This is a genomic window from Streptomyces resistomycificus (assembly GCF_001514265.1).
In the GTDB taxonomy this organism is placed as follows: Bacteria; Actinomycetota; Actinomycetes; order Streptomycetales; family Streptomycetaceae; genus Streptomyces; species Streptomyces resistomycificus.
In genome coordinates this window covers 753610-809935 of record NZ_KQ948989.1, presented here as the reverse complement: position 1 = coordinate 809935, position 56326 = coordinate 753610, and the positions used below count along the sequence as shown (strand labels likewise).

Genomic DNA, 56326 nt, shown 5'->3' with positions numbered 1-56326 from the left:
GCGCTTCGCGTCCAGTTCGGCGGCCACGTCGGCACCGCCGATGAGGTGGGCGCTGCTGCCCGCGGCGATCAGCGCCTCGTACAGGTCGCGGCGCGGGTCCTGGCCCGTGCACAGCACGACGGTGTCGACCTCCAGGACGGTGCTGGTGTCGCCGACGGTGACGTGCAGGCCGGCGTCGTCGATCCGGTCGTAGCTCACGCCGGGGACCATGGTGACGCCGCGGTGCTTGAGTTCGGTGCGGTGGATCCAGCCGGTGGTCTTGCCGAGTCCGGCGCCGACCTTGCTCGTCTTGCGCTGGAGCAGGTGGACGGTGCGGGGCGGGGCGGGGCGCTCGGGTGCGGTCAGGCCGCCGGGGGCCGCGTAGTCCATGTCGACGCCCCACTGGCGGAAGTACGTCGCCGGGTCCTCGCTCGCCTTGTCGCCGCCGTCGGTGAGGAACTCCGCGACGTCGAAGCCGATGCCGCCGGCGCCGAGGATGGCGACCCGGTCGCCGACGGGGGCGCCGTCGCGCAGGACGTCGAGGTAGCCGACCACGCTCGGGTGGTCGACGCCGGGGATGTCGGGGGTGCGCGGGGTGACACCGGTGGCGACGACCACCTCGTCGTGGTCGGCCAGGTCCTCGGCGGCCACCCAGGTGTTCAGCCGTACGTCCACGCCGTGCCTGTCGAGCTGGTGGCGGAAGTAGCGGATGGTCTCGTCGAACTCCTGCTTGCCGGGGACCTGGCGGGCGACGTTGAGCTGGCCGCCGATCTCGGCCGCGGCGTCGTACAGCGTGACCTCGTGGCCGCGCTCGGCCGCCGACACCGCGCAGGCGAGTCCGGCCGGTCCGGCGCCGACGACCGCGACGCGCTTGCGCAGCCGGGTCGGGGCCAGGACCAGCTCGGTCTCGTGACAGGCGCGCGGGTTGACCAGGCAGGAGGTGATCTTGCCGCTGAAGGTGTGGTCGAGGCAGGCCTGGTTGCAGCCGATGCAGGTGTTGATGGCCTCCGGGGTGCCGGCCGCCGCCTTGGCCACGAAGTCGGGGTCGGCGAGCATCGGCCGGGCCATCGACACCATGTCCGCGCAGCCCGAGGCGAGCAGCTCCTCGGCGAGCTCGGGGGTGTTGATGCGGTTGGTGGTCACCAGCGGGACGGACACCTCGCCCATGAGGCGCTTGGTCACCCAGGTGTAGGCGCCGCGCGGCACCGAGGTGGCGATGGTGGGGATGCGGGCCTCATGCCAGCCGATACCGGTGTTGATGATGGTCGCCCCGACGGCCTCGACAGCCTTGGCGAGGGTGATCACCTCGTCGAGTGTCGAGCCGCCCGGGACGAGGTCCAGCATGGACAGCCGGTAGACGATGATGAAGTCCTCGCCGACGGCCTCGCGCACCCTCCGGACGATCTCGACGGGCAGGCGCATGCGGTTCTCGTACGAGCCGCCCCAGCGGTCGGCGCGCTGGTTGGTCTGCGCGGCGATGAACTCGTTGATGAGGTAGCCCTCGGAGCCCATGATCTCGACGCCGTCGTAGCCGGCCTGCCGGGCCAGGCGGGCGGCGCGGGCGTAGTCGTCGATGGTCCTCTCGACGTCGGCGTCCGTGAGCTCGCGCGGCACGAAGGGGCTGATCGGGGCCTGGAGGGGGCTCGGGGCGACGAGGTCCCGGTGGTAGGCGTACCGGCCGAAGTGCAGGATCTGCATCGCGATCCGGCCGCCCTCGCGGTGCACGGCCTCGGTGATGAGCGCGTGCTGCTCGGCCTCGGCGTCGGTGGTGAGCTTCGCACCGCCCTCGTAGGGCCGCCCCTCGTCGTTGGGTGCGATGCCGCCGGTGACGATCAGCCCCACTCCCCCGCGCGCCCGGGCGGCGTAGAACTCCGCCATGCGCTCGAAGCCACGCTCGGCCTCCTCCAGGCCGACGTGCATCGAACCCATCAGGACGCGGTTGGGCAGCGTGGTGAATCCCAGGTCCAGGGGGGTCAGCAGGTGCGGGTAACGGCTCATGGCAGGCCTCCGTGCGCGGTGTCGTCCCCTCTGTTCTAGAGGACCGCGCACGGATTATGCAACTAGTTGCACAAGAACCCCTGGTGTGATGTGCCGCAGGTCACCGGCTTTCCAGCAGTACGTGCAGCTCCCGCTCCTGGTCCCCGGAGGCCGAGGAGAGGTCACGCACCGCGAACATCGAGTCCAGCGTGCCGCGCAGCCGCTCGATCGCCCAGTAGCTGCCCTGCGCGTCCGCCTCCACCGAGGACGAGAGCCGGGCCGGGCTCGGGCACTCGTGCGTGTCGGTGACCTCGAACGTGCCGAGCCACACCATCGGGCGGGTCTCGTGGAGCTGCTGCGGCGCCTCGTCGGCACCCCGGTCGGACTCGAAGCACGTGCCCAGCGTGTCGAACACGATCCGGGCATCCTCCTTGCTGCATCCGCTGATCTCGACGGAGACGGACTCCTCGTGCGATCGCTCGCGATCCATCGTGATCGCTCCTCTCGTGGCGGCGGCGCGGCGCCGCGGGCTCCCCGCGAACCGCGCCACATCCCCAGAAAAGCACCACTTCCGGCACCGGGCACCACCGGGAGCCGAACCGGCTCTCAGCCGCGGGTGAACCGGTACGTCCTGCTGTCCGTCAGGACACAGAACCCCGGCGACACGACGATCACGCGCAGGGTCGCGCTGCGGCGGTCGTAGTCGACGCCCTCCACCTCGAAGGTGCCCGGGCAGGAGCTGCGCAGCGGCAGCTGACGGAGCGCGGTGACCTGCCCGGTGACGTCGGAGGTGCCGTCCGGTTCGGCGGAGAGGTCGACCTGGAGCAGCGGCTTGGTCATGCCGAACAGCGTGCCCGCGGGGTCGTCGGAGGAGCACAGCAGCCGGGTCGCGCTCAGGAAGTCGCAGCCCTGTACGTCCCGCACGGCACGGTCGAGGCGGACGGTCGCCGCCTGGGGGAGGTTCGCCGCGGGCGAGGTGCTCGCGTTGACGTCCGGGGTGGGGAAGACCAGCAGCCGGCTCATCGTGCCGTACTCCCCCGCCAGCATCCACTGCCCGCCGGGCGCGACGGCGACCCAGGAGTTGTTCAGCGCCTCCCCCGAGCTCAGCGTGTGGACGTACTCCGACCAGGTCCCGTCCGGCGACTGCACGCGGAACATCTTCGTGGTGCCGGAGTCCCGCTGGTAGGGCTCGATGTAGTGGCCGTCGTACGAGGCGTCGGGGTCACCCACGTGGTTCCAGCCGCGGCTGGTCAGGCCGAGAGGGATGGTGCCGATCCCGGTGTACCGGTTGGCGGCTCCGGCGGGCACCTCGACCGAGGTGAGCCCCTGGCTCTCGGTCAGCGGGTCGGCCCGGTCGAAGCCCACCTCGGTCCAGGTGTCCGCGGCGGAGGCGGGCGGGGCGGTGGCCAGCAGGCTGGCGGCGGTGAGGGCGACGGCGGCGAGGGCCGTGTGACGACGTCGCCGGGCACGCAGGGGCATGGCAGGGCTCCTCCGGGGGTGGGGCGTACTCGGCGCACAGTGTGGCCCGTTCGGTTGGTCATGTACAGACCAAAATCATGACGGGGACGTCTGCCCGGTCACGACCCCGTGTCGCGGCTTCTCCGGATGGCAGCCGCCGCGTCAAGGGATGGTGGAAGATGCGGCGGGAGGCGTCGCGGAGACGGCTGGGCGCGGTAGAACAGGGAAGTCGGCACGGGGGAACGGCGTGCCGCGGGTACGGTCGAAGGCGGTGCGTGACATGAGTGCAGCCGGGAGAGTCCGGTGACCGAAGACGACGAGCGGCGGACATGGCCGAGCGGCCCCGCCGGCGGGCCGGTGCGTGGACCGGTGCAGCCGAGCGGGCTGCTCGACGTGCTCGGCGTGGCCTCGATCGTCCTGGACAACGAGGGCCGGATCGTCTTCTGGAGCCCGCAGGCCGAGGAGCTGTTCGGCTACCCGGCGCAGGAGGCCCTCGGGCGGTACGCGGCCCATCTGATGATCCACGAACAAAATGCCGACCTGGTGGTCAAGCTGTTCGCCGACGTCATGGAGACCGGCGAGGGCTGGGCCGGCGCGTTCCCCGTCCGCCACAAGGACGGCACCACCAAGCTCGTGGAGTTCCGCAACATGCGGCTGCTCGACGCCCGGGGCGACACCTTCGCCCTGGGCCTCGCCGCGGACCAGTCGACGGTGCGCCGGCTGGAGCGGGACGTGGCGTTGGCCACGCGAATGGTCGCACAGTCCCCGATCGGGCTGGCCGTGTTCGACACCGACCTGCGGTACGTCTCCGTCAACCCGGCGCTGGAGCGGCTCAACGGCGTTCCGGCCGAGGAGCACATCGGGCGCAGGATCGTCGAGGTCCTGCCGGACGTCGACGCCGACGCCGTCGAGTCGGCGGCGCGCCGGGTGCTGGAGACCGGGCAGCCGCTCATCGACCAGAAGACCATGGGCCGCACCCCGGCCGATCCGCACCAGGAGCACGCCTGGTCGGTCTCGCTCTACCGGCTGGAGGACGCGCTGGGCAACGTACTGGGCGTGGCCTGCTCGATCGTCGACGTCACCGAGCAGCACCGGGCGGCCGTCGAGGCCGAGGGCGCCCGGCGGCACCTGGCGCTGGTCGCCGACGCCTCCGCCCGGATCGGCACCACCCTGGACCTGGACCGCACCGCCCGGGAGCTGGCCGAGGTCGCCGTGCCCGCCCTCGCCGACATCGCGGCCGTGGATCTGCTGGAGGCGGTGGTGCAGGGCAGGCCCAGCACCCTCGGCCCCGCCGAGGCGGCCGTCATCCGGGCGCTGGCCGTGCAGGCGGACCACGCCCCTGACGCCCTCCGTGCCGCCGACCCGCCCGGCGAGGTGGCCAGTTACGCTCCCGACCGCCTCGTCACCGAGTGCGTGCGCTCCGGCCGGCCGGTCCTGGTGGCGCACGTCGAGGCCGCGGACCTGCCCCGCATCGCCCGCTCCCCCGAGGCGGTGGAGCTGCTCACCCGGGCCGGGGTGCACTCCTATCTGGCGGTCCCTCTGATCGCGCGCGGCGAGGTGCTCGGCGCCCTCGACCTCAAGCGGACCCGCAACCCGCTGCCGTTCACCGAGGACGACCTGCTGCTCGCCCGCGAGCTGGCGTCCCGCGCGGCCGTGCAAATCGACAACGCGCGCTGGTACCAGAACGCCCGTGACACCGCGGTCACCCTCCAGCGCAGCCTGCTGCCGAGCCATCCGCCCGTGACGGGCGGCCTGGAGGTCGCCTCGCGCTACCAGCCCGCGGGCGCCACCGCCGAGGTCGGCGGCGACTGGTTCGACGTGATCCCGCTGGACGGCGGAAAGACCGCGCTCGTGGTGGGCGACGTGATGGGCAGCGGCCTCAACGCGGCGGCCACGATGGGCCGGCTGCGTACCGCGACGAACACCCTGGCCTCCCTCGACCTCGACCCGGCCCGGCTCCTGGAGCACCTCGACCGGATCACCGAGGGCCTCGATCACTCGATCGCGACCTGTGTGTACGTGGTCCACGACCCGGAGACGCGGCAGTGCCGGATCGCCAACGCCGGACACCTCCCGCCCGCCCGGCTGCGTCCCGGCCGTCCGCCGGAGCTGCTCGAACTGCCCACCGGGGCGCCGCTGGGCGTGGGGGGTGTCGCGTTCTCCACCACCACCGTCGATCTGGAGCCCGGCGACCGGCTGGTGCTCTACACCGACGGGCTCGTCGAGACCCGGCAGCACCCGCTGGACGAGCGTCTGGACGCCCTGCTGGCCCTGCTCGACGGTCCCGACCGGCCTCTGGAGGAGGTCTGCGACCTTCTGCTGCGCACCCTGCACCAGCCCGACAACTCCGACGACGTGGCCCTGCTCATCGCCCGCGTGCAGACACCCGACTGACCGTCCGCGCGGTGTCAGGCGCGGGTGGGGTAGGGCTGCGGTCGCGGTCCGTGCCGTGCCTCGCCTGCGGGGAGCGGGAGCGGAACGGCAGCGGGGTCGCCGACAGCAGCACTCCCGGCGACCCCGATCGCGGTACGGTGCCGCCGGGATGGGCCGACGGGCCCCACAGGGCGGTCAGCGCCGCGACGGTGAGTCCGCCGGAGACGGACCACGCGGCCGGGCACGGGCGACGCGGTCCGTCGGGGTGTGGTGGGCCCTGTAGGTGGCGAGTACCGGGTCGAAGACGCCCGCACAGGTGACCAGCCCGAGCGGCGGCGGCGCGGGGCCGGCACCACCGCCGGTCCACGCGACACCGGCCCCGGCTCGCGCGTCACCGGCCCCAATCCGCGCGGCACCGCCGCCGATCAGCGTGTGACGCCGCTACGGCCGGGTTCCGACCACCACGTTGGCGTACAGCTCCTCCGAGACGGCCAGGCGGGGTCGCAGGCCGCAGTTCCGGAAGACCTCGACGGCCGTCGGCGCCTGCCGTTCGCTCGTCTCGACGAGCAGGCAGCCGCCGGGGGCGAGCCATCGGGTCGCCTCGGCCGTGACCCTGCGCAGGACGTCCAGGCCGTCCGCTCCGCCGTCGAGGGCGACCAGCGGCTCGTGCTCTCGGGCCTCGGCGGGCAGGAAGTCGACCTCGCCGGTGGGGACGTACGGCACGTTGGCGGCCAGGATGTCGACACGGCCGCGCAGTTCGCGAGGGAGGGCGTCGAACAGGTCGCCCGCATGGACATGACCGCCGAACTCGGCGACGTTGCCGCGGGCGCAGTGCACAGCGGCCGGTTCGATGTCGGCGGCGTGGAGTTCGACGTGACCCAGCGTGGCGGCGAGGGCGGCGCCGACGGCACCCGAGCCGCAGCACAGGTCCACCACCACCGAGGCGTCGGGCACCTGGGCGAGGGCCTGTTCGACGAGGAACTCGGTACGGCGGCGGGGGACGAAGACGCCGGGTTCCACCGTGATGCGCAGTCCCCGGAACTCGGCCCAGCCCAGGACGAGTTCGAGGGGTCTGCCGCCGACACGGCCGTCGACCATGGCGGCCAGTTCGTCCGGCGTGCGGGCGGCGGCCAGGATCAGCCGGGCCTCGTCCTCGGCGAAGACACAGCCGGCGGCGCGCAGCGCAGCCACGACGGAGTCGGGGGAGGAGGACAACGGAGAGGAGGAAGACGGGAAGGAAGGTGAGGCAGGGGAACGTGGAGGCATGGAAGCCGAGGGCCTTTCGGGAGCCGAAGGGCGCTCTCGCGGCCGCCTACCGGCGGTGGTCCGCACCGGTTCGAGGAGAGAGCACCCGACCTGACACAGCGGTAATGGGTCTCACCTCCTCGGTGGTTCACGACTCGGACAGCCCGGTCACACTACACCGACGATCAGCTGCCGACCGCCCCCGCACCTCAAGTTGTACTATGCAACCAGAACCCGAGGGAGGCCCTGTGAAAGCGACCGAAACGGCCGTGGAGACCATCCAGCGGGAGATGACGGCGTTCGCCCGGCGGGCCCGCGCGTCGGCCGGGCGCCTGCACCCGGAGCTGTCGCTGGTGTCGTACACCCTGCTCGGGCATCTGGAGGAGGTCGACGGCTGCCGCGCCACCGACCTGGCCGCGCACTATGCCCTCGACAAGTCCACGGTCAGCCGCCAGGTGACCGCCCTGGAACGCGCCGGGCTCGTCGTGCGGCGCCAGGACCCGGAGGACCACCGCGTGCACGTCCTGGGCCTCACCGAGGCCGGCCGGAGCATCCTCGCCCAGGTCACCGACCGCCGGCGGGCAGCCGTCCTGGAGCGGCTGGAGGACTGGGCGGCGGAGGACCTGGAGCGGTTCGCCGGGTACCTCGTGCGGTACAACACCCTGCCGTCGTCCGAGCCCGAGGAGTGACCGCGGGCGTCGCACTCTCGGCTAGCGTGTGCGGCCCCGGGGTCGGGCAGGTCTGACATGCGCGTACGGTTGAATGGCTGAGCAACTGTCGTCACTGTCACGCTGGACCCATATGAACGTCACCCGAGGCTTCACCGGGCGCGCCCGTGTCCACAACCCGGGCCTGCCGCCCGGCCAGTACGACGCGGGCGACAACTGGCCCGTCCTGTCCGCGGAGGTCACCCCCGACCTGACGCCCGACGACTGGACGTTCCGCGTCGACGGCCTGGTCGAGGCGCCCCGCACCTGGGACTGGGCACAGGCCCACGCCCTGCCGGAGTCCGCCTACGAGGGCGACATCCACTGTGTGACGAGCTGGTCGAAGTTCGGGGTGCGGTTCCGCGGGGTGTCGCTGGACGCGTTCCTCGACGAGGTGCGGCCACAGGAGTCCGCCACCCATGCCGTCGCCTACTCGCACACCGGCTACACCACGAACCTCCCGCTCGCGGATCTGACCGGCGGACGGGCGTGGATCGCCTGGGAGTACGACGGCGAGCCGCTCCCCTCGGAGCACGGCGGGCCGGCCCGGCTGCTGGTGCCGCACCTGTACTTCTGGAAGAGCGCCAAGTGGATCGCGGGCATCCGGCTCCTCGACCACGACGAACCCGGCTTCTGGGAGCAGAACGGCTATCACGCCCGTGGCAACCCCTGGCAGGAGCAGCGGTACTCCGGTGACTGAGACCTCCCCTCCCCCCGGCTTCACTCCCGAGACGCGGTTCGCCGTGCCCGGGCGGATCGCGGTGAGCGCCCAGGCCGCGGCACTGTGGCAGACCGCCACACTCACCGAGGTCCGCCGCGAGACCCCGCGCGCCGCCACGTACCGGTTCGCGGTGCCGGACTGGGCGGGCCATCTCCCTGGCCAGCATCTGATGCTGCGGCTGACCGCCGAGGACGGTTACTCGACCCAGCGCCACTACTCGATCGCGTCGGCACCCGACGACCCGGGGCACATCGAGCTGACCCTGGACCATGTCGAGGGCGGTGAGGTCTCGGGCTGGTTCCACACCGTGGCGAAGCCCGGCGACGAGGTCGAGGTGCGCGGTCCGCTGAGCGGCTTCTTCGCCTGGCCGGGCGACCGCCCCGCGCTGCTGGTCGGCGCCGGCTCCGGGGTCGTGCCGCTGATGTCGATGGTGCGGCACCACCGCGCGCGGGACCTGTCCGTACCGCTGCGGATGCTGGTGTCCGCGCGCGGCCCGGAGGACCTCATCTACGCGCGGGAACTGGGCGCCGAGACGGCGCCTGTGTTCACCCGGAGCGCGCCGGAGGGTGTGCCGGTGGGACGTATGGCGGCCGCACATGTGGCGCCGCTCCTGGCCGAACAGCCGCCCGGCGGGTGGGAGGCCTATGTGTGCGGCTCGAACGCGTTCGCCGAGCACGCCTCCCGGCTGCTGGTCGAGGCCGGTCAGCCGGTGGACCGCATCCGCATCGAACGCTTCGGCTGACGGGCGGGGCGGGGCGGTTCGCGCAAGCGGCGGCCCTGCCCTCTCCGCGCCCTCGTGGCCGCGCTCTCGTGGCCGGTTCTCCGTGCCCGCGTCTCCCCCGCTCCTCGCCCCGTTTCGGCGGCGACCCGCTGGGCACTCCTGCGGCGGCCCTGTGCGGGGGCCCTTGGTGAACGATGCCGGTGGACGGGTACTAGCTCCGTGTGGGCACTCGCAAGCGTGCGCGGTGCGGAGAGGTCGACATGCGAACCCGGGTGCGCGGCTGGCGCTGGCGGCGCAGTCCCCTGCGGCGCCGGTCGGACGTCGTGGAGGCGTGGACGGTTCTGGCCGTCACGGTGCTGATCTGTGTGGGTGCTCCCCTCGTGGGGGCGTTCGCGGCCTCGTGGGCACACTCCGAGGCCCGTGCGGTGGCGAAGGAGCAACGCGCCGACCGCCATCGCGTCCGCGTCGAGGTCGTCGGCAGAACACCTGACTCGCTGCCCTCGGTGCAGGGCGGCCATGAGCGCGCGTACCGGGCGACGGTGCGCTGGACGGAGCCCGGCACCGGGCAGCGGACGGCGACCGCACGGGTCCCGGCGGGCACGCACCGGGGCGAGAGCGTGGACGTGTGGTTCGACTCCAAGGGCCGCAGCGTGGCCCCGCCCGCCGACGAGACGGCGGTCTGGCAGCACACGCTGACCATGGGCGTGTGCGCGGCGGGCGGTGCGGTCCTCGTGGTGTTCCTCGGCCACGCCGCCGTACGAGGCGCGGCCAACCGCCACCGGATGGCCGAGTGGGAGCGTGACTGGGCCCTCACCGAACCGCAGTGGACCCGCAGGCGGGCCTGACCACCACCGAGCAGCCGACCGTCCCCAGGAGTGTCCGGCGCGCGGGGTGACCCGATCACCTGTGACGATCCCCCGGCCGTCCCGGATCGCCCGCCCCGCGTCCACATGAGGCAACTCGGCGCCACTGACCAGTAGTTCTGTCTGCGGCGGCAGGCGTCACGCTGTCGTCGTGGGCTCGCTCCCGGACAGAAGGCCTGGCGATTCGTCCGACCATCCACGTACGGTGTGATCATCCGCACGCTCTCTCCACGAAGGCGGTCCCAGATGGCCCTGTTCGACCTTCCGCTCGACGAGCTCCGTGAGTACCGCAGCAAGTCGACCGAGCCCGAGGACTTCGACGCGTTCTGGTCCAAGACGCTCGGGGAGGCTCGCGAGCACGACCTGGACGCCCGTTTCGAACTCGTCGACACGGGTCTGTCCACGGTGAAGGTGTACGACGTGACCTTCGCCGGGTTCGGCGGTCACCCGGTGAAGGGCTGGTTCACGATTCCCGCCGAGGTCTCGGCGCCGATCCCGCTGGTGGTGGAGTTCGTCGGGTACGGCGGCGGCCGGGGGCTGCCCCACGAGCACCTGCTGTGGGCGTCCACGGGTCGGGCGCACTTCGTGATGGACACCCGCGGTCAGGGCAGCGCCTGGGGCGGCGGTGGCGGGACCGCGGATCCGGTGGGCGGCGCGCCCGCGTACCCCGGTTTCATGACGCGGGGCATCGACGCCCCCGACAACTACTACTACCGCCGGGTGTTCACGGACGCGGTGCGCGCGGTGGAGGCCGCCCGCTCGCACCCCCTGGCCGATCCCGCGCGCACGGTGGCGCTCGGTGCCAGCCAGGGCGGCGGTATCACGATCGCGGTGGGCGGTCTGGTCCCGGATCTGGCGGCCATCGCCCCGGACGTGCCGTTCCTGTGCGACTTCCCGCGCGCGGCCACGCTCACGGACCGCCACCCGTACCGCGAGATCGGCCTCTACCTCAAGACGCACCGAGGCCGCAGCGAGGACGCCCTGCGCACCCTCTCCTACTTCGACGGCGTCCACTTCGCGGCCCGCGGCCGGGCGCCCGCCCTGTTCTCGGTGGCCCTGGAGGACCAGACCTGCCCGCCGTCCACCGTCTTCGCGGCCTTCAACGAGTGGGCGCACGACGACAAGACGATCGAGGTGTACGACTTCAACGACCACGAGGGCGGCGGCCCCTACCACGAGGCCGCCAAGGTGCGCTGGCTGCGGTCGCTCGGCTGAGGACCCGGTGCAGACGCGTGAGGCCGCCGAGCGGTTCGTGCGGGTGTGGGAGCGCGGCTGGGCCGGACACGACGTGGACGCCCTGCTGGAGCTGTACGCCGAGGACTGCGTCCACCGTTCGATGCCGTTCCGCGAGCCGCACCGCGGGCGGGCCGAACTCGCCGGATATCTGCGCCGGTCGTTCGCCGAGGAGCGGGTGACCGACGTACGGTTCTCGCCGCCGCTGGTCGGCCCGGGCGGGGTCGCGGTGGCCGAGTTCCGGGTCCTGGCGACCGAGTGCGGCGAGCCGTCCACCCTCGCCGGCTGCGTCTTCGTGCGGTTCGACGCCGCCGGCGCGGCCGTGGAGACCCGCGACTACTGGCACACGGTCGCGGGCGGGCGGGAACCGACGGGGTCGCTGTTCTTCCTGTGACCGCGGAACAGCGACCGGCCGGGCACTCCTCCCGGCCGGTCGGAGCGGACACCCTTCCGTCCAGTCCGACCAGTCGGTATGTTCTTCGGGCCCGGCCGCGGTGTGGCGGCCGGGTTTCCGGCGGACGACGGAGGATTCATGTCCCAGACCGAGTCAGCGGTGCACGGTCACTGCGACGAGCGATTCGCCCCCGTGCGGGCGGCGTTCGAGGAGAACTTCCGCGACCGTGGGGAGCTGGGGGCCGCGGTCACCGTCGTGGCCGACGGCGAGACCGTGGTGGACCTGTGGGGCGGCCACGCCGACGCGGCGGGCACCCGGCTCTGGGAGCGGGACACCCTGGTCAACGTGTGGTCGACCACCAAGGGCCCGGTCGCCCTGTGCGCACACATCCTCGCCGACCGGGGGCTGCTCGACCTCGACGCACCGGTGGCCGCGTACTGGCCGGAGTTCGCCGCGGCCGGCAAGGAGAAGGTCCTCGTGCGGCATCTGCTGTCGCACCGGGCCGGCCTGTCGGGCCTGCGGGAACCGCACAGCCTCGCCCAGCTCTGCGACTGGCGGCTGACCGTGGAGCGGCTCGCCGCCACGGAACCCTGGTGGGAACCGGGCACCCGGTCCGGCTATCACGCGCTGACGTACGGCTTCCTGGTCGGGGAGGTCGTGCGGCGCGTCTCGGGGCTGCTGCCCGGAGCGTTCCTGGAGCGGGAGGTGACCCGTCCGCTCGGCATCGACTTCACCGTCGGGCTGCCGGAGACGGAGGCCGGGCGGGCCGCCGAGCTGGTCCATCCACCCGCCGCGTCGCGCAGTGAACAGGCGGCGGTCTTCAGCCAGTTGTCGCCCGCCGCGCTCGCCTCCCTGACCAATCCCCTGGTGGGTGCGGCCGAGGCCAACACGCCCCGGTGGCGGGCCGCCGAGATCCCCGCGGCCAACGGTCACGGCACCGCGCGGGCCATCGCCGCGCTCTACGGCATCTTCGCCGGCCGGGGGTCGTACGACGGCCACCGGATCCTCTCCCCGGAGGCCGCCGAGCGGGCCCGCGAGGGGCAGGGCAGCTGCCGCGACCTGGTGCTGGGCGCCGGCTTCGAGAGCGAGACGGAGACCGGGCTCGGGCTGTGGCTCAGCGGGCCGAACGGGTCGTACGGGCCCAACCCGCGGGCGTTCGGACACGACGGGTTCGGCGGCTCCTGCGGCCTCGCCGATCCGGAGGCCGGGGTGTCGCTGGGGTACGTGATGAACCGGATGGGGCCGCACATCGCGGACGACCCACGGAAGATGGCACTGGTCGACGCCCTGTACCGGGTGGTGTGAGACCGCGGGTCCGGCTACGACAGCCGGCGGGCCACCACCATCCGGACCCGCGGGCTGCCGTCCCGCCGCCGCCCGAACTCGGGCAGGGTGTGCAGGTCCACCTCGAATCCGGTGCGTTCGAGGTCCCCGCGTACGTCCGAGAGCCGGAAGGCCCGGTAGTACATGACGAACGGCGGACGCCACACCGCGTTGCGCACGCGCATCACCGCGTCGAAGCCCAGCAGCATCCAGTAGGCGCGCGAGGTGGGGCGCGGCGGGGCGAGCACGGGGAAGGCGAAGCTCCCGCCGGGGCGCAGTACGGAGTGGACCTGGGCGAACAGGCCCGGCAGCTCGCGTGGCAGGAAGTGACCGAACGCCCCGAAGCTCACGACGAGGTCGAACGCGGGGCCGAACGGCAGGGCGCGGGCGTCCGCACGCACCCAGGAGACCTGCCGGCCGGCGGGGCGGGTCCGCTCGCGTGCGACCTCGAGCATGCCCGCGCTGAAGTCGACCCCGGTGACACTGCGCCGGCACACCTGTGCCAGCACGTCGAGACCGGCGCCGGTACCGCAGCACAGGTCGAGTCCGGCCTCGAAGGGGCCGATGCGCCGGAGCGCCGAGGCCACCGCTTCCAGCACAGCGTCGGGCGTGCGGAACGGGGTGTGGTCGAACTTGGGGGCGAGCAGGTCGTAGCCGTGCTCGACCGACGACAGCGCCTGGACGGCGAGTTCGCGGAGACTGGGGCCTTCAGGGCTGAACATCCGGGTCAGCTTAGGCGAGCGCGCTGTCCGAGGAGGACGAGAACGCGCTCGCACCAGCGCACGTTCTCCGTCTCGAAGCCGATGCCTCCCATGAGCGTCAGATAGGGGCCGAGTCGGTCTGCCTCCCGCAGGTACTCCTCCTCGGTCCGACCGGCGAGGAGCCGGTCGCGCAGGCGCTCGTAGCGGGCCAGCTTGGCGCGCGCCCAAGACAGGCGCTCCTCCACCAGGGCGCGGGCGGCCTCCGGGTCGGTGCCGTCCATGGCCTGGATCTTGATCAGGAGTTCGTCGCGAAGCGCGGCGGGACGCCGGACCGGTTGGGCGGCGAAGCCGCCGAGCTCCTGCCGGCCGGTCTCGGTGAGCGTGAACAGCCGCTTGTTGGGCCGCCGTTCCTGCTGCACCACCCGGGCCTCGACCAGCCCGTCCTGCGCCAGGCGCTCGAGCTCCCGGTAGAGCTGCTGCGGCGTGGCCGGCCAGAAGTTGGCGAGCGACGCGTCGAAGAGCTTGGACAGCTCGTAGCCCGAGGCCTCGCCCTCCAACAGGGCGGCCAGCACGGCGTACTTCAGTGACATGTGGACACGCTAGCAGCCGTTGACTAGTCTACTCCGCACCTATTCAAATAATTGCGTAGCAAGCTGACTGGGGAGGATCCGATGCGCGCGTTCCGCGAGGCGATCGAGGCACACGATCTCGACGCCGCCGAGGCGTTGCTGGCCGAGAACGTGGTGTTCACGAGCCCGGTGGTGTTCAAGCCGTACGCCGGCAAAGCCATGACGGCGGCGATCCTGCGCGGGGTGTCCCGGGTCTTCGAGGACTTCCGCTACGTCCGCGAGCTGAGCGGCGCGGACGGCCGCGACCATGCGCTGGTCTTCACCGCCCGGGTGGGCGAGCGTGAGATCAGCGGCTGCGACTTCATCCACCTCGACGAGGACGGCCTGATCGACGACTTCATGGTCATGGTGCGGCCGCTGTCGGGGGCGCAGGCGCTGGCGGAGGCGATGGGCGCGCGGTTCGAGGAGATCGCCAAGGAGGCCGAGGCGCGGCTCGGCTGAGCCGGACGCCTCAGGAAGCGCGGGGCAGCGGCTGCTCAGTCCAGATGATCTTCGCGTTCGGGGTGTATCGGGTCCCCCAGCGGTGACGCGGCGCGGATGCCGGAGACGGCCGCCGGGTCGCCGGGTCGCAGGGCAGATCCCACTGGGCGACCCGCCCGGGCAGGACGTCCCGCAGCTGTTCGAGGCCGGAGTCGATGTCCCGGTGCCGGTCCTCGATCAGACCGTCGGTGTACAGCACGAGTGGGCTGCCCTCGGCCAGTTCGAGCTCGATGGCCTCGAAGGGCATCCCGCCGAGCCCTAGCGGCGCCCCCGAGGGCAGATCGACGAACTCCACCGTTCCGTCGGGTGCCCAGCGCGGGTGAGGGGGCGCCCGGCGCGGGTGAGGGTGCGGCGCCGGGACACCGGGTCGTAGACGGCGCAGGGTGATTGGATGGCGCCATGACCACCGACGAGCACGCGCGGCTGATGCGGGTCAACCAGGCGAACTGGGACGCTCGCACTCCCGTCCACCTCGCCAGCCGGTTCTACGGGCTCGACCAGGACCTCGACCCGGAGCGCTGGTTCGCCCCCTTCGAGTGGGACGACCTCGGCGAGCTCGGCGGCCGCGACGTGCTCCATCTGCAGTGCCACCTCGGCACCGAGACGCTCGCCTTCGCCCGGCGCGGCGCCAGGGCCGTCGGCCTCGACTTCTCCGAGGCGTCCGTGGCGGCGGCGACCGGCATCGCGGCGCGGGCGGAACTCGACGTCGCATTCGTGCGGGCGAACGTGTACGACGCGGTCGAGGCCCTGAACGGGCGGCGGTTCGACGTCGTCTACACCGGCAAGGGCGCCCTGTGCTACCTGCCCGACCTGGAGCGCTGGGCGGGCGTCGTGGCGCAACTCCTGCGGCCGGGCGGCCGGTTGTACATCGTCGAGTTCCATCCGCTCCTCAACTCGCTGGGCCCCAAGCCCGCCCCGGGCGAGGGACCCGAACTGCTGCTGCGCCACGACTACCTGGGCGGCGACGGCCCCGTGCACCGGGACGCGACCCACACCTACACCGACGGCCCGCCCGTCGAGGGGGCCACCGACAGCTACGAGTGGATGCATGGAATAGGAGAGGTGATCGGCGCGTTGACGAGCGCGGGACTGACCGTCCAGCGCCTGACGGAGAGCGACGAGCTGCCCTGGCAGCGCTGGCCGCAGATGGTCCGTACATCGTCCGGCTGGTGGCGGCTGACCGAGCCGCGCATCCCCCTTCTGTACGGCCTGCTCGCCGGCCGTTGAGTCCGGTCCCACAGACCCGACCGCGCCCCGCGTGGTAAAGTACCGCTAGCACTTGTGTACGCCCCGCTGTGGGCGCCGGTGCAGTTCCTCCTCAGTCAGTCGAACCGCCGCCGCTCTTCCGGTCGGCAGGCCGGCTTCCCAGCACCACTCGTCGAAGGCTTTCGTCGCCGTACCCGAGGTGCTGTTTCCCGTCGCCGAGGCCTGTGCCTGGCACCGCCTCCCCTCGCGACTTCACTCCCTTCCTTCCTTCGCATGCCTCATGCCCTCCGTCCGTGAAAGGACCGGCCATCATGACCACCACACTCGAACACCCTCCCGTCCAGGAGCAGCTCCCCGCCCGGGTCGCCACCGGCGTCCTCGACATCGACGCGAACGGGAAGGGCCACCTGCGCTCCCTGGACCTGCTGCCCTCACCCTCCGACCTCCAGGTCCCTCCCCAGCTGATCCGCCGGTACGGTCTGCGCAAGGGCGACCTGGTCGACGGAGTACGCGGCACCCAGCGCGCCCTCACGGAGGTGGCCCGGATCAACGGGCACACCCCCGAAGAGCAGCGGCGCCGCCGCCACTTCCGCGACCTGACACCGCTGCACCCCCGGGAGCGGCTGCGCCTCGAACACCCGGCTGCCGGCCTCACCGGCCGTGTCACCGACCTGCTCGCCCCCGTCGGCAAGGGCCAGCGCGGACTCGTCGTCGCCCCGCCGAAGACCGGCAAGACCGTCCTGCTCCAGCAGATCGCCGCCGCCGTCTCCGGCAACCACCCCGAGGCACGGCTGATGGTGGTGCTCCTCGACGAACGCCCCGAGGAGGTCACCGACATGCGGCGCTCGGTGCGCGGCGAGGTGTACGCCTCGACCTTCGACAAGACCCCCCGGCAGCACATCGCGCTCGCCGAGCTCGTCATCGAGCGGGCCAAGCGGCTCGTCGAAGCGGGCGAGGACGTCGTCATCCTGCTGGACTCCCTGACCCGGCTGTGCCGCGCCCACAACAACGCGGCCGCTGCGGGGGGCCGCACCCTCAGCGGCGGTGTCGACGCGACCGCCCTGATCGGGCCCAAGCGGTTCTTCGGTGCCGCCCGTCTGGCCGAGGAGGGCGGCTCGCTCACCATCCTCGCGACCGCGCTGGTGGAGACCGGCTCCCGCGCCGACGACTTCTACTTCGAGGAGCTCAAGAGCACCGGGAACATGGAGTTGCGCCTGAGCAGCGACCTTGCCACCCGCCGTGTCTTCCCGGCCGTCGACATCAACCCCTCCGGCACCCGCCGCGAGGAACTGCTCGTGCCCCGGGCCGAGTTGACCGCCGTCCACGGCCTGCGCCGGGCTCTCCAGGCCCGGGACGGCCGGCCCAGCCTGGAGACCCTGCTGGAGCGTCTGCGTGAGACCCCGGACAACGCGACGTTCCTGCGCCGCATCCAGCCGACCCTGCCCGCTGACTGACGGCTGACGGCTGACCGCTCACGGTTGACGGCTCGTCACGTCGCCCATGTGCGGCATCCGGGTGCTCGCACGCCCCCGCCCGGCCCGGCCAGCGCCGCTGGGAGCCGTCCCGTTCCTACGTTGACAGTATGACAATCGGATTGACTTCCCGGGCTGTCGTGTCCACCTGCGCGATGTGTGCGGCGGGCCTGCTCGCCCTCGCACCGGCCGCCGTGGCCGGCGGCGGCGGAGCGGACCCTGGTACGCACGGTGGGCCGAGGGCGGCGGCACCCCAGCCCTCCCTCCTGTATCGCTCGGGCACCCAGGTACGGCCGCGTGCCGGCGCTCCCGAGGTGCCGGAGGTCTCGGCGCTGTCGTGGCTGGTGGCCGACGCCGACAGCGGGGAGGTGCTCGCCGCGCACAACGCGCACCGCGAACTGCCGCCCGCCAGCACCCTCAAGACCCTGTTCGCCCTGACGGTCCTGCCGGTCCTGCCGGGCGGCATCCGCCACACCGTCCGGGAGGAGGAGCTCGCCGGCATCGGTGCCGGCAGCAGCCTGGTCGGGGTCGCCGAAGGGCGTACGTACCGCGTCTCCGACCTGTGGCGCGGGGTGTTCCTCAACTCCGGCAACGACGCCGTGCACGTGCTGGCCGAGCTGAGCGGCGGCTGGCGCTCGACCGCCGCGCGCATGCAGGCCAAGGCCCGCTCCCTGGGGGCCCGCGACACCCGCGTGCTGTCACCGGACGGCTACGACACACCGGGCCAGGTGTCGTCGGCCTACGACCTTGCCGTGTTCGGCCGGGCGGGGCTGCGCAGTGCGGACTTCGCGCGGTACTGCGGCACGGTCCAGGCGGACTTCCCGGGCCGCGACGGTGGGTCGTACGAGATCCGCAACACCAACCGGCTGCTTTCGGGTGACGACGGCGTGGAGCCCTACCCGGGGCTGGTCGGCATCAAGAACGGATACACCAGCAAGGCCGGCCACACCCTCGTGACCGCCGCCCGGCGGGACGGCCGCACCCTCGTCGTGACGGTGATGAACCCTCAGGCGGGCGGTGGCTTCGCCGTGTACGAGGAGGCGCGCGAACTGCTCGACTGGGGGTTCGACGCGGACGGGCGGGTCGAACCGGTGGGCTCGCTGGAGGCGCCGCGGGTCAGGCCGGCCGCGCGGCCCGCCGCCGGACCCGCGGCCCAACCGGCCGCTGTGCCCGCTGCCGTCGCGCCGAAGCCGCCCGAGGGCGGTGCCGCGTGGCCGGCGACGGGGGTGATCGCGGGAGCCGCTGGGCTGGGCGCCGGTGCCCTCGCCGTGGCGGTGCGGCGCAAGCGCGCACGCTCGGCCGGGAGTTGACCGGCCGGCAGCCACAGCAGCAGGCCGAGTGTGATCCAGGTGTAGGTGTTGCCGCCGAGGAATCCGTCGACGCCTGACGCGTCGTCGAACCACAGCCACACCACGCTGGTGCACAGCACCGCGTACAGGGCGCCCGCGATGCGCGGGTGCCCTGTACGCACCAGCACGGCGAAGGACGGCAGCAGCCACACCAGGTGGTGCACCCAGGTGATCGGGCTGACGAGACAGGCGGTCAGAGCGGTGAGTGCGAAGGCGGTCGTCCACTCCCCCGCCACGACCGCCCTGCGGGTACGGAACGCCCACACGCACAGGGTCAGCAGGACCGCCACGGCCCACACCGGCCGGTCCGCCACGCCCAGCCGGGCCAGGATCCCCTGCAGCGACTGGTTGGAGACATAGTCCAGTCGCCCCACGCGGTTCGTGTCCCACAGTGCCTCGGTCCAGTAGAAGCGCGAGGCATCGGGAGCCGCCCGGGCCGCGAGCGCGGTGGCCGCGGCGGTGACCGCGCTCGCCACGGCGGCGGCCCGCCACCGCCGGGCGAGGAGCAGCAGACCGATGAAGAGCGCCGGCGTGAGTTTCACCGCGGCCGCGATCCCGATCCCGACGCCCGCCCACCGCGCCCGGCCGTTGGCCAGCAGCCACGCGTCCGCGAGCACCAGGGCCAGCAGCAGGATGTTGACCTGGCCGAAACTGAAGGTGTCCCGCAGCGGTTCGAACAGCGCGAGCGCACAGGCGCCCAGGACGCAGCCGTACCAGCCGTGGCCCCGCCAGCCGGGCCCCACGAGGATGCGCAGCACCGCGGCCAGGGCCACCAGGTCGAGCAGCAGGGCGACCACTATCGTGGCGCGCAGGCCGAGCAGGGACATCGGCAGCATGGCGAGCGCGGCGAAGGGCGGATAGGTGAAGCCGTACGTCGTCCCGGGCACCCGGTAGTCGTAGAGCCGTCCGCCGTGGTGGACCCAACTGTCCACCGCTCCGTGGTAGACGCGCAGGTCGAACCAGTCACGCAGCAGAGGCACGGTCGCCGTGAACGCGGTGACGGCGGCGACGAGGGCGAGGGCGAGCAGCAGCCGCCCTCACTCGGAGCGCGGCGGCCTCATGCCGTACGCCCCGACATCGTGGCGAGCCGCGCCTGGTGGGCCTGCCACAGGAAGACCAGGGCCAGCACACCGCCGGAGACGGCCGTCACGAGTTGTCCGGCATCCGCGGGGCCGCCGCTCGGCAGGGCGAGGAGCGCGAGCACGCCGGTCACGGCCGCCACCCGGTGCCGAACCGATGTGCTGGGCGCGGCGGCGGCGACGAGGAACAGCCCCCACAGGGCGTACCAGGGGCGGATCGCCGGGCCGAGGGCTGCCACCGCCAGCAGGCTCAGGCCGAGCGCGTACACGGGCCGAAGGCGCAGCCGCAGCCATATCGCGAGGACCACGCCTGCGGCGGCCACGATGCCCAGGGCGTGCCAGGCGGGTACGGCCAACGGTGCCAGATCGCTGCCGAGCCGCACCAGCACGGCGCGGGTGGCCCGGCCCAGGAGGCTGGTGAGGGCCCAGTTCTGCGGGGAGACGGGAGTGTCGAGGGCGCCTGTCCAGCCGTACCCCGTGCCGGCGGCCGTCGTCGCGGCGACGGTGGTGACCGCGGTCGCGACAGCGGTGGTCGCCACCGCCCGCGCCGGATGACGGCCCGCACGCACCTGGAGGGCGACGACCGTGACGAGCCCGAGCACGGCAGGGGCCTTGACCAGGGCTGCGAGCGTGACCAGCACGGCGCCGAGGACCGGCCACCGGCCGAGTGCCGCGACCAGGCCGAGGCCGAGCAGGCCGAGCATGACGGCGTCGTTGTGGGCGCCCGCCACCAGGTGGAGCAGGACGAGCGGGTTGAGCGCGCCGAGCCACAGCGCGGCCGACGGGTCGGCGCCGCTGTGGCGGGCCAGCCGGGGCAGCGCGGCCGCCATCAGGCCGACGCCGAGCACGGCGACGAGCCGCATGCCGAAGACGCCGGCGGGGAGTTCGCCCCGGGTCAGTGCGGACAGCGCGGAGGCGACGCCGAGGAAGACCGGGCCGTACGGCGCTGCGGTGTGCCGCCACAGCGGGGAGACCTCGTCGGCGAGCGGGCCGCCGAGCTGGGCGGGCCCGTGTGCGTAGACGTCGATGTGCGCGTCCACCATGGCGCCCTGGGCGAGGTAGCTGTACACGTCCCGGCTGAAGAGCGGCGGTGCGATCAGCAGCGGTGCGGCCCAGACCGCGAGGACCACCAGCAGCTCGCGCGGGGTGGGCGGCTCGGGGCCACGCACCAGGCGGCCCAGCAGGGCCCAGGCCGCGATCAGCAGCACGAGTCCGAAGTACACGCCGACCAGACCGAGGGCGGCGTGGGCGGACGAAGGGGCGAGGAGCTCCCGGACGGGCAGGGCTCCGGCGGTCTCACCTCCCGCCGCTAGGGAGGCGGTTCCGGCCAGACCGAGCACCTGGCAGCGGCGGAGAGCGACGGGGAAAGCCATGGCCAACACTCGGGAAGCGTGGCAAGGACGGATGGCCGGAAGGCGACCTGACGCCCTCCGAACGGCGGCCGGCGTGTGACCGACGCGTGGTCGTCCGGCGGCTCGGGACCCCGCGACCGGTCAGGTCGCTGTGGAGCGCCCGCGAAGCCGATTCGCTGGCGTCGGGTCGGGATGGCCGACCTTGCGTGCGCCGTTCGAGTAGCTCAGGCGCCCGGCCGAGCCGTCATGGTGGGTGCGGGCTGCGCGGAGGCGGCGCAAAAGGAAAGGGCAAGGACGTCACGCTCTCCTTGCCACTCTCAACTTATAGCGCACCGGGGGACTTGCGGCAAGGCCCCGGTAGTGCCGCAGAATCACCGGCCTAAGCCAGTCAGCTGCGGAAATGGGTGTGGTGATGATCGACGTGATCGTGGTCGGCGGTGGACCGACCGGCTTGATGCTCGCGTGCGAGTTGCGGCTGCACGGTGTGCACGTGGTCGTGCTGGAGAAGTTGACCGAGCCGACCGCACAGTCCCGCGGACAGGGCCTGCACGCGCGCAGCGTCGAGCTGATGGACCAGCGTGGCCTGTTGGACCGGTTCTTCGCGGTCAGTGAGAAGTTCCAGGTCGGCGGCCTCTTCGGCGGCATCGCCAAGCCGTGGCCGGACCGGCTGGACACGGCTCACCCCTACGGCCTCGCCACTCCGCAGCCGGTCACCGAGCGGCTGCTCAACGAGCGTGCCCTCGAACTGGGTACCGAGATCCGGCGCGGCTGCGAAGTGGTCGGGCTGAGCCAGGCCGAGGACGGGGTGACCGTCGAGCTGGCGGACGGCACACGGCTGCGCTCGCGCTACCTCGTGGGGTGTGACGGTGGCCGCAGCGCGGTGCGCAAGCTCCTCGGTGTCGGTTTCCCCGGCGAGCCCGCCAAGGTCGAGACGATGCTGGGCGACATGGAGGTGACCGAGGATCCGGCGACGATCGCCGCCGTCGTGGAGGAAGTCCGCAAGACCCAGCTGCGGTTCGGCGTCGTCCCCGGCAAGGACGGGGTGTGCCGCGTCATCGTTCCCGCCGACGGGGTGGCCGAGGACCGTGCGGCCGAGCCGACCCTCGACGAGTTCAGGCAGCAGCTGCGGGCCGTCGCGGGCACCGACTTCGGCGTGCACTCGCCGCGCTGGCTGTCCCGGTTCGGCGACGCCACCCGGCAGGCCGAGCGCTACCGGGTCGGCCGGGTGCTGCTGGCCGGTGACGCGGCGCACATCCACCCGCCGACCGGCGGGCAGGGGCTCAACCTCGGGGTGCAGGACGCGTTCAACCTCGGCTGGAAGCTGGCCGCCGCGGTCGACGGCTGGGCACCGGAGGGGCTGCTGGACAGCTACCACGCCGAACGGCATCCGGTGGGCGCCGCCGTGCTGGCCAACACCCGTGCGCAGATCACGCTGATGGGGACCGATCCGGGGGCGACCGCGCTGCGGGAGCTGTTCGCGAAGCTGATGGACTTCGAGGAGGTGAACCGGTACGTGACGGAGATGATCACCGCGGTCGGGGTCCGCTACGACTTCGGCGAGGGCCACGAACTGCTCGGCCGGCGCATGCGGGACGTGGAGCTGAAGCAGGGCCGCCTCTACGAGCACATGCACGGCGGCCGCGGGCTGCTCCTCGACCGGACCGGCCGGCTCTCGGTCACCGGGTGGGCGGATCGTGTCGACCTCGTCGCCGACGAGAGCGAGGACCCGGACGTTCCCGCGGTGCTGCTGCGGCCGGACGGTCACGTCGCGTGGGTGGGCGAGGACCAGCAGGACCTGGTCGACGCGCTGCCGACATGGTTCGGCCCGGCCGCCGGCTGAGGTCGGTCGCCCACACCGCGGGCGGCGCCCTCAGAACACCGACAGGCCCGTCAGGGTCGTGAACCTGTCCAGCGCCGCCACGCCCGCCACGGAGTTGCCCCGCTCGTCCAGGCCCGGGCTCCACACACACAGCGTGCACCGCCCGGGCACCACCGCGATGATGCCACCGCCCACACCGCTCTTGCCCGGCAGTCCCACCCGGTAGGCGAAGTCGCCCGCCGCGTCGTAGGTCCCGCATGTCAGCAGCACCGCGTTGACCTGTTTGGCCTGGCTTCGGCTGAGCAGCCGGGTGCCGTCGGCGCGGATGCCGTGGCGGGCCAGGAAGGTGGTGGCCAGGGCGAGGTCGGCGCAGGAGGCCGTGAGGGAGCACTGGCGGAAGTACTGGTCGAGCAGGACCGGAACGGGGTTGTCGATGTTGCCGTAGGACGCCATGAAGTGGGCCAGGGCGGCGTTGCGGTCGCCGTGCGCGGCCTCGGAGGCGGCGACCTCCTGGTCGAAGTCCAGAGCGTGGTTGCCGCTCTCCGAGCGCAGGAAGGTCAGCAGCGAGTCGGCCGCGTCCCCGGTACGGGTGTGGAGGCGGTCGGTGACGACGAGCGCGCCCGCGTTGATGAACGGGTTGCGCGGGATGCCGTTCTCGTACTCCAGCTGGACCAGGGAGTTGAAGGGGTTGCCGGAGGGTTCGCGGCCCACGTGCTCCCAGAGTTCGTCGCCCTCGCGGGCCAGGTCGAGAGCGAGGGTGAAGACCTTGGTGATGGACTGCGTGGAGAACGGCTCGCGCCAGTCCCCCACGCCGTACACCGTGCCGTCCAGTTCGGCGACGGCCATGCCGAAGCTGCGCGGGTCGCGGACCGCGAGCGCCGGGATGTAGTCGGCGGGCCGGCCGCGGCCGGGGGTGCGGCCGATCTCGTCGGCGATGCGGTCGAGGACGGGCTGGAACTGCGCGGACATGGCTCATCATCATGCCGCACGAGTGCGCCCGGGCCGCGCCGGGGCCGACGGCGCCCATCTCTGCCGTGCCGTCCAATCAGGCGTGTCTTGGGCCGCACTCCGCGTGCTGGGCCGCCGATCGCGGGCCCGCACGTCAGGGTGAGGATCCGCGGTCTCCGTGATGCGGGGCCCGTTCGACCATCGAGCAGACGGGAGCGACGTTGCGCCAGCGGAACGAAGGCACCACAGCCGCCGACTTGATGCTGCGGGGCAACAGGAGCAGGGGCGCGGCTGGCCTGTGCGCCGCGGCGGTGCTGCTGGCGGGTTGCAGCATGCCCACCCCCTACGTCCCCCCGCGGGAGAACCCTCAGGGCGGACGGACGTTCTATCTGAGTCCGGGGGGTGACGACAGCGACGACGGGCGGACCCCGCAGACCGCCTGGCGCACGCTCCGGCGTGCCGACACCGTGCGGTTCGAGCCGGGCGACCGGCTGCGGCTGAAGGGCGGCGCCAGGTTCCCGGGCACCCTGAGCATCGGTCAGGGGGACGCCGGGAGCGCCCGCAAGCCCGTCGTCGTCGAGTCGTACGGCACGGGGCGCGGGGTGATCACGGCCCGCGGGACACGGGGCATCGAGGTGCACAACACCAGCGGCGTCGTCATCCGCGACCTGGTGGTCGCCGGTGACCCCGCGGCCTACCGGTCGCACGAGGGCATCGCGTTCACCAGCGATCTGCCGGGCAGCCGGAAACTGCCGTACGTCCGGGTCTCGGGTGTCGAGGTGCGCGGTTTCCGCAACGGCATCCGGCTGCACGGCGGCGCCGACGCGTCCGGTTTCCGGGACGTGGTGATCCGCGACTGCGCGCTGCACGGCAACCAGGACGCGGGGCTGGTGGCGGACGGCCCCGCCTTCGACTCGGCGGCACCCGCCTGGGCACACGAGCGGGTGACCGTGTCGAGGGTGACGGCGTACAAGAACGTCGGCGACCCCCGGGCGTCCCGCCGCAACACCGGCAGCGGCATCGTCCTGGGCAGCGTCCGGCAAGGCCTGGTGGAGCAGTCGGTAGCCCACGACAACGGGCGCTTGTCCTCGCCCGACGCCGCGGAGGGCCCCGAGGGCATCTGGACGTACGACTCGACGCGGATGACGTTCCAGCGGAACGTCGCCTACGCCAACCACACGGGTTCCGAAGTGGACGGCGGCGGGTTCGGCCTGGACAACAACGTGTCCCACTCGGTGATGCAGTACAACCTGTCCTACGGCAACGACGGCGCGGGCTACCTGATCTACTCGGCCGTCCCGAACAGGGCGCACACGGACAACACGGTCCGGTACAACATCAGCCACGACGACAGCCGCAAGCTCCAGGACTACGGCGGCATCGTCGCGTTCGGATCGCGGGTCACCGACCTCGACATCTACCAGAACACGGTGCTGACCAGGGCGAACGGCCCCGTCCGCCCACCTGCCCTGCGGCTCCTGTCCAGCCTTGGCGCCGTCACCGTCCGCAACAACGTGTTCGTCACGGACGGTCCGCCCCTGGTGGTGTCCCAAAACGCGTTCGCATCATCGGACGTGCTGCTGCAGGGCAACGACTACCACAGTCCGCGGGGCTGGAACCTGCAGTGGGGGGAGCTCTCGTACACCGGTCTGGACGCCTGGCGTCAGGCGACCGGGCAGGAGACGCTGGGGCCGCGGCCCCTCGGTACCGACCGCGACCCGTGTCTCGCCCCGGTCCCGCTGTCCACGGCCGGCCCGAACCTGAACGGCACCGGTCCCACGCGCGGCGCACTGGCTGCCCAGTGCACCCCCGTGCTGACCGGTGCCGCGGTGGATCTGCGCGTTCTGGGCGTCGACCCGGGGCCGGTGGACTACTTCGGGACGCCGCTGAGCGGGTCCCCCGGCGTGGGGGCGGTGCAGTTCGGTCCGACGGCCTGAGGAATCGTCACCCGCAACGCCTCGCCGGTGCCGGGCGGCGGCACCGGCGCGGGGCGTCCCAGGGCGCGGACCTGCCAGCCGGCCGCCCGCCAGGCCGCCGGGTCCAGGGCGTTGCGGGCGTCGAGCAGGCGCGGCGCCCGGACGACCTCCGACAGGTGCGCCGGGTCGAGTGCGCGGTACTGGCGCCACTCGGTCAGGTGCAGCACCAGGTCCGCGTCCCGGCACGCCTCCACGACGTCGGGGCAGTACGCCGGCCCGGGCAGCGCGGCCCGCGCGTTGTCGAGGCCTTCCGGGTCGTGCACGCGGACGTCGGCGTCCGCCGCGACGATCTGCGCGGCGACGGCCAGGGCCGGTGAGTCGCGCACGTCGTCGCTGTCGGGTTTGAAGGTGGCGCCCAGCACGGCGACCCGCCGGCCCGCGAACGTGCCGCCCAGGAGGTGACGTGCGAGGTCGACCGTGCGCCGGCGCTGCCGCTCGTTGATCCGGTCGATCTGGCGCAGGAAGGACACCGCCTCGCCCACCTCCAGTTCCTCGGCCCGGGCGAGGAAGGCGCGGATGTCCTTGGGCAGGCAGCCGCCGCCGAACCCGAGACCGGCGGAGAGGAACCGGCGCCCGATGCGCACGTCGTGGCCGAGGGCGTCGGCGAGGGTCACCACGTCGGCTCCGGAGGCGTCGCAGACCTCCGCCATGGCGTTGATGAACGAGATCTTCGTCGCCAGGAAGGAGTTGGCGGCCACCTTCACCAGTTCGGCGGTGGCCGGGTCGGTGCCGACGTAGGCCACGCCGGATCGCAGCATCGGCTCGTAGACGGTCCGCAGCAGCCCGTCGGCGTGGGCCGAGGTGGCGCCCACGACGAGCCGGTCGGGCCGCAGGGTGTCCTGGACGGCGTATCCCTCGCGCAGGAACTCCGGGTTCCAGGCGATCTCGGCGGTGACGCCGGGGCGCAGCCGTGCGGCCAGTCTGCGGCTGAGCGAGCGGGTGGTGCCCACCGGCACGGTCGACTTGCCGACGACGAGGCTGTCGCGGGTCAGGAGCGGTGCCAGACCGTCGACGACCGCCTCGACATGGCTCAGGTCGGCGGCGAGGGAGTCGGGGCGCTGCGGTGTGCCGACACATACGAAGTGCAGGTCGGCGAAGTCGGCCGCCTCCTGGAGTGAGGTGGTGAAACGCAGTCGCCCGGACCGGGTGTTCCTGGTGAGGAGTTCCGCCAGGCCGGGTTCGTAGAAGGGTGCCCGGCCTGCGGCGAGTGCCTCGATCTTCCGGGTGTCGGTGTCGACGCCGAGGACGTCGTGTCCGAGGTCCGCCATGCACGCGGCGTGCACGGCTCCGAGGTATCCCGTACCGATGACGGTCAACCGCATGGAGGTTCTCCTGTCGTGGGGCCGCCGGCGTCGACGGGTTCAGCGGGCGTAGCCGTGCGGGTTGCGTTCCTGGAACCGCCAGGCGTCACGGCACATGGCGTCGAGGTCACGCGTGGTGGTCCAGTCCCAGGCCGCGGCCACCGCGCTCGGGTCGGCGACGAGCTCGGCGACGTCGCCGGGTCTGCGGTCGACGATCCGGTAGGGAACGGGGCGGCCGCTCGCCTCGCCGAAGGCCGCGACCAGTTGGAGCACGGAGGTGCCGGTGCCGGTGCCGAGGTTGAACACCCTCATGCCCGTCCGGTCGTCCAGGTGCTCGACGGCGACCCGGTGTCCCTCGGCGACGTCCATGACGTGGATGTAGTCCCGCACCCCGGTGCCGTCGGGTGTGGGGTAGTCGTCCCCGAAGACGCTCAGCACCTCGCGGCGGCCCACGGCGACTTGGGCGACGTACGGCATGACGTTGTCGGGGACGCCCCGCGGGTCCTCGCCGAGCAAACCGCCGGGATGGGCTCCGACCGGGTTGAAGTAGCGCAGGGCGAGCACCTTCATCTCCACCAGGTGGTCGCAGACGTCCTCCAGGATCCGCTCGCACATCAGCTTGGTGTGGGCGTAGGGGTTCGTGGGGGCGACCGGGCTCAGCTCGGTCAGCGGCATGGTCTGCGCGTCGCCGTAGACGGAGCAGGACGAGGAGAAGACCAGTCGGTGGACGCCGTGTTCACGCATGACGGACAGCAGGGCGCAGGTGCCGCCGACGTTCGTGTCGTAGTACTCGACCGGCAGCGCCACCGACTCGCCGACCGCCTTGTGGGCCGCGAAGTGGATGACGGCGTCCACCTGGTGGGAGGCGAACACCTGGGCGAGGGCCGCTCGGTCGCGCACGTCGACGCGGTAGGCGGCGGTGAGCGGCCGTCCCGCCGTCTTGGCGATGCGTTCCAGGGCGTGCGGGGAGCTGTTGACGTGGTTGTCGACCACGATGACTTCGTAGCCGTGGGCGAGCAGTTCGACGCAGGTGTGGCTGCCGATGAAGCCTGCGCCGCCTGTCACCAGGACCGTTTCGGGCATCGGGGACCTCGTTTTCGTCGGGGAGGGTGGGACGTTGGCGGCGGGACGGGCCGCTCGGGCGCGCCGGGCGGGCACGTGGCGTCAGCCGGTTCAGCCGGTGAGGAAGCCGCGGGCGTAGGCGGGGAACAGCATCAGCGCCCAGGCCAGCGGCGCCAGGGCGACCAGGCCCGCGAACAGCGGCAGGGCGGCGCTGCGCAGTGCGCGGTGCGCGCCGACGCCCGCCGACCTCGCGCTCTCCCGCACGTGCAGGACGCTGACGGAGAGGGTCACCAGCGCGTAGGAGAGGGCACCGAGCAGGCACAGGAACACGTAGCCGATCGCGGGTCCTGTCAGCTCCCCGACCACGGCCGCGCCGGACAGGACGACGGTGATCAGGAGGTAGGGAAGCATCAGGCGCAGCGGCAACGGCTCGATGCCGCTGCGGCGCTTGGGCGTCACCTTGAAGACGACCTTCTTCGGCCGCAGACGCTGCGTCACGGCGGCCGCGGCTCCCCAGGCCACGTACGGCCAGCGGGTCAGCCCGAACAGCCACCCCTCCCAGCTCAGCAGCGGCGCGTCCACGGGGCGCAGCAGGCCGCGCCGGCGCAGCAGCGCGGTCAGCACCACCAGGAAGAACGACATGGCCCAGAAGTGCAGCAGGAAGGCGCCGTAGTTGACGTTGATCCAGGGTTGGCCGGTGACCGCGGCGATCGGTGGCAGCAGCAGGCCCGCGGTGGTGGTCAGGGCGAGCAGCGGGTAGTACGAGAGGGCGAACGCGAACCGGACCCGCAGCCGGCCCGGCATGCGCCGCAGGTGCCGGGGAAGCATGCCCAGCAGCATGAAGACCAGGCTGCGTGACCACTGGAACTCCTGCGTCACCATGGCGGCGAAGGTGATGGGGCCGTCCCCGTGCGCCTCCGCGTCGATGGCGAACGCCCCGTGCCAGCCCGCGGAGTTCAGCAGGAACGTGGTCGAGAAGTCCTCGGCCAGCTCGGGCCCGAGCCCGCCGATGTCCTGCAGGGCGCGGGTGCGTACGGCGTAGTGGGATCCGATGCACAGGGGTGCCAGGCCGTCGGAGTGCCCCAGCTGCATCGGGCCGTGGAAGGTGGCCTCGCGGTGCAGCCGGCCGCGAGCCGACCACGACGTGGTGGCGTTGGCGTCGCACACGCTGGGGGCGGAGACGTAGCCGACGGCCGGATCGGCGAACGGCCGGACCACCTCCTGCAGGTAGCGGGGGTGGGGCACGTGGTCGACGTCGAGCTGGGCGACCACGTCGTACTCGGCGTAGCCCCAGTTGTCGTAGAAGTGCGCGAGGTTGCCCTCCTTGCACCGGGTGCGGCGGGGCCAGGCGTCCCGGTGGTACGACGCGACACCGCGTCGGCAGGACACGCTCACGGCGTTGCTCCGGCACCACTCCAGGGTCTCCTGGCTGGGATCCTCGTCGCACAGCCAGACGTCGTAGGGCTGCGGGAAATCCTGCCGCAGCATGGCGCTCAGGGTGGTGCGGGCGACGCTCCAGGGCTCGGACGGCGCCCGGGTGACGACGAACGCGGTGCGCAGCCGGGGCACCTCGACGCTCGGGTCGAACGTGCGCAGCCGCACCATGACGACCACGAAGTACAGCGGCAGCACGGACAGGTACAGCAGGAGCGCGCTGTTCACCGCGAAGCCCGCCAGACCGGCCCGGTGCTCCGGGCGCAGCCACCACTCCCAGAAGCAGACCAGGGCGGTCCACCAGCACACCGCGAGCAGGGACACCTTGATCCGGTCGAGACGTCCCAGCCGGGGGATCCAGGACGCGGCCCCGGGGGTGAGCGCTCGGCGCGGTTTGCCGAAGACCGGTCCGTCCGGGGGCGCGTCGACGACGTTGCCCGCGGAGAGGGTCCACAGGTGGGTTCTCAGCATCGCCTCGTCGGGGTCCGCGCGCAGCGGCCCGCCGCTTCGGGCGGGGCCGCGCGGGCGGCCGTGGTCCGTCTGGGTCACGACGCGGCGGTGGTCGCGCCGGCCGGGCAGGACCCGGCGGTGACGACGCCGTCCTGCTGCCCGCCCCGGATCGCGGAGAGTGCGGCGGCGACGTCGTCCGGGCGGGAGGCGAACCACCGCACGGTGCGGCGCAGCCCTTCCTCGATGCCGACCTCGGGGCTCCACCCCAGGCGTTCCGCCGCGCGGGCGATGACCGGGCGCCGCCGGGTGGGGTCGTCGACGGGCAGCGGGTGGAACTGGACCTCGGCCTGGGATCCCGTCAGGTTCAGGACGAGTTCGGCCAGTTGCAGAACCGTCAGTTCGACGGGGTTGCCGAGGTTCACCGGCCCGGGTTCGTCGTGGTCGAGCATGGCCACGATGCCGCGCACCAGATCGTCGACGTAGCAGAAACTGCGGGTCTGCTTTCCGTCGCCGTAGACGGTCAAAGGCTCTCCGGCGAGCGCCTGGACGACGAAACTGGAGACGACCCGACCGTCGTGCGGTCGCATGCGCGGACCATAGGTGTTGAAAATCCGCAGAATTCCCGTGTTGGTGCCACGGTTCGTCCGGTAGGCCTCGGTCAGGGCCTCGGAGAACCTTTTCGCCTCGTCGTAGACGCTGCGCGGCCCGATGGGATTCACGTGGCCCCAGTACGACTCGTCCTGGGGGTGGACCTCGGGGTCTCCGTACACCTCACTCGTGGAGGCGAGGACGAAGCGGGCGTCGTGGCGCGCCGCGAGTCGCAGCGCGTTCTCCGTGCCACGGCTGCCCACGGCGAGCGTCTCCAGCGGACGTGCGAGGTAGTCGGGAGGCGAGGCGGGGCTGGCCAGGTGGGCCACCGCGTCGACGGTGCCGGGCACCTCGACCGACCGGCTGACGTCACCGCGGACGAGTTCGAAAGCCGGATCTCCCAGAAAGGGCGCGATGTTCGCGGGATCACCGGTCGAGAAGTCGTCGAGACACACGACCTGGTCGCCGCGCCTCAGAAGTGCTTCGCACAGATGCGAGCCGAGAAAACCGCCGCCACCTGTCACGGCCACACGCATGAATTCTCCTGGATTCGCCGAAGGATTCCATCACTCCGCCCGGCGCGGGGTGCATAGGAGAACGTTCACCAGGGCAGGAGACGGCCCTTACGAGAAGCCGCGAATGCAGCATAGGAGCATTAGTAGCATTTTCTGGAGAATGGCGGGGCGGGCTGCGCCGATCAGCGGTACCACCCCGCCGGTGCCAAGCCGCCGAATTCCCCGGCCACTCGGCGGTGACGCCCGCAGAACGCCTGCGACGCTTCATCCGTGGGTGTGACGGCACCCCGCGTGTCAGCCCGGCGCCCGCACCGGGGCGCCGAGCCGCTCGCGGGGTGCCGCACCTCAGATCCCCCGGGTCGAGCCGCTGCCGGCGAGCACCTCCGGGCGCAGCAGGTCGGCCAGCCGCTCGGCCGGCAGCAGGCCCTTCTCCAGGACGAGTTCGGCCACGCCCCGGCCACTGACGAGGGCCTCCTTGGCGATGTCGGTGGCCGCCGTGTACCCGATGTGCGGGTTGAGAGCGGTGACCAGGCCGATGGAGTTCTCCACACTGGCACGCAGGGCCTCGGTGTTGGCGGTGATGCCGTCGACGCAGCGCTCGGCCAGGGTGAGGCAGGCGGCCCGCAGGTGGGTGACGGACTCCGACAGGGAGTGCAGGATGATCGGCTCGAAGGCGTTGAGCTGGAGCTGTCCGGCTTCCGCGGCCATGGTGATGGTGACGTCGTTGCCGATCACCTCGAAGGCGACCTGGTTGACGACCTCGGGGATCACCGGGTTCACCTTGCCGGGCATGATGGACGAACCGGCCTGCACCGGCGGCAGGTTGATCTCGCCGAGGCCCGCGCGCGGCCCGGAGGACAGCAGGCGCAGGTCGTTGCAGCTCTTCGAGAGCTTGACGGCGATCCGCTTCAGCACGCCCGACATCTGGACGAACGCGCCGCAGTCCTGGGTGGCCTCGACCAGGTTGGCGGCGGTGACGAGCTGGAGTCCGGTGATCTCGGAGAGGTGCCGGCGGGCGGACTCGGCGTATCCGGCCGGGGCGTTGAGGCCGGTGCCGATCGCCGTGGCGCCCAGGTTGATCTCGTGGATCAACTCGACGGCCTCGGCGAGACGGCTGCGGTCCTCGTCGATCATGACCGCGTAGGCGGAGAACTCCTGCCCCAGGGTCATCGGGACCGCGTCCTGCAACTGGGTGCGGCCCATCTTGAGGACCTCGCGGAACTCGACCGCCTTGCGGGCGAAGGAGTCCTGCAGGACGGACATCGCCCGGAGCAGTCCACGTACCGCGAACACCGTCGCGATCTTGACGGCGGTCGGGTAGACGTCGTTGGTGGACTGGCCGAGGTTGACGTCCTCGTTGGGGTGCAGGTGCTCGTACTCCCCCTTGGCGTGTCCGAGCAGTTCCAGCGCCCGGTTCGCGATCACCTCGTTGGCGTTCATGTTGGTCGAGGTGCCGGCGCCGCCCTGGATCACGTCGACGACGAACTGGTCGTGCAGCTTGCCCTCGCGGATCTCCCGGCACGCCTCGACGATCGCGGCGGCCTTGCGCGGCTCCAGCAGACCGAGCTCCTCGTTGGCGAGGGCGGCGGCCTCCTTGACGGCTGCCAGCGCGTCGATCAGATGGGGGTATGCGGAGATCGGAGTGCCCGTGATGGGGAAGTTCTCCGTGGCGCGCAGGGTGTGGACGCCCCAGTACGCCTCGGCGGGAACGTCGCGGTCGCCGAGCAGGTCGTGCTCACTGCGGAGGGATGCGGTCATGAGGGTGCGGCCTCTTTCTGACGGGCGGGGGTGAGGGAGCAGGTGGACAGGGAGAGGCCGGGCGACACGCCTCCGGGGGCGTATCGCCCCGGACGGGCGGGGCTGTGACCTGCTGCGGCCGGGCCGCGTGGGTGCGACCCGTCACGGGGCAGCCGCAACCGGTCGGACACAGCGCCCGCGTCGCTCGGCCGGCCTGCCGCCCGGGTGTGGGAGCGGACCGTCAGGCACAGGCCGACAAGGTCACCGGGGCGAGCGCCCGGACCGGGCGTACGCACCCGACCGGTGTGCCGCCCCCGAGCAGTGACTCCCCCGCGAACTCGGTCAGCAGGTCCGGGTCGACGCCGGCCCGGGCGAGGGCGGCCGCGGCCACCGGGATCCGGGCCCGGTTCGCCCCGTCGGCGATCTTCACGGCCACGGCGCGGCCATCCGGCAGCGCGGCGACCTGGACGCCCTCGAACCCGTCCTTGGCCAGCAGCCCCGGCACGGCCCGCATCAGCGCGGCGACGTCCCGGCCGGAACCGGAGGCCATCTCCGCGTGCTCGCGCATCGCGTCGGCGACGCGCGCCTCGGGGGTGAGTGGTGCGGCCTCGGTGATGCGGGCGGTGGCCCGCGCCAGACCGTGCAGGGAGACGGAGAACAGGGGCGCGCCGCAGCCGTCGACGGTCACCTGGGCGATGCGCTGCCCGGTGAGGTCTTCGACGATCTCCGCGATCGCCTGCTGCAGCGGGTGCGCGGGATCGAGGTAGTCGTCCAGGGACCAGTTGTTGAGCATGCAGACGTACAGCATGGCCGCGTGCTTGCCGGAGCAGTTCTGGGCGAGCCTGGAGGGCAGCCGGCCCGCCCGGACCCAGTCGTCCCGGACGACCGGGTCGAAGGGCAGGTCGGCGACGTTGAGCAGGTGGTCCTCGGTGAGTCCGGCGAGCTCCAGGATGCGCCGGGTGCCGGCGAGGTGGCGTTCCTCTCCGGAGTGGCTGGCCGCGGCGAGCGAGAGCAGCTCGCCGTCGAGTGGGAGGCCCGCCCTGACCATGGCCACGGCCTGTACGGGCTTGAGGGCCGAGCGTGGGTAGAACGCGGCCTCGATGTCGCCGAGTTGGAACCGGACTCCGCCGTCGTCGTCGAGGACGACGACGGAGCCGTAGTGGATGCCCTCGACGACCCCGCCGCGTATGAGGTGGGCGACGGGAGCGTGGAGGGGCTCACGGATCAGGGGTGCGTCCGCGACGGAACTGCTGTTCATCACTGCCTGGTGTGGGTCGGCCGGCGCGTGGCTCACGCGTCGGCTCCGGTGGTGGACTTGCGCGCCGTACGGCCGCGGACGGCGAACCATCCGGCGACCAGCGCCCCGACGATCAGCGGCAGGCACAGCACGGTGGTGCGTCCGGCGCCGCCGTCGGCGTACATGAGGACCAGGACGGAGGCGAGGAAGGCCAGCGTCACGAGTTCGGTCCAGGGGGAGCCCGGCAACCGGTAGCCGGGGCGGTCGAGTTCGCCCCTCTGGGTCTTCTGCCAGAACATCAGGTGGCAGATCATGATCATGCCCCAGGTGGCGAGGATGCCGATCGCGGCGAAGTTGAGCACGATCTCGAAGGCGTCGGCGGGCACGACGAAGTTGAGGCCGACGCCGAGCACGCAGATACCGCTGGTGAGCAGGATGCCGCCGTAGGGGACCTGGCTGCGGCTCATCACTCCGGTGAACTTCGGGGCGGAGCCGGACATCGCCATGGAGCGCAGGATGCGGCCGGTGGAGTACAGGCCGGAGTTGAGCGAGGACATGGCGGCGGTCAGCACGACCAGGTTCATCACGCCGCCGGCCGCGGGGATGCCGATGTTGGACAGCACCGTCACGAAGGGGCTCTCGCCGGCCGTGTACCTGTTCCAGGGCAGCAGCATCGACAGCAGGACCACCGAGCCGACGTAGAACAGGCCGACCCGCCACATGATCGAGTTGATCGCCTTCGGCATGATCTTCTCGGGGTTCTCGGTCTCACCGGCGGCGACACCGACCAGCTCGACGGAGGCGTAGGCGAAGACGACGCCCTGGATGATCAGCAGCATGGGCAGCAGGCCGCTGGGGAAGACGCCGCCATTGTCGGTGATCAGGGAAGGGCCGGGAGTGGCGCCGTCCACCGGGTGCTGGGTGACCAGCAGGAAGATGCCGATACACATGAAGATCACGAGCGCGCTGACCTTGACGATGGCGAACCAGAACTCCAGTTCGCCGAAGATCTTCACCGAGATCAGGTTCACGGTGAGGACCACGGCCAGGGCTATCAGCGCGATCACCCACTGCGGGATGTCGGAGAACATGCCCCAGTAGTGGGTGTACGTGGCCACCGCGGTGATGTCGGCGATGCCGGTGGTGGCCCAGTTGAGGAAGTACATCCAGCCCGCGGTGTACGCGCCCTTCTCGCCCAGGAACTCGCGGGCGTACGACACGAAGGCGCCGGACGAGGGCCGGTACAGGACGAGTTCGCCGAGGGCGCGCACGACGAGGAAGGCGAAGATGCCGCAGACCGCGTAGGCGATGAACAGGGACGGGCCGGCCTCGGCGAGGCGGCCGCCGGCGCCGAGGAAGAGCCCGGTGCCGATCGCGCCGCCGATGGCGATCATGTTGACGTGCCGGGACTTCAGGGACTTGCTGTAGCCCTCGTCTCCGGCGTCGACGTGCACGGTCCGTTTGGGGGTCGCCTCTTGGAGGTGCTGCTCGCTCACGCCTCGGGTCCGCCTTCCAGGGGGGTGTCCGCGCGCTGGGGGCGCACGATGTCGGTGAGGGTGGTCTCGACGCGGTCGAGGTGGTGGGCCATGGCCTCCACCGCGTCGGATTCGGAACCGTCGATCAGCGCCTCGACGATCGCCCGGTGCTCGCGGTTGGACTGCTCGCGCCGGCCGCCGAGCTCGTTGAGGAACGCGGACTGGCGGGCCAGCGCGTCACGGATCTCCTCGATGACCCGGCGGAACACCGGGTTCTGGGCGGCCTCGGCCACACCGAGGTGGAACAGCGTGTCCATCGCGACCCAGGCCGTGGTGTCGGTCTCCCGTTCCATCCGGTCCAGGAGGTGGGCCAGGTGGTCCAGGTTCTCGTGGCTGCGGCGGCGGGCCGCGTACCCGGCGACCGGGATCTCGACATGGCGGCGCACCTCCAGCAGGTCGCTGGCCGCGTAGTCGCCGAAGGTGGGGTCCTCGACGGCGTTGGCGAGGACGAAGGTGCCCTTGCCGGTCTTGGACACGGTCAGTCCCATGGTCTGCAGGGCCCTGAGGGCCTCGCGCAGCACGGGCCGGGAGACCTCGAGCAAGCGGCACAGCTCCGCCTCGGAGGGGAGCTTGTCGCCGATCGCGTAGTCGCCGCGCTCGATGGCGCCGCGCAGATGCCCGAGCACCGCCTCCATGGCACTGACGCGCCGCGGGCCCTGACTGGCTGTCTGGCTGTCTGACAGGTTCACGGGAGTGATACTCCGGGGGGCACGCGGCCCGTGTCAAGGTCGCTGAAACAGAAAATTCACGGGGCGTGAACTCTGAAACAGATTTCACACCCCGTGTGCGCGGCGTCGGGACAGCGCTGCTGTCAGCCGCTCAGTCCGCCCGTGGCCAGCAGCCCGAACAGCAGCACGCCCACGAAGATCCGGTACACCACGAAGGCGTTGAAGGAGTGCTTGGCGACGAACTTCAGCAGCCAGGCGATGGACGCGTAGGCCACGCCGAAGGAGACGACGGTCCCGACGGCGAGCGGGGCCGCGCCCACCCCGGCACCGAGGGCGTCCTTGAGTTCGTACAGGCCGGCGCCGGTCAGGGCCGGAATGCCGAGGAAGAAGGAGAGCCGGGTGGCGGCGACGCGGTCCAGGTCCAGGATCAGCGCCGTGGACATGGTGGCGCCGGAGCGCGAGAAGCCCGGGAAGAGCAGCGCGAGGATCTGCGAACCGCCCACCAGCATGGCGTCCTTGAACGAGGTGTCGTCCTCGCCCCGCTTGTGCCGCCCCATCTGGTCCGCCGCCCACATCACGCCGCTGCCGACGATCAACGAGCCCGCCACCACCCACAGCGAGGCGAGCGGCCCCTCGATGAGCGGCTTGGCGGCCAGCCCCACCACGACGATCGGGATCGTCGCGCAGATCACCCACCAGGCGAACCTGTAGTCGTGGTGGTAGCGCTCCTCCCGGTTGACGAGCCCGCGGCCCCAGGCGGAGACGATCCGCACGATGTCCTTGAAGAAGTACACGAGCACGGCGGCGATCGCCCCGACCTGGATCACGGCCGAGAACCCGACGACGGAGTCGTCGTCGACCGGGATCCCCATCAGCCCTTCGACGATCTTCAGATGCCCCGTGGAGGAGACGGGAAGGAACTCGGTCACACCCTCGACCACTCCGAGGACGACGGCCTGACCGACGCTGATGACGCTCATGGGATCCAGTTCTGCTCAGGGGGCGGGTGCGGCGGGCTCTGTCTTACTACACGCGGACGAGAGCCGGCCCACACGCGATCACGCGCAGCCGCCTAGCCCCACACCGCCTGCGCCACCGCCACGCCCGCGAAGGCGGCCCCCAGACCCGCGGCCACGCTGCCGATCACGTTCACCGCGGCATGGAACCCCGCGCCCGTCTCGGTCAGCCGGAGCGTCTCGTACGAGAAGGTCGAGTACGTGGTCAGCGCCCCGCACAGGCCGGTGCCCAGGAGCAGTTGGAGGTGGGAACCGGCGGCTTGGGAGGCTGCCGCGCCCGTCAGCAGGCCGAGGACGAGACAGCCCACGACGTTCACCGCGAAGGTGCCCCAGGGGAAGACCGAGTCGTGCCGGGACTGCACGGCCCGGTCGGTGAGATAGCGGAGCGGCGCACCGACGGCCGCCCCCGCGACGACCAGCAGCCAGTTCACAACCACTTCTTACCCTTCGTGTCCGGATTGCCCTTTTCGCTCTCCCGGCCGGCGTACCTGATGACCTCGCAGTCGTCGAGGATCACCAGTCCCTCGGTGACGAGTTCGTCGAGCTGCGGCAGGAAGGCCCGGACCCGCTCCTCGTCGTCCACGATCACGATCGCCACCGGCAGGTCCTCGCTCAGCGACAGCAGCCGGGAGGTGTGGATCAGGGAGGAGGCGCCGAAGCCCTCGATGCCGCGGAAGACGCTGGCTCCGGCGAGGCCGGTAGCGTGGGCGCGGTGCACGATCTCGGTGTAGAGGGGCCTGCGGTGCCAGGTGTCGTGCTCGCCGACGAGGACGGTGACGCGCAGGGCACGGCCGGTGAGCCGGGTCATCGCTGCCTCCACTTCAGTACGCGGCGGGTGGCCGAGGCCGCGAGCCACACCGCCGTCAGCGCCGCGAGGAGGGTCGCTGCGAGGTAGGCCAGGCCGGTGCGCGGGTGGCCGGCGTCGAGCAGTTTCTGGACGTCCACGGCGTACGTCGAGAAGGTGGTGAAGCCGCCGAGCACTCCGGTGCCGAAGAACGGGCGGACGAGCCGGTGGGCGGCCCACACCTCCGTGATGACCACCATGAACACGCCGATCACGGCGCAGCCGACGACGTTGGTCCAGAACGTGGACCAGGGGAAGCGACCTGGTGGGGTGGGCCATCCGAGCGAGAGCCCGTACCGGGCGCAGGCGCCGATGACGCCGCCGAGCGCGACCACCGCGACGACAGGGGCCTGGCCGCGCAGGTCGGACTTGCGCCGCGGTGCCGCGGGAGCGCCGAGGCTGTCGGTGTGCTGCGCTGTCATCGTCGTACGTCTCCTACTCGCCGGGGCCCTGGTGTGCGGGCGCGCTCCATCGCAAGTAGGGACCGTTGGCGGCGACCGAGCCGCGGTTCGGGTACGGCGGGCCCCACCGCCGCGCCGCGAGGTGATCGCGGCTGCTCCACAGGGTATCCCGGGGCTGTGCCCGGGTCACTTCGTGCTCGGCGCCTCGCAGACGGCGACGCCCCGCTCCCACAGGCTTCCCAGGATCAGCCCGCCCGCGGCCTCGCAGACGCTGGTGACCATGCGGAAGCCGGAGTGGCGGCGGGTGAGGTGGTGGACGATCTCGCCGTGGTCGTCGACCGCGAGGACCCCGACGGCCCCCGAGGGGCGGAACGGTGCGCGCACGGCGACGCGGGCGGCGGCACGGCGGACGTCGGGGGTGGCTCGGTGCAACAGGTCGAGGGGCGGGACACGGGGGCCTGCCAGCGAGACCCAGACGGGACCGTCGGGGGCGCCGCGCCAGAGGTTGTCGGGCATGCCCGGGAGACGGTCGACGAAGGGTTCGCGGTGGCCCGCCTTCGGTCCGGTGAGCCAGAAACGGGTCAGCCGGCAGGCGCCGGTCTCGGCGACGATCAGGAACCTCTCGTCGGCGCTCGGCGCGAGACCGTTGGCGAACTGCAGTCCCTCCAGCAGGACTTCGGGTGTGTCGCTGCCCGGCGCCAGGCGCAGCAGGCGGCCGGTGCCGGTGTGTTCGACGATGTCGCCGATCCACTCCTCCAACGGGTAGCGGCGGCTGGAGACGGTGAAGTACACGGTCCCGTCGGACAGGGCGACCACGTTGCTGCAGAACCGCAGCCGCTCCCCCGCCACCGTGTCGGCGAGGACGCGTACCGTGCCGTCGGCCACATCCACGCCGAGCAGCCCCCGCTCCGCGTCACAGACCAACAGGCCGTCGTCCGGCAGGAGTTGCAGTCCGAGCGGTCGGCCACCGGTCCTGGTGATCACTTCGACACGGGGCGCGAAGGGCTCGGCCAGGCCGTCCAGCCGCAGGATACGGCCGTCCTCCAGCCCGGTCAGCACCCGTCCGCGGGCGTCGGCGACGACGTCCTCGGGTCCACGGCCGCCGATCGCGACGTAGTGGCGGGGGATCAGAGCCGCGGGACGGTGCATGCGTGCCTGCCCTTCGCTGTGCTGTCACAGTCGGGTCCTCCTGGCGGGCGGGTACCGCGTGGGCCTGCCGCCTACCAGCCTTTCTCGAACATGCGGGCCACCTCGGCGATCCGTATGTCGTCGCGCCGGTAGTGGGTGCGGCGCCGGATCCGGGTGGTGCGGAGCAGGCCGAGGTCCGCGAGCAGGTCGAGGTGGGTCTCGGCGACGGCGCGGCGCACCCCGAGCTTGCGGGCGACGGCCTCGGCGGTCACGCCGTCCGTGACGAGATCGGCGTGCCGCTGCGGCGGGAAGTGCGCAGCGGGGTCCGTCAGCCATTCCAGGATGTCCAGGCGCCTGTGGCCGGTGGGAGTCCTCAGCATGCCGTTCCCCTCCGTCCGGGGCTCCTCTTACCGCGTCTTCCCACTGTGGCGCAGTCGACGCCGCCCCGCACCGGAGTCCTCGACGTTGTCCGGTATCGAACTCCCTTGCGACACAAGGGGGTTCGGTACACGCGCCTTCCGGGTGGGGGTCCTGGAGGAGTGACGTGCCCCCTCCGCCCGCGGCTCGCGCGCTCGCACGGGCGGAGGGGAGCCTGGTCAGCCGTCGAGTCGCACGACCCGGACGGCGCCCGCCGGGACCGGCAGACGGCCCGCGGCGCGCTCACCGGTCAGCAGCTCGGTGCCGTCCGCGCCGAGGGGCACCTTGACGTCCGAGGCCGTGTGGTTCACGGCGAACAGGTAGGTGCCGGACTCGCCGGTGCGCCGCACCACCTCGACGTCGCGGGGCAGGTCGGCGCGCGTGCTGACGTCCGCGTCCTCCACGGCCCAGCCCAGCAGGACGTCCAGGCCCTGGACGGGCAGGCGGGTGGAGACGTACCAGGCGGTGCCCGCGCCGAGGCGGTGCCGGGTGACGGCCGGGTGTCCCGCGGCCGGACCGTCGGCGTACGTCCACACGGTCTCGGCGCCGCGCGGCACCACGAACTCGGTCCACACGTCCGCGGTGAGCTCCGAGCCGTCGGGCCCGGTGATGCGCACCGACTGGTCCCGGAGGAGGGGCGAGAACTCCTCGACGGTCAGGCCGAGCACGTCCCTGAGCGGCCCCGGGTAGGCACCCTCGTGGACGGCGTCGTGCTCGTCGACGATGCCCGAGAAGTACGACACGACGAGGGTGCCGCCGTTCTCGACGTACTCCGCGATGTTGCGGCCGGCCGCCTCCGTCATCAGGTACAGCGCCGGCACGACGACAAGGGGATACCTCGACAAGTCGGCTTCCGGGTGGGCGAAGTCGACGGTGAGGTGACGGTCGTACAGCGCCTCGTAGAAGGCGTCGGCGCGTTCGCGCGGGTCGTGGTCCTCGCTGGGGCGCCACTGGAGGTTCTGTGCCCACCAGGACTGCCAGTCCCACAGGACGGCCACGTCGGCGACGGTGCGGGTGTCACGGACGGTGCTCAACGAGTCGAGCCAGGCGCCCAGTCGGACCACTTCGCGCCACACCCTGGTGTCCGTGCCGCCGTGCGGGACCATCGACGAGTGGAACTTCTCGGCGCCTCGCCGCGACTGGCGCCACTGGAAGAACATGGCGCCCTCGGAGCCGCGGGCCACGTGGGCGAGGGAGTTGCGGGCCATCTGGCCGGGCGCCTTCGCGGGGTTGCGGGGCTGCCAGTTGACCCCCGAGGTGGAGTGTTCGAGCAGCAGCCAGGGGGCACCGCCCGCGACCGAGCGGGTGAGGTCTGCGGCCATCGCGAGGTTCACGTGGGTGCGGCGGCCGTCGGTGATCAGGTAGTGGTCGTTGGTGACCAGGTCGACCTCGCGGCCCCAGGCCCAGTAGTCCACCGAGTCGCACTGGCTGAGCGCGGTCATGAAGTTGGTGGTGACCGGGACGCCGGGCGAGAGGCGGTGCAGGATGTCCCGCTCCATCACGAAGTTCTCGCGCATGGTGGCGTCGGCGAACCGCTTGTAGTCCAGCGCCTGGCCGGGGTTGCCGACGGTGGGTGCCGTGCGCGGCGGGTTGATCTGGCCGAGGTCGGCGTAGCGCTGGCCCCAGAAGGCGGTGCCCCAGGCCGCGTTGACCCCCTCGACCGTGCCGTACGTCGAGGCCAGCCAGCGGCGGAAGTGGGCGGCGCAGGAGTCGCAGTAGCAGGCGGAGACGGGGACGCCGTACTCGTTGTGCACGTGCCACATGGCCAGGGCCGGGTGGCCGGCGTAGCGCTCGGCGAGCCTGGTGGTGATGTTCGCGGCGGCCGCCCGGTAGTCGGCGTTGCTGTGGCAGATCGCGCCGCGCGAGCCGAACGCGAGGCGGACGCCGTCGGCCGTCACGGGCAGTGCGTCGGGGTGGTCACGGTAGAACCAGGCCGGGGGCACCACGGTGGGCGTGCCGAGGTCCACACGGACGCCGTTGGTGTGCAGCAGGTCCAGGACCCGGTCGAGCCAGCCGAAGTCGTACACGCCCGGTTCGGGCTCCAGCAGGGCCCAGGAGAAGATCCCGACGCTCACCATGGTGACGCCGGCCTCCCGCATCAGCCGTACGTCCTCCTCCCAGACGCTCTCCGGCCACTGCTCCGGGTTGTAGTCCCCGCCGAAGGCGAGCCTGGTGAGGCCCCTGGGGGTGGTCTCCGGCATGGGTCTCTCCCGTTTCTGGTGGTTGGGAAGCATATTGGGAACGTGCACACACCGCTTGGGCGGCGCCCAGCCCAAGATAACCGTACCGAGGTGACGCTTGCCAAGTATTCCTTCTCGGTCATTGCTGTGCACGATCACAGGCGATCAGAGGCTCCGGGGGACGTCTCACGGCTATGGCAGCGGCCATCCGCCCTCGGGGGCCTTAGAGTCGTGACCATGAACAATGCGGGGGGCCGGCGCAGGCCGCCGACGATCCACGACGTGGCGCGGGAGGCAGGGGTCTCGCGCGGCACCGTCTCACGCGTGCTCAACGGCGGGCACTACGTCAGCCCCGCCGCGCAGGAGGCGGTCAACGCCGCCATCCGCAAGACGGGTTACGTCGTCAACCGGCACGCCCGTTCGCTGATCACCGGGCGTTCCGACTCCGTCGGCTTCCTGCTGACCGAACCACAGGAGCGGTTCTTCGAGGATCCCAACTTCAACGTCCTGTTGCGCGGCTGCACGCAGGCGCTGGCCGCGCACGACGTCCCGCTGCTGCTGATGCTCGCCGGGACCGAGGACGAACGGCGGCGCATCACGCGGTACATCACCGCCGGGCACGTCGACGGTGTGCTGCTCGTCTCCAGCCGCTCCGGGGACCCGATCGCCGAGGAGCTGCGCGAGGCGGGCGTGCCGCTGGTCGCCTGCGGCAAGCCCATAGGACTCGGCTCCCGGGTGAGCTACGTGGCGGCCGACGACCGGGACGGCGCCCGGGACATGGTGCGCCACCTGCTGTCCCTGGGCCGCCGCCGCATCGGCGTGGTCACCGGCCCGCTGGACACCCCGGGCGGTGTGGAGCGCCTCGCGGGCTACAAGGAGGTGCTCACCGACGCGGGTGTCGGGATCGACGAGCGGCTCGTCGTCCCGGGCGACTACAGCCGCCTCAGCGGCGAGACGGGCGCCGAGCGACTGCTCGCACAGGCTCCGGACATCGACGCCGTCTTCGTCGCGTCCGACCTGATGGCCCAGGGCGTCCTGACGGCCCTCGAACGGGCCGGACGCCGAGTCCCCCAGGACGTGGCGGTGGGCGGCTTCGACGACTCACCCGCCGCCCTGGCCACCCGCCCCGAACTGACGACGATCCGGCAGCCCTGGGACCGCATCAGCGCCGAGATGGTCCGCGTGCTGCTGGCCCAGATCGGGGGCGAGGATCCGGCGGCGGTCATCCTGCCCACGGAACTGGTGAAGCGACAGTCGACGTGAGGCGGCGCCCGGGGGCCTGACCCCCGGGTTCGGCGCGAGGCTCGACCGGAACGATCCCCCTGACCCCGTCCCACCTGGCGGGGGTGGGCTCACGCCTTGCCCCACCTATCGAATTTCGATAGATTTCCATCGTTGTTCGATGGAGGGAGAGGCGATGGGAAAGCTGACCGTACTCGCGCTGCGCGGAGTGCTCGGGGCGTTGCTGGCCGGCACCGTGTTCGTGCAGGCGGTGATGGTGCCGCTGCTGGCCGCGGATCTCGACGATCTGGACGCGGACGCCGCACACGTGCGCACACCGACGCTGGTGATCGTCGTCCTGGGGGTGGTGGCGGTCCAGGTCGTGCTGGTCTGCGTGTGGCGGCTGGTCACGATGGTGCGGCGCGGAACGGTGTTCTCCCACGGCGCCTTCCGGTACGTCGACGTCGTGATCGGCGCCTTCCTGGCGGCCGCGGCGCTGGTGTTCGCACTCGGAGTGGTCCTGGCGCCGGGCGAGGCCGTGGCCCCGGGCGTCGTGCTCCTGCTGGGCGGGGTCGGCCTGGCCGTCCTGGGCGTGGCGCTCATCGTGCTCGTGCTGCGCATGCTGCTCGCCCAGGCCGTCGCGCGGGACATCCAGGCGACGCGGATGCAGGCCGAGCTGGCCGAGGTGATCTGATGCCGATCGTCGTCGACATCGACATGATGCTGGCCAGGCGGAAGATGCCGGTGGGCGAGCTCGCGGAACGCGTCGGGATCACACCCGCCAACCTGGCGGTGCTCAAGAACGGCAGGGCCAAGGCGGTGCGCTTCACGACGCTCGCCGCGCTCTGCGAGGCACTCGACTGCCAGCCGGGCGACCTGCTGCGCTATGAGGCCGAGGAGAACGCCAAGGTGACCGCGGACGCCTGATACCCGCCGGCGATGCCGCCGCCTGTCGGCGCTGGACCGAGTCCGCGCCGCGGAACCGGTCAGGATCGAAGAAGCGGCACCGCGCTCCCCCGCCCTAGCGTGGAACCACCGACGAAATCCGTCGACGACACCCCGCCGAGGAGAACGCCATGACCGCCGGACTCAGGACGATCATCTACCCCGTCAAGGACCTCGCCCCGGCGAAGTCGCTGTTCAGCGCCCTGCTGGGGGTGGAGCCGTACACCGACGAACCGTATTACGTCGGATTCCGGGCGGCCGGGCAGGAGGTCGGCCTCGACCCCAACGGACACGCGAAGGGCATGACCGGGCCCGTGCCCTACTGGCAGGTGACCGACATCAGGACGACGCTGTCGGCGCTGCTGGCCGCCGGGGCTCAGACGGTCCAGGACGTCCAGGACGTCGGCGGCGGCAGGCTGATCGCCTTCGTGAAGGACCCGGACGGCAACCTCGTCGGCCTCCTCCAGGACGCCTGAGACGCTTCGCCCGTCCGCATGTCGATGCACACGCATTAACATCAGGTGTATGGCAGTGAACGCGGCCGACACCCGGCTCGAAGAACAGTGGCGGGACATCCTGTCCGTGCACGCGCGCACGATGTGCGAGATCGACCGCGCGCTGCATCCGCACGGGCTGGGCGCCAGCGACTTCGAGGTGCTCGACGTCCTCGCCTCGGAGGCTCCCCGGGAAGGCGACCAGTGCCGGGTGCAGAACCTCGCCGGGCGGGTCCACCTCAGCCAGAGCGCGTTGTCGCGCCTCATCGGACGTCTGGAGAAGGACGGTCTGGTGGAGCGCTCGGTCTGCGTGGAGGACCGGCGTGGTGTGTGGGTCGCCCTGACCCGCAAGGGACGCGACCTGCACAGCGAGGTGCTGCCACTGCAGCGCGAGGTGCTGACGCGCACACTGGGCCGGGCGTCCGGCGCCTGAGCGCGCCTCGCACCGTGCCATAGGAGGCCGCCGAGGGACGGTCGGCGCCACTCGGGCCCCGGCGCGCGAGAACCCGGGTGCGGGCGCGGGATACCGCCCACACCCGACCGGGTCCGGGCGCTCATCGGGCCGCTCGGCGGCGGCCGGTTCCGTCCCGTTCGGTCTGAGGCCGAACGCCTAAGGCCTGGCCAAGAGCGTGCGCACACCCTCCGAGGTGAGCGTCAGCGGGTGCGCCGAGCTCGCGTCGATGGTGAGCGACAGGTCGTCGGCGGGCCACTGGGCGGCGAGAGCGCCCAGCGGGACGAGACGGTAGCGGGAGACGTACGGCAGGAGCTCGGCCATCTCCGGCTCGGAGGTGAACACGGGCACCACCGGAGCGCCGTCCGTCTGTTCGAGAACCGGCAGCGCCACGATGCTCGCGTCACCGGCCTCCTCCTGACCGGCGTCGTCGGGTACCGGCACCAGCACCTCGCTGCTCGCGAGCGTGGCCAGCGCCGTGGTGTCCTCGGTGTTCTCGGCCAGCGCGTCCAGCGCCCGCCGGGCAGGTGTGACGGTGTTGTCGTACGCGGGTGTGTCCATGATTGATGTTTCCCCTGGTAGCGGCGGTAGTGCGGCACGCCCGGGACAAGATCGCCCCGGGAGCGGTCCTGCTCGCGTACCCGACCGGGGCCGGAGCAATCCTGTGGGACCGCGGTGGATGTGAGGGTCTCGAGGGAGCGGCGAGGACGAGCGCACGCCGGAGCTGACGTGCTTGCGCACATCCCGCGTGACCGAGTCCGTGCGCGGGCCCGCGCACGGATCCGCGGGGGTGACCGTGCCGGGACCGACCGTGATTCAGCCGCGGGTCAGTTCCTCGACGGTGACCACCCGGATGAGCGGACGGTAGAGGTCCATCAACGAGAGGGCCTGGGCGTGCGAGGTGTCGTCGGCGCCCGCGCACGCGTCGGCCGCCACGAGGACCTCCACTCCGGCGTCGGCCGCGGCCAGCGCGGTGGACAGGACGCAGCAGTCGGTGCTGACCCCGGCCAGGACCAGGCGCCCTTCGGGGAGGGTGCGGGCGGCGAGCTCGGGGGTCCACTTGCCGAAGGTGGGGGCGTCCAGCACCTGCTCGGCCCGGGCGGCGAACTCGTCGGCCAGCCGCCACAGCGGGGCGTCGGGCGGTCGCAGCGCGAAGGGCCACCGTTCGTAGTAGGCCCGCCACGCGCCGGTGGGCTCGTCGGGGGCCAGGAAGCGGGTGAAGGTGACGCGGTCCCCGAACGCCGGCAGCAGCCGTCGTACGCCCTGCGCCGCCTGCTCGAAGCGGGGGGCCGCCCACGGACTGCCGGGGTCGGCGAAGACCTGCTGCATGTCGATGACGGCGAGCAGGCCCGCGGTCACGCGATCGTCCCCGCGTCCGCGCCGGGACTCGGCGGCGCTCCCTCCTGCGCACGGACGCGGCCGCGTCCCAACGCCAGGGTGCCGAGGAAACCGGTCGCGAGGGCGATGAGGACACCGAGGTTGGCGTACGCCCAGGAACCGGACCTGCCGCCCAGGCCCAGGGGGCCGAGCAGGTAGCCCTGCCACTCCAGCCAGTTCGCGGCCGAGTTGGTGACCAGGCCCCAGCCCGCGGCGGTGGCGGCGAGGGTGAGCAGCAGCGGGGTGGCCGGGAGATCGCCGTAGCGGCCCCCGGGCCGGTAGAGGTCCCCCTCGTCGTAGTCGCGGCGGCGCAGCAGCAGGTCGGCGAGCATGACCCCGCACCATGCGGCGATGGGCACGCCGAGCGTGGTCAGGAAGCCCATGAACTGGCCGAGGAAGTCGTCCGCGACGAAGACGATGTAGACCGAGCCCGCGATCATCAGGACGCCGTCCACGAGGGCGGCCAGGTAGCGGGGCACCCGAAGGCCCGCGGAGAGCAGGGCGAGGCCGGAGGAGTAGATGTCGAGGACCGCGCCGCCGACCAGGCCGAGCACCGCGACCACGGCGAAGGGGACCAGGAACCAGGTGGGCAGGATCGTCGTCAGCGCGCCGATCGGGTCGGCGGCGACGGCCGTCTCGAGGCCGGCCGAGGAGCCGGCCAGCAGCAGGCCGAAGACCAGCAGGAGCAGCGGCGCCACGGACGCGCCGAAGGTGGTCCAGCCGACCACGCCCCGGCTCGACGAACTGCGGGGCAGATAGCGGGAGTAGTCGGCGGCGGCGTTGACCCAGCCGAGCCCGAAGCCGGTCATCATGAACACCAGCGCGCCGATGAACTCCTGTGCGGAGCCCGCCGGTACGGCGCTGACGGTGCTCCAGTGGACGTGGTCGGCGACGAGCACGACGTAGACGAGCGTGAGCACACCGGTGACCACGGTGATGACGGTCTGCAGGCGCATGATCACGTCGAAGCCCATCACGCCGCCTACGACGGTCAGCGCGCCGACCAGGACCAGGGCGACGACCTTGGTCCCGGTGCCGCCACCCCAGCCGAGCCGGTCGAAGACGGTCGCGGTGGCCAAGGTGGCGAGGGAGCACAGGACCGTCTCCCAGCCGACGGTGAGCATCCAGGAGACCACCGACGGCAGCCGGTTGCCGCGCACGCCGTACGCGGCGCGGCTGAGGACCATGGTCGGCGCGGAGCCGCGCTTGCCGGCGACGCCGACGAAGCCGCACAGCAGGAACGAGAAGACGATGCCGATGACTCCGGCGACCAGTGCCTGCCAGAAGGAGATGCCGAAGCCCAGCACGAAGGCGCCGTAACTCAGCCCGAGGACGGAGACGTTGGCGCCGAACCAGGGCCAGAACAGCGTGCGTGGTGTGCCCTTGCGGTCGGCGTCGCCGATCACGTCGAGACCGTGCGTCTCCACCTGGAGCTGCCGGCCTGCGGGGCTGCCGCCGGTTGTACCGGTGCGGTCCGTCGTGTCTGCGGAGTCTGCCATCGCCGCCTGCCTGTCCGTATGCGTCCGGCGGACAGTAAGTCGGGCGGAGTAGGGCGTCAAGAGCGCCGCGGCCGCCCGCCCGGAGGACGGTCGACGCGCCCGGAACGGCAGGGGCGGGCGGCAGTTGGCACGTGCCGGGCGTCAGCAGGCCGGCGTCGTCCTCGGTGTCGTCGCGGCGCTCCGGCCCCGCGGCCTGTCCTGCGCGGCATCCTCGGTCAGCACGGTCGCCAGCTGTTCGGCGTGCGGATGCGGGTTGGTGCGGGGACGGACGTAGGAGAGGACCGCGGGTGGGGCACCGGCCACCGGGAGGTAGCGGACGTCGGGGTCGGGGTGTCCGGCCGCGACCGAGGCGGGCAGCGCGCCGACGCCGCGGCGGGCGGCGACGGCGTGCAGGTACTCGTCGAGGTTGGCGGCCTCCGCGCCGATCTCCGGCCGGGCCCCGGTCGGCCAGTCGTCCGGCGTGAGGGTGCCGCTCACCGTGTTCAGTACGAGGCAGCGGCGGCCCAGATCGCCCCAGGTCACCGAGTCCCGTACGGCGAGCGTGGAGCGGTGCGAGATCGCCGCCACCCGCTCCTCCCGCAGCACCTCCACCGCGGTGTACCGCGGGTCGTCGACGCGGCCCCACAGCAGGGCGGCGTCCACCGAGCCGTCGGCGAGTCCCGCGGTCGGGTCGTCGCGGCGGACCAGCTCCACCAGCACCTGGTGCTCCTGCTCCATCAGCTCGACGGCCCGGCGGCCGCGCCGCATCGGGAACCCCCAGCTGTAGCCGAGCCGCAGCGGCCGGTCGGTGGCCGGCGGCCGGAGTGCCGCCTCCAGCCGGGGCAGCAGCACCTTGAGCTCGGCCTGGAGGCGCAGTCCCTCCGCGGTGAGCTGCGGGTGGCGGGTGCTGCGGTCCAGCAGCGACCGGCCCAGCGCCTCCTCCAGGCGCCGGATCTGGCGGCTGAGGGTGGGCTGGGAGACACCGAGCCGGTCGGCGGCCCAAGTGAAGTGCTGTTCCTCGGCGAGCGTGAGAAAGCACCGCAGGTGGTGTATGCCGATGTCCATATTGGTCAGGTTAGTTCACCTCCGGGCCGCACTCGCACGGGGTGCGGCAGCGGGCGTGGTGACACCGGTCTCGTCTCCGTCGTCGACGGTGCGGCGGCTGAAGCGCCGTACGACCGTCAGATGCAGCACCAGCCCCAGGGCCGCCAGGGCCGCCGTGCAGTACGGCAGGGACGCGGGCCGCAGTCCTGCGGCCAGCACCATGCCGCCGAGGGCGGAGCCGATGGCACTGCCGAGGTAGACGGCGGAGCTGTTCAACGACACAGCCACAGCGGAGTGGCGGGGCTGAGCGGCGATCAACTGGTGCTGCTGCGGCACCTGCAGGGCCCAGCCTGCGGCACCCCAGACGACCAGCGGCACGACGAGCGCCCAGGCGGCGGGTGCGGCGGTCGGCAGTGCCAGGTGCGCCAGGACGACCAGCAGCAGTACCGCCCCGACGACGGTGAACGGCCGCTTCGTACGGTCCACCAGCGGGCCGACGAGGAGGCTGCCCAGGACGCCGCCCGCGCCCCACGCCCACAGCGCCCAGACGTTCTGGTCCAGGTGCGCGGCGTCTTCCAGGACCGGCGCGAGGTACGTGTACAGGCCGAGGCTGGCCACTCCCCCGAGCAGGGACACGAAGGCGATGCCGGCGACGCGGCCGTCGGTGAGGATGCGGGCGCGTTCGCGCAGCGGCGGCGGAGGGGCGGCCTCGGTGCGCGGCAGGAGGGCGGCGATGCCGGCGAGGGCGAGCGCTCCGAGGCCGGTGATCAGCCACAGGGTGCCGCGCCAGCCGACCTGTTCGGCGAGCAGCACGCCGATGGGCACGCCGACGACGGTACCGATGCTCATGCCGCCCATGACCAGGGCCAGACTGCGCCCGCGGCGCTCCGGCCCGGCGAGGCCGGCCGCGGTGGCGGCGGCCATCGGCGAGTAGACACCGGCGCCGATGCCCGCCAGCGCGCGGGCGAGCAGCAGGACGGGCAGCGCGGGGGCGAGGGCGGTGAGCGCGTTGCCGAGGGTGAACACGGCCAGCGCGACGGCGAGTACGACCTTGGCCGGGCGGCCGGCCAGGGCGGTCGCGAAGAAGGGCGCCGCCAGGGCGTAGCAGAGGGTGAAGACGGTGACCATCTGCCCGGCGGACGACTCGGTGACGTTCAGGTCGCCCGCGACGTCCGGCAGCAGTCCGGCCATGACGTAGGCGTCGAGGCCGAGGGCGAAGGCGCCCAGGGCGAGGAGGAGGACGAAGCGTCCGCTGTGCGGGCGGGGGGCCGGGGTTCCGGTCCCCGGGGTGGCGCTGTTCGGTGTTCCGGTGGTGGGTGAGGTGGTCATCCCAGTCGCTCCCAGTCTGCTTCGGCGATCACCGCGCGTCCGTCCGGGAAGTAGCGGGCGGGGCCGGTGACGTGGGCCGTCGCTTCGATCTTGTTGAGCAGCCGCTGCAGTTCCAGCGACTCGTCGAGCCCGGCGAACGGCACGAAGGGTTCCTGCCGCCGGTGCACGTACCGCAGGACGTCCGCGGTCAGGCGGCGGAGTTTGACGACGCCGCGCAGGTCGGCCGGTGCCTCCCGGCCACGGGTGTCGACCTCACACAGGGTGACCTCGGTGCCGTTCTCCCGCTTCCAGACACGCAGGTGGTCGGCGTCCCACACGGGGGTGTCGTACTCCGTGCTCGCGTAGACGAGTCCGCCGTCGGGGGCGCGGAAGGCGCAGTCGATCGTGCGTTGCCGGACGATGTTGGTGAAGCTGCTGTAGGCGCTGACCACCGCGTCGCCGAGGCGGGCGGTGAGGGCGACACTGTCCAGGACGTCGGGCCCCGAGATCGAGAAGTCCGAGCAGACGCCGACCGCGTCCTGGACACGCAGCTGGGCGCCCACCGGGCCGAGTTGACGCAGCAGGTCCAGGGAGTGGATGACCTCGCTGGTCACGCCGACCGTGGGCCGGTGGTCGTTGATTCGGTCCTTGCCCCAGGTGGCGTGGGCGCGCACCAGCGTCAGACCGTGGTGGCGTACGTACTGCTGGAGGGCGGTCGTGGCGTCCGAGTAGCGCTCGACGAGGTCCAGCGCGAACCCGGACGCCCCGCGCAGCGCGCCCGCGACCGCGTCGAGGTCGTCGCGGGCGGAGGTGAGGGGTTTCTCGGCGATGACGAAGCCCTGGTAGCCGTCGAGGCCGGTGAGGATCTCGGCGTGGGCCGAGTCGGTGACGGCGACGACGACCAGGTCCGGGGCGAACTCGTCCAGGGCCGTGCGCAGGGACGCGAAGTACGGGATGTCCTGCCGGCCCTGGTGGCGTGCGTGGTAGGCGACCTCCAGGCGGGCGCCGATCTCCAGGTCGCCGGAGAGGCTGCGCAGGGCGGTCAGGAAGCGGGACCCGGCGTATCCCATGCCCGCGACGAGGACGCGCAGCGTGCCGGGTTCGGTGGGGGGTGGCTGGTTCATACGGGGCTTTCCTCCCGGGCGTGGCGTGCGGGCCGCGCGTCGAGCGGGGCGGGGGCGGGTGCACCGGCGGGGCGCGCGGCGTCGGGTGCGGGCAGCGGCTTGAACAGCAGGTCCTCGCCGGTGGGCCGGAATCCGCGGTGGCGGTAGAACTCGGTGGCGGTGGGCGTGGTCTGCAGGACGATTTCGTCCGCGCCCTGCCCCTGCAGCCATCGGGCCAGGTCGTCGAGGACGGCGGCGCCCAGTCCCCGGCCGCGGTCGCGGGGGTCGGTCACCACTGACTGGAGCCATCCGGCACGGCCGCTCGGACAGGCGGGCGAGGGTGCCCGCTGGTCGACGACGGCGGTGGCGCAGGCCCGCAGCCGGCCGGGCCCGGGCACGACGGCGACCCGCACGTCCGCCGCCGTGCCGAGCCGGTCGGCCAGCCACGCGCGGTAGCGGCCCCGCCAGGCGGCGCTCTGCTCCGGGGTGCCGGCGGCGTACGGCGCGGCGGACGCCGGGTCCTCCAGCAGCAGCGCGCGCAGCCGGATCAGTTCGTCGACGTCCTCCGGTACGGCGGCCCGGACCACCGGGGTGGAGGTCTCGGCGGCGCTCACGCGGCCCGCCCCACGGACGCCGCCTCGGAGGCCAGGGGCTGCGGGACCTCGTGGAAGTCGGCGAAGACCGCGGTGAGGGAGCGGACGAGGTGGGTGATGTCCTCGTCGGTGTGGTTCGGGGTGACGTTGATGCGGAAGCGCTCGGTTCCCACCGGGACGGTCGGGGAGTTGATGGGCTGGAGGTAGACGCCGTACTCCTCCAGGAGCCGTGCGGCCGACCGCTTGCACAGGTCGGCGTCGCCGACCAGCACCGGCAGGACGTGCGTGTCGCTGCACGGCATGACCTCGATGCCGGCGGACCGCAGCGCGGTGCGCAGCTGGGCTGTCTTGCGGTGCAGGGCCTCGCGCTCGGCCTCGGAGGACTTCAGGTGCTGCACGCTGGTGTGGCAGGCGGCGACCACGGCGGGCGGCAGCGAGGTGGTGAAGATGAAGCCGGAGGCGAAGCTGCGGACCGCGTCGACCAGCGTGGCCGAGCCGGTGATGTAACCGCCGATCACGCCGATGGCCTTCGCCATGGTGCCCTGGATGATGTCGACCTGGCCGGCGACGCCCAGACCGGCGGCGATGCCGGCGCCGCGCGGGCCGTACATGCCGATGGCGTGCACCTCGTCGAGGTAGGTCAACGCGTTGTGCCTGCGGGCGACTTCGACGATCTCCCGGATCGGGGCGATGTCGCCGTCCATGGAGTACACGGACTCGAAGGCGACGATCTTCGGCCGGTCCGCGGGCTGTTCGGCGAGGATCCTCTCCAGGTGCTCGACGTCGTTGTGACGGAAGATCGCCCGGTCCGCGCGGGTGCTGCGGATGCCGTTGATGATCGAGGCGTGGTTCAGTTCGTCGGAGACGATGACGGGGTCCGGCAGGACGCGCAGCAGGCACTGCAGGGTGGCGTCGTTCGAGCCGTATCCGGTGGGGAAGACCAGCGCGGCCTCCTTGCCGTGCCAGTCGGCCAGCGAGGCCTCCAGCGCGGCGTAATGGGCGTGCGTGCCGCCGATGTTGCGGGATCCGCCGGAGCCGGCGCCGTACTCGTCGACCGCGCGGTGCATCGCGGTGAGGACGTCCGGGTGCTGCGACATACCGAGGTAGTCGTTGCTGCACCAGACGGTCACGGGCTTCGGGCGGCCGTCGACGCCGCGGTGCACGGCTTCCGGGTAGGCTCCCGCCCGCCGGTTGATGTCGACGAACTCCCGGTACTGACCGCGCTCGCGGAGGTCTTCCAGCTTGCCGGTCAGGTATTCCTCGTACATGGAGTACATACGGTGGTGTACTGCTCTCTGTCCTCGTCCGCCCCCGAGGGCGACGACAGGCTCTCTGTCCCGAGCAGTACAACAATGTGGGTGTCATCTACACCAATGTCGGCGGCGCATGTGAGATGCAGCGGCTGCATGAGTGCTGCTCGCGTGCGTGGCGTGCGCCCGGAGTGCGAGGACCGGGCGGGCGTCTTGCTCCGGGAACAGAGACTCCGCCTCGTCGTCGAGTCCCGGCGCGTCGAGGGCGGCCGGCGGCCGACTCGGCGTGATCGTCGGGTAGTTGGGTGGTTGGAGTCGCATTCCAGCCCGGTCCGGCAACTCCTGTCCGATCCACATGGCGGCGGTCCGGGCCGCCGTCATGCGGGCGGGTGGGCGGCCCGCGGCCACGACCGTGCCCGTTCGACCGGGGCGGTCACCCCGGTCGAACGGGCACGGTCGTCCTGGTCGGCGGGCACGGTCGTCCTGGTCGGCGGGCACGGTCTTCCTGGTCAAGTGGTGGTGCAGGCCGATCCGTTGAGCGTGAACGCCGTCGGAGCGGTGTTCTTGGACCCCTTGGCGGCGATGAAGCCGAGGGTGACCGAGCCGGCGGCGGGGATGGTGGAGGTGTAGGAGGCGGGGGTGACGCTCACCTTGCCGCCGGTCTGGGTGGGCGTTCCGCCCCACATGTTGGACACGGTCTGGCCGTCGGCGAAGGTGAACGCCAGGGTCCAGCCGCTGATGGCGGTGGTGCCGGTGTTGCGGATGACGATCTCGCCCTGGAAACCGCCGGGCCACTCCCCGGACGCGCGGTAGCCGACGGAGCACTTGCCGGCCGGGGCACTGCCGGTGGTGACGCTCACGGTGGCCGAGCGGGCGGAGCGGTTGCCGGCCGCGTCCCGGGCGTAGACGGCGAAGGTGTACGCGGTGTCGGCGGTGAGGCCGGTGACGGTGACGGAGTTGGTGGTGGAGGCGGCGGCCTTGGTCTCGGAGCCGCCGTCGACGCGGACCACGTCGTAGCCGGTGACGCCGACGTTGTCGGTGGCCGCGGTCCAGGTGAGGGCCGCGGAGGTGGCCGTCACGGAGGAGGCGGTCGGGGTGCCGGGGGCGCTCGGGGCCTGGGTGTCGCCAGGGTTCGTGCCGCCGAAGACGGTGGCTTCCTTCGACGTCTGGGCGATGCCGTTGGCGCCGTGGAAGATGCGCTCACCCCAGGAGCTGAGCCGGTCCGGGTCGAAGCCGATCGCCAGGTCGAGGATCGGGTCGGTGTTGCCGCTCCAGGACCAGGCCAGATAGCCGAGGTCGAGCCGCTGGGCGGTGGCCATCATGGTGTCCTCGTCCGGGTCGCCCCACTGGTCGGCGGGTCCTCCGAACTCGCCGATGAGGAGGGGCAGTCCGGCGTCGACGAAGGCGTTCAGGTAGTCGGTGATCTCCTGGGCGGTGTCGTAGACGCTGTACATGTGGATCGAGAAGATCAGGTTGCCTGTGGTGTCGGCGTCGTACACGGACCGGGCGTTGGTCCGCATGACGTTCTGCCAGTCCTGGCCCCAGTTGGGCGCGTCGACCATGATCGTGTGCTCGAACCCGGCACCGCGCAGCTTCTTCACGGCGGCGATGGTGGGGTCGGTCCAGCCGGCGGGGTCGGTGTTGCCCCAGGGCTCGTTGCCGATGTTGATGATGACGTAGTCCTCCTCGCCGGCGAGGACGTCCTTGAGGCCGATCCAGTAGTCGGCCGCGTGGTCGAGCGTCCCGGCCGCGGCCTCCTCTCCGTAACCGGTGGTGTCGTGCACCTCCAGTACGCAGATCAGCCGGTTGGCCTTGCACTGGGTGACCACGTTCGCCACGTCGGCGGGGCTGTTCTCGGTCCAGCGGTGGCCGTCCGAGAGGACCACGCGGACGCTGTTGGCGCCGAGCGCCTTGACGTCGGCCAGTGACTGCGTCTCGCCCGGGTACCAGGTGTGGGCGTGGTTGACGCCACGCATCACGAAGTCGTTGCCGTTGCCTTCGAGGAGGCGGCCGTCACTGATGTGCAGACCGGCGGCGCGGACACCGGGCGTCGCGCGGGCCTCGGCCTGGGCCAGCGCGACGCTCGGGCACAGAACGCCCAGCACGGCGAGCCCCAGGAGGGCGGCCAGACCGGTCAGCAGACGGGCCAGTGGATCCTTTCGTGTCGTACCTCTTGCTGTCCTCACTGCGACTCCAGGGGGTGAGCGCCGAGAAACTCAGGCATCAGAAGTGTCATGGGAGCGCTCCCATGAAGCCACTATGCCAAGTACACGTCAAGATGTCGCGCAGGCATCGTCACGTCGGCCCGCGACTTCGGAGTCGGCGGCCGCGGCACGCAGGGAGGGGTGCCGGGTCGGCGGCGACACCCCGGGCCGGCGGCGGGCCCGGGCTTCTCGAGCCGGCGGCCGGTTCGCCGGTCAGCGGCCCCCGGCCTCAGCGGAGCGCTCCCGGTGTCGGCGGATCTCGTCGTGGTGGTCGGCGGCCCAGTCGAGTTCGTCCCGCACGCCGGTGTTCGTCGTCGGTTACGGGCTCCGGGATCCCCCC

The 56326-nt window shown here is 72.1% G+C and carries 52 protein-coding genes and 1 pseudogene (1 of these 53 cut by a window edge); 19 read left to right on the top strand and 34 right to left on the bottom strand.

What is annotated here, in order from left to right; all coding sequences use genetic code 11:
* From AQJ84_RS08630 to AQJ84_RS08620, 3 genes are all read right to left on the bottom strand, one after another.
* Window positions 1-1977: the 5' portion of an NADPH-dependent 2,4-dienoyl-CoA reductase gene (locus AQJ84_RS08630; RefSeq protein ID WP_053190116.1), read on the bottom strand. The gene continues 39 nt to the left of window position 1, outside the view; 1977 of the gene's 2016 nt are visible here — the first part of the coding sequence; its start codon is at window positions 1975-1977; its stop codon lies beyond the left edge, outside the window.
* 100 nt (window positions 1978-2077) lie between these two features.
* The gene (locus AQJ84_RS08625) at window positions 2078-2446 is read right to left on the bottom strand and encodes a hypothetical protein (protein ID WP_030039872.1); all 369 of its coding nucleotides are present in this window, start codon (window positions 2444-2446) and stop codon (window positions 2078-2080) included.
* 116 nt (window positions 2447-2562) lie between these two features.
* Entirely contained in the window at window positions 2563-3435 is an 873-nt protein-coding gene (locus AQJ84_RS08620) for a hypothetical protein (RefSeq protein WP_030039873.1), read from the bottom strand.
* A 282-nt stretch (window positions 3436-3717) separates the two neighbouring features.
* On the opposite strand from AQJ84_RS08620, the gene AQJ84_RS08615 reads away from it, so the two are divergent.
* Entirely contained in the window at window positions 3718-5808 is a 2091-nt protein-coding gene (locus AQJ84_RS08615; RefSeq protein WP_078631811.1) for a SpoIIE family protein phosphatase, read from the top strand.
* Between the two features lie 420 nt (window positions 5809-6228).
* Here AQJ84_RS08615 and AQJ84_RS08610 read toward each other — a convergent pair whose 3' ends face one another.
* Entirely contained in the window at window positions 6229-7053 is an 825-nt protein-coding gene (locus AQJ84_RS08610) for a putative protein N(5)-glutamine methyltransferase (RefSeq protein ID WP_053190115.1), read from the bottom strand.
* Between the two features lie 200 nt (window positions 7054-7253).
* On the opposite strand from AQJ84_RS08610, the gene AQJ84_RS08605 reads away from it, so the two are divergent.
* From AQJ84_RS08605 to AQJ84_RS08575, 7 genes are all read left to right on the top strand, one after another.
* Window positions 7254-7721, top strand: coding sequence for a MarR family winged helix-turn-helix transcriptional regulator (locus AQJ84_RS08605; protein WP_053190114.1), 468 nt, complete (start codon window positions 7254-7256; stop codon window positions 7719-7721).
* Window positions 7722-7833: 112 nt separating this feature from the next.
* Entirely contained in the window at window positions 7834-8439 is a 606-nt protein-coding gene (locus tag AQJ84_RS08600; protein WP_053190113.1) for a sulfite oxidase-like oxidoreductase, read from the top strand.
* A complete protein-coding gene (locus tag AQJ84_RS08595; RefSeq protein WP_030039877.1) occupies window positions 8432-9202 on the top strand; it encodes a ferredoxin reductase in 771 nt (256 codons plus the stop codon). The genes AQJ84_RS08600 and AQJ84_RS08595 overlap by 8 nt, the downstream gene beginning before the upstream one ends.
* A gap of 239 nt (window positions 9203-9441) precedes the next feature.
* Window positions 9442-10026 (top strand): Rv1733c family protein, encoded by a 585-nt coding sequence (locus AQJ84_RS08590; protein ID WP_030039878.1) that lies wholly within the window; start codon window positions 9442-9444, stop codon window positions 10024-10026.
* Between the two features lie 264 nt (window positions 10027-10290).
* Complete coding sequence (locus tag AQJ84_RS08585; protein WP_030039879.1) at window positions 10291-11259, top strand: acetylxylan esterase; 969 nt, start codon at window positions 10291-10293, stop codon at window positions 11257-11259.
* A gap of 7 nt (window positions 11260-11266) precedes the next feature.
* A complete protein-coding gene (locus AQJ84_RS08580; protein ID WP_030039880.1) occupies window positions 11267-11671 on the top strand; it encodes a nuclear transport factor 2 family protein in 405 nt (134 codons plus the stop codon).
* 138 nt (window positions 11672-11809) lie between these two features.
* Entirely contained in the window at window positions 11810-12976 is a 1167-nt protein-coding gene (locus tag AQJ84_RS08575; RefSeq protein WP_053190155.1) for a serine hydrolase domain-containing protein, read from the top strand.
* Between the two features lie 14 nt (window positions 12977-12990).
* Here the strand turns inward: AQJ84_RS08575 and AQJ84_RS08570 are convergent, their stop codons facing one another.
* On the bottom strand, window positions 12991-13716 hold the full coding sequence (locus AQJ84_RS08570; protein ID WP_030039881.1) for a class I SAM-dependent methyltransferase: 726 nt from the start codon (window positions 13714-13716) through the stop codon (window positions 12991-12993).
* Window positions 13717-13721: 5 nt separating this feature from the next.
* Complete coding sequence (locus AQJ84_RS08565; RefSeq protein WP_030039882.1) at window positions 13722-14285, bottom strand: PadR family transcriptional regulator; 564 nt, start codon at window positions 14283-14285, stop codon at window positions 13722-13724.
* Between the two features lie 81 nt (window positions 14286-14366).
* Here AQJ84_RS08565 and AQJ84_RS08560 point away from each other — a divergent pair, with 81 nt between their 5' ends.
* Entirely contained in the window at window positions 14367-14765 is a 399-nt protein-coding gene (locus AQJ84_RS08560; protein WP_030039883.1) for a nuclear transport factor 2 family protein, read from the top strand.
* Window positions 14766-14775: 10 nt separating this feature from the next.
* On the opposite strand, the gene AQJ84_RS40665 is transcribed toward AQJ84_RS08560, so the two are convergent.
* Complete coding sequence (locus AQJ84_RS40665) at window positions 14776-15099, bottom strand: SpoIIE family protein phosphatase (protein ID WP_030039884.1); 324 nt, start codon at window positions 15097-15099, stop codon at window positions 14776-14778.
* Window positions 15100-15203: 104 nt separating this feature from the next.
* Between AQJ84_RS40665 and AQJ84_RS08550 the strand changes: the two genes are divergently transcribed.
* The 3 genes and pseudogenes from AQJ84_RS08550 to AQJ84_RS40660 all read left to right on the top strand — a co-directional run.
* Complete coding sequence (locus tag AQJ84_RS08550) at window positions 15204-16031, top strand: class I SAM-dependent methyltransferase (RefSeq protein ID WP_030039885.1); 828 nt, start codon at window positions 15204-15206, stop codon at window positions 16029-16031.
* A gap of 290 nt (window positions 16032-16321) precedes the next feature.
* The gene (gene rho, locus AQJ84_RS08545; protein WP_053190111.1) at window positions 16322-17464 is read left to right on the top strand and encodes a transcription termination factor Rho; all 1143 of its coding nucleotides are present in this window, start codon (window positions 16322-16324) and stop codon (window positions 17462-17464) included.
* Window positions 17465-17592: 128 nt separating this feature from the next.
* Window positions 17593-18477 (top strand): annotated as a pseudogene (locus AQJ84_RS40660) (D-alanyl-D-alanine carboxypeptidase family protein); the annotation flags it as partial.
* A gap of 11 nt (window positions 18478-18488) precedes the next feature.
* Here the strand turns inward: AQJ84_RS40660 and AQJ84_RS44935 are convergent.
* Both AQJ84_RS44935 and mptB read right to left on the bottom strand, forming a co-directional pair.
* Window positions 18489-19862, bottom strand: a complete 1374-nt coding sequence (locus tag AQJ84_RS44935; RefSeq protein WP_310591743.1) for a glycosyltransferase 87 family protein — start codon at window positions 19860-19862, stop codon at window positions 18489-18491.
* A gap of 26 nt (window positions 19863-19888) precedes the next feature.
* Window positions 19889-21283, bottom strand: coding sequence for a polyprenol phosphomannose-dependent alpha 1,6 mannosyltransferase MptB (gene mptB, locus AQJ84_RS08535; RefSeq protein WP_053190110.1), 1395 nt, complete (start codon window positions 21281-21283; stop codon window positions 19889-19891).
* A 391-nt stretch (window positions 21284-21674) separates the two neighbouring features.
* Here mptB and rox point away from each other — a divergent pair, with 391 nt between their 5' ends.
* A complete protein-coding gene (gene rox, locus AQJ84_RS08530) occupies window positions 21675-23102 on the top strand; it encodes a rifampin monooxygenase (RefSeq protein ID WP_053190154.1) in 1428 nt (475 codons plus the stop codon).
* Between the two features lie 30 nt (window positions 23103-23132).
* Here rox and AQJ84_RS08525 read toward each other — a convergent pair whose 3' ends face one another.
* A complete protein-coding gene (locus AQJ84_RS08525; protein WP_030039890.1) occupies window positions 23133-24050 on the bottom strand; it encodes a glutaminase in 918 nt (305 codons plus the stop codon).
* Between the two features lie 311 nt (window positions 24051-24361).
* On the opposite strand from AQJ84_RS08525, the gene AQJ84_RS08520 reads away from it, so the two are divergent.
* A complete protein-coding gene (locus AQJ84_RS08520) occupies window positions 24362-25966 on the top strand; it encodes a right-handed parallel beta-helix repeat-containing protein (RefSeq protein WP_225877198.1) in 1605 nt (534 codons plus the stop codon).
* Here the strand turns inward: AQJ84_RS08520 and AQJ84_RS08515 are convergent.
* The 15 genes from AQJ84_RS08515 to AQJ84_RS08445 all read right to left on the bottom strand — a co-directional run bounded on the left by AQJ84_RS08515 (window position 25900) and on the right by AQJ84_RS08445 (window position 42539).
* The gene (locus AQJ84_RS08515; protein WP_030039892.1) at window positions 25900-27327 is read right to left on the bottom strand and encodes a UDP-glucose dehydrogenase family protein; all 1428 of its coding nucleotides are present in this window, start codon (window positions 27325-27327) and stop codon (window positions 25900-25902) included. The genes AQJ84_RS08520 and AQJ84_RS08515 overlap by 67 nt on opposite strands.
* A gap of 39 nt (window positions 27328-27366) precedes the next feature.
* The gene (gene galE / locus AQJ84_RS08510; RefSeq protein ID WP_030039893.1) at window positions 27367-28389 is read right to left on the bottom strand and encodes a UDP-glucose 4-epimerase GalE; all 1023 of its coding nucleotides are present in this window, start codon (window positions 28387-28389) and stop codon (window positions 27367-27369) included.
* A 90-nt stretch (window positions 28390-28479) separates the two neighbouring features.
* The gene (locus AQJ84_RS08505; protein WP_053190109.1) at window positions 28480-30351 is read right to left on the bottom strand and encodes a glycosyltransferase; all 1872 of its coding nucleotides are present in this window, start codon (window positions 30349-30351) and stop codon (window positions 28480-28482) included.
* On the bottom strand, window positions 30348-31376 hold the full coding sequence (locus AQJ84_RS08500; RefSeq protein WP_078631813.1) for a UDP-glucuronic acid decarboxylase family protein: 1029 nt from the start codon (window positions 31374-31376) through the stop codon (window positions 30348-30350). The genes AQJ84_RS08505 and AQJ84_RS08500 overlap by 4 nt, the downstream gene beginning before the upstream one ends.
* Window positions 31377-31700: 324 nt before the next feature.
* Window positions 31701-33113: an aspartate ammonia-lyase gene (gene aspA / locus AQJ84_RS08495; RefSeq protein WP_053190108.1), complete on the bottom strand. Its 1413-nt coding sequence runs from the start codon at window positions 33111-33113 to the stop codon at window positions 31701-31703.
* Between the two features lie 220 nt (window positions 33114-33333).
* Window positions 33334-34350, bottom strand: a complete 1017-nt coding sequence (locus tag AQJ84_RS08490) for an asparaginase (RefSeq protein WP_030044688.1) — start codon at window positions 34348-34350, stop codon at window positions 33334-33336.
* A 32-nt stretch (window positions 34351-34382) separates the two neighbouring features.
* Window positions 34383-35825 (bottom strand): amino acid permease, encoded by a 1443-nt coding sequence (locus AQJ84_RS08485; protein ID WP_030044689.1) that lies wholly within the window; start codon window positions 35823-35825, stop codon window positions 34383-34385.
* Window positions 35822-36499: a FadR/GntR family transcriptional regulator gene (locus AQJ84_RS08480; RefSeq protein WP_030044690.1), complete on the bottom strand. Its 678-nt coding sequence runs from the start codon at window positions 36497-36499 to the stop codon at window positions 35822-35824. Before AQJ84_RS08480 ends, AQJ84_RS08485 begins: the two co-directional genes overlap by 4 nt.
* Window positions 36500-36675: 176 nt before the next feature.
* Entirely contained in the window at window positions 36676-37512 is an 837-nt protein-coding gene (locus AQJ84_RS08475; protein ID WP_030044691.1) for an undecaprenyl-diphosphate phosphatase, read from the bottom strand.
* 92 nt (window positions 37513-37604) lie between these two features.
* A complete protein-coding gene (gene crcB / locus AQJ84_RS08470; RefSeq protein WP_030044692.1) occupies window positions 37605-37979 on the bottom strand; it encodes a fluoride efflux transporter CrcB in 375 nt (124 codons plus the stop codon).
* Entirely contained in the window at window positions 37976-38356 is a 381-nt protein-coding gene (locus AQJ84_RS08465; RefSeq protein ID WP_030044693.1) for a DUF190 domain-containing protein, read from the bottom strand. The genes crcB (AQJ84_RS08470) and AQJ84_RS08465 overlap by 4 nt, the downstream gene beginning before the upstream one ends.
* Window positions 38353-38814 (bottom strand): fluoride efflux transporter CrcB, encoded by a 462-nt coding sequence (gene crcB, locus AQJ84_RS08460; RefSeq protein WP_030044694.1) that lies wholly within the window; start codon window positions 38812-38814, stop codon window positions 38353-38355. The genes AQJ84_RS08465 and crcB (AQJ84_RS08460) overlap by 4 nt, the downstream gene beginning before the upstream one ends.
* A 165-nt stretch (window positions 38815-38979) precedes the next feature.
* The gene (locus AQJ84_RS08455) at window positions 38980-39942 is read right to left on the bottom strand and encodes an SMP-30/gluconolactonase/LRE family protein (RefSeq protein WP_053190107.1); all 963 of its coding nucleotides are present in this window, start codon (window positions 39940-39942) and stop codon (window positions 38980-38982) included.
* Window positions 39943-40013: 71 nt separating this feature from the next.
* The gene (locus AQJ84_RS08450) at window positions 40014-40301 is read right to left on the bottom strand and encodes a helix-turn-helix domain-containing protein (RefSeq protein ID WP_030044695.1); all 288 of its coding nucleotides are present in this window, start codon (window positions 40299-40301) and stop codon (window positions 40014-40016) included.
* 216 nt (window positions 40302-40517) lie between these two features.
* Window positions 40518-42539: a beta-galactosidase gene (locus AQJ84_RS08445; RefSeq protein ID WP_053190106.1), complete on the bottom strand. Its 2022-nt coding sequence runs from the start codon at window positions 42537-42539 to the stop codon at window positions 40518-40520.
* 210 nt (window positions 42540-42749) lie between these two features.
* Here AQJ84_RS08445 and AQJ84_RS08440 point away from each other — a divergent pair, with 210 nt between their 5' ends.
* The 5 genes from AQJ84_RS08440 (at window position 42750) to AQJ84_RS08420 (ending at window position 45611) form a co-directional block, all read left to right on the top strand.
* A complete protein-coding gene (locus AQJ84_RS08440) occupies window positions 42750-43781 on the top strand; it encodes a LacI family DNA-binding transcriptional regulator (protein WP_030044699.1) in 1032 nt (343 codons plus the stop codon).
* 154 nt (window positions 43782-43935) lie between these two features.
* On the top strand, window positions 43936-44433 hold the full coding sequence (locus AQJ84_RS08435) for a DUF2975 domain-containing protein (protein WP_030044700.1): 498 nt from the start codon (window positions 43936-43938) through the stop codon (window positions 44431-44433).
* Entirely contained in the window at window positions 44433-44666 is a 234-nt protein-coding gene (locus AQJ84_RS08430) for a helix-turn-helix domain-containing protein (protein ID WP_030044701.1), read from the top strand. The genes AQJ84_RS08435 and AQJ84_RS08430 overlap by 1 nt, the downstream gene beginning before the upstream one ends.
* A gap of 149 nt (window positions 44667-44815) precedes the next feature.
* The gene (locus AQJ84_RS08425) at window positions 44816-45160 is read left to right on the top strand and encodes a VOC family protein (RefSeq protein WP_030044702.1); all 345 of its coding nucleotides are present in this window, start codon (window positions 44816-44818) and stop codon (window positions 45158-45160) included.
* Between the two features lie 49 nt (window positions 45161-45209).
* Window positions 45210-45611 (top strand): MarR family winged helix-turn-helix transcriptional regulator, encoded by a 402-nt coding sequence (locus tag AQJ84_RS08420; protein ID WP_030044703.1) that lies wholly within the window; start codon window positions 45210-45212, stop codon window positions 45609-45611.
* A gap of 177 nt (window positions 45612-45788) precedes the next feature.
* Here the strand turns inward: AQJ84_RS08420 and AQJ84_RS08415 are convergent, their stop codons facing one another.
* From AQJ84_RS08415 to AQJ84_RS08375, 9 genes are all read right to left on the bottom strand, one after another.
* The gene (locus tag AQJ84_RS08415) at window positions 45789-46190 is read right to left on the bottom strand and encodes an SseB family protein (RefSeq protein ID WP_030044704.1); all 402 of its coding nucleotides are present in this window, start codon (window positions 46188-46190) and stop codon (window positions 45789-45791) included.
* A gap of 255 nt (window positions 46191-46445) precedes the next feature.
* Window positions 46446-46988 carry a cysteine hydrolase family protein gene (locus AQJ84_RS08410; protein ID WP_051870253.1) on the bottom strand — a complete coding sequence of 181 codons (543 nt, stop codon included), beginning with the start codon at window positions 46986-46988 and terminating at the stop codon, window positions 46446-46448.
* The gene (locus AQJ84_RS08405) at window positions 46985-48505 is read right to left on the bottom strand and encodes a purine-cytosine permease family protein (RefSeq protein ID WP_051870254.1); all 1521 of its coding nucleotides are present in this window, start codon (window positions 48503-48505) and stop codon (window positions 46985-46987) included. The genes AQJ84_RS08410 and AQJ84_RS08405 overlap by 4 nt, the downstream gene beginning before the upstream one ends.
* A gap of 141 nt (window positions 48506-48646) precedes the next feature.
* Window positions 48647-49549, bottom strand: a complete 903-nt coding sequence (locus tag AQJ84_RS08400; protein ID WP_053190105.1) for a LysR family transcriptional regulator — start codon at window positions 49547-49549, stop codon at window positions 48647-48649.
* A 15-nt stretch (window positions 49550-49564) separates the two neighbouring features.
* Window positions 49565-50857 (bottom strand): MFS transporter, encoded by a 1293-nt coding sequence (locus AQJ84_RS08395; RefSeq protein ID WP_079022577.1) that lies wholly within the window; start codon window positions 50855-50857, stop codon window positions 49565-49567.
* Window positions 50854-51960 (bottom strand): Gfo/Idh/MocA family oxidoreductase, encoded by a 1107-nt coding sequence (locus AQJ84_RS08390; RefSeq protein ID WP_198536249.1) that lies wholly within the window; start codon window positions 51958-51960, stop codon window positions 50854-50856. Before AQJ84_RS08390 ends, AQJ84_RS08395 begins: the two co-directional genes overlap by 4 nt.
* On the bottom strand, window positions 51957-52553 hold the full coding sequence (locus tag AQJ84_RS08385; protein WP_053190104.1) for a GNAT family N-acetyltransferase: 597 nt from the start codon (window positions 52551-52553) through the stop codon (window positions 51957-51959). Before AQJ84_RS08385 ends, AQJ84_RS08390 begins: the two co-directional genes overlap by 4 nt.
* Window positions 52550-53800 carry a 5-aminolevulinate synthase gene (hemA, locus tag AQJ84_RS08380; protein ID WP_030044707.1) on the bottom strand — a complete coding sequence of 417 codons (1251 nt, stop codon included), beginning with the start codon at window positions 53798-53800 and terminating at the stop codon, window positions 52550-52552. The genes AQJ84_RS08385 and hemA overlap by 4 nt, the downstream gene beginning before the upstream one ends.
* A 491-nt stretch (window positions 53801-54291) precedes the next feature.
* The gene (locus tag AQJ84_RS08375) at window positions 54292-55968 is read right to left on the bottom strand and encodes a cellulase family glycosylhydrolase (protein ID WP_053190103.1); all 1677 of its coding nucleotides are present in this window, start codon (window positions 55966-55968) and stop codon (window positions 54292-54294) included.
* Between the last annotated feature and the right edge of the window lie 358 nt (window positions 55969-56326).

Coding starts and splice junctions, on each gene's coding strand:
- mptB (WP_053190110.1), bottom strand. CDS start 21,283: ATGGCTTTCCCCGTCGCTCTCCGCCGCTGCCAGGTGCTCGGTCTGGCC.
- AQJ84_RS08620 (WP_030039873.1), bottom strand. CDS start 3,435: ATGCCCCTGCGTGCCCGGCGACGTCGTCACACGGCCCTCGCCGCCGTC.
- AQJ84_RS08565 (WP_030039882.1), bottom strand. CDS start 14,285: ATGTCACTGAAGTACGCCGTGCTGGCCGCCCTGTTGGAGGGCGAGGCC.
- rho (WP_053190111.1), top strand. CDS start 16,322: ATGACCACCACACTCGAACACCCTCCCGTCCAGGAGCAGCTCCCCGCC.
- AQJ84_RS08425 (WP_030044702.1), top strand. CDS start 44,816: ATGACCGCCGGACTCAGGACGATCATCTACCCCGTCAAGGACCTCGCC.
- AQJ84_RS08405 (WP_051870254.1), bottom strand. CDS start 48,505: ATGGCAGACTCCGCAGACACGACGGACCGCACCGGTACAACCGGCGGC.
- AQJ84_RS08475 (WP_030044691.1), bottom strand. CDS start 37,512: ATGAGCGTCATCAGCGTCGGTCAGGCCGTCGTCCTCGGAGTGGTCGAG.
- AQJ84_RS08480 (WP_030044690.1), bottom strand. CDS start 36,499: ATGGAGGCGGTGCTCGGGCATCTGCGCGGCGCCATCGAGCGCGGCGAC.
- rox (WP_053190154.1), top strand. CDS start 21,675: ATGATCGACGTGATCGTGGTCGGCGGTGGACCGACCGGCTTGATGCTC.
- AQJ84_RS08525 (WP_030039890.1), bottom strand. CDS start 24,050: ATGTCCGCGCAGTTCCAGCCCGTCCTCGACCGCATCGCCGACGAGATC.
- AQJ84_RS08575 (WP_053190155.1), top strand. CDS start 11,810: ATGTCCCAGACCGAGTCAGCGGTGCACGGTCACTGCGACGAGCGATTC.
- AQJ84_RS08550 (WP_030039885.1), top strand. CDS start 15,204: ATGACCACCGACGAGCACGCGCGGCTGATGCGGGTCAACCAGGCGAAC.
- hemA (WP_030044707.1), bottom strand. CDS start 53,800: ATGTACGAGGAATACCTGACCGGCAAGCTGGAAGACCTCCGCGAGCGC.
- crcB (WP_030044694.1), bottom strand. CDS start 38,814: ATGACAGCGCAGCACACCGACAGCCTCGGCGCTCCCGCGGCACCGCGG.
- AQJ84_RS08390 (WP_198536249.1), bottom strand. CDS start 51,960: ATGAACCAGCCACCCCCCACCGAACCCGGCACGCTGCGCGTCCTCGTC.
- AQJ84_RS08465 (WP_030044693.1), bottom strand. CDS start 38,356: ATGACCCGGCTCACCGGCCGTGCCCTGCGCGTCACCGTCCTCGTCGGC.
- AQJ84_RS08490 (WP_030044688.1), bottom strand. CDS start 34,350: ATGAACAGCAGTTCCGTCGCGGACGCACCCCTGATCCGTGAGCCCCTC.
- AQJ84_RS08445 (WP_053190106.1), bottom strand. CDS start 42,539: ATGCCGGAGACCACCCCCAGGGGCCTCACCAGGCTCGCCTTCGGCGGG.
- AQJ84_RS08585 (WP_030039879.1), top strand. CDS start 10,291: ATGGCCCTGTTCGACCTTCCGCTCGACGAGCTCCGTGAGTACCGCAGC.
- AQJ84_RS08400 (WP_053190105.1), bottom strand. CDS start 49,549: ATGGACATCGGCATACACCACCTGCGGTGCTTTCTCACGCTCGCCGAG.
- AQJ84_RS08570 (WP_030039881.1), bottom strand. CDS start 13,716: ATGTTCAGCCCTGAAGGCCCCAGTCTCCGCGAACTCGCCGTCCAGGCG.
- AQJ84_RS08500 (WP_078631813.1), bottom strand. CDS start 31,376: ATGCGTGTGGCCGTGACAGGTGGCGGCGGTTTTCTCGGCTCGCATCTG.
- AQJ84_RS08560 (WP_030039883.1), top strand. CDS start 14,367: ATGCGCGCGTTCCGCGAGGCGATCGAGGCACACGATCTCGACGCCGCC.
- AQJ84_RS08520 (WP_225877198.1), top strand. CDS start 24,362: ATGCCCACCCCCTACGTCCCCCCGCGGGAGAACCCTCAGGGCGGACGG.
- AQJ84_RS08430 (WP_030044701.1), top strand. CDS start 44,433: ATGCCGATCGTCGTCGACATCGACATGATGCTGGCCAGGCGGAAGATG.
- AQJ84_RS08610 (WP_053190115.1), bottom strand. CDS start 7,053: ATGCCTCCACGTTCCCCTGCCTCACCTTCCTTCCCGTCTTCCTCCTCT.
- AQJ84_RS08395 (WP_079022577.1), bottom strand. CDS start 50,857: ATGACCACCTCACCCACCACCGGAACACCGAACAGCGCCACCCCGGGG.
- AQJ84_RS08590 (WP_030039878.1), top strand. CDS start 9,442: ATGCGAACCCGGGTGCGCGGCTGGCGCTGGCGGCGCAGTCCCCTGCGG.
- AQJ84_RS08420 (WP_030044703.1), top strand. CDS start 45,210: ATGGCAGTGAACGCGGCCGACACCCGGCTCGAAGAACAGTGGCGGGAC.
- AQJ84_RS08435 (WP_030044700.1), top strand. CDS start 43,936: ATGGGAAAGCTGACCGTACTCGCGCTGCGCGGAGTGCTCGGGGCGTTG.
- AQJ84_RS08625 (WP_030039872.1), bottom strand. CDS start 2,446: ATGGATCGCGAGCGATCGCACGAGGAGTCCGTCTCCGTCGAGATCAGC.
- AQJ84_RS08455 (WP_053190107.1), bottom strand. CDS start 39,942: ATGCACCGTCCCGCGGCTCTGATCCCCCGCCACTACGTCGCGATCGGC.
- AQJ84_RS08605 (WP_053190114.1), top strand. CDS start 7,254: ATGCAACCAGAACCCGAGGGAGGCCCTGTGAAAGCGACCGAAACGGCC.
- aspA (WP_053190108.1), bottom strand. CDS start 33,113: ATGACCGCATCCCTCCGCAGTGAGCACGACCTGCTCGGCGACCGCGAC.
- AQJ84_RS08415 (WP_030044704.1), bottom strand. CDS start 46,190: ATGGACACACCCGCGTACGACAACACCGTCACACCTGCCCGGCGGGCG.
- AQJ84_RS08515 (WP_030039892.1), bottom strand. CDS start 27,327: ATGCGGTTGACCGTCATCGGTACGGGATACCTCGGAGCCGTGCACGCC.
- AQJ84_RS08600 (WP_053190113.1), top strand. CDS start 7,834: ATGAACGTCACCCGAGGCTTCACCGGGCGCGCCCGTGTCCACAACCCG.
- AQJ84_RS08450 (WP_030044695.1), bottom strand. CDS start 40,301: ATGCTGAGGACTCCCACCGGCCACAGGCGCCTGGACATCCTGGAATGG.
- galE (WP_030039893.1), bottom strand. CDS start 28,389: ATGCCCGAAACGGTCCTGGTGACAGGCGGCGCAGGCTTCATCGGCAGC.